Raw genomic sequence first — 57,671 nt, 5'->3', positions numbered from 1 at the left:
TGATCACAACGGTTTAAAAGCAAAAAGGAGCACTCTATTGAGTGCTCCTTTTTATTTTTTCTTAAGCGACTCTTCCAATCCACGTCAAAATGACCATAATTGCCCCCTCAATTTTTAAGAGGTTTACATTATGGATTGTCGATTAGGATGCGGAGCTTGCTGTATTGCGCCAAGTATCTCTTCACCGATACCTGGAATGCCCAAGGGCAAACCAGCAGGTGTTCGTTGCGTGCAACTCAACGATGACAATTTGTGTAAGCTGTTTGGTAAGCCTGAGCGCCCTAAAGTTTGTCACGATTTTAAGCCGTGTCCGGTTGTGTGTGGCAAAACCAACCAAGAAGCGCTCGACAACATCACTGAGCTAGAGCAACTTACTTAATCTATTCAGAGCACCCGTTTAGTCGTTCCCAAGCTCTCGCAAATACAAGTAGATGGTATCGCGCGATATACCAAGATGGTTTGCAACCATTAAAACAGCGTCTTTGTATTTAAAAATGCCTAGGCCATGCAGGCGCGTCACCAGTTCACGGTTGCGTTTAGAAGGCGCAATGGCTTCATTTTCCCACACTTCTGTTTGCACGGTTTCTATCGTACTGATGATGGTTTCATCAATATTACGCGCAAACGTTTCTGGTGAGCGAGCTCCACCAACACAACACTCGGTGTGTTGCTGAGGCAGCATTGCCTTTAAAAACGCCTGCATCGGTGCATCCATATCCACGTTGATACACAGCAAACCAATCGGTTTGTTTTTTGGATTTCTGACAATTGTCGTAATGGAGTGCAAGGTCTTTCCGTTCGACGTTTTCGTCAGGTACGAATCAGAAACGTCCTTGCCCTCTCTTAACTTCATTCTCGCTAAGTTGGTAATTGGGGCACCTTCACTGCGTTCCGTCACGTGCCCATTTGCGATTTTGATGATTTCCGGCGCTTCTGCATCTAAGCTGTGGAGAACCACTTCAGTGTGTTCACCATACATACGTGCAATGCCATCCACGACGTTTTTCATAGAGTTCAAAATATCGAGATCACTCTTGGTGAGTTTCTTTAGTAGCAATGTTACTTCCCTTAGCAAAAACTGGAGGTTAGGCCGACATAATATCGATAATAGATTTGTCAGTATACGGCATACCGAAACGAACCATTGAGCCAACATTTCTTATCGTTTGCTCAACTTCTTCGCCTACTATACCTTGATTCTTAACACTGTGGTTACCCATCGCCATCAAATATGAGCGCACCGCCGTTGTCGACGAAGTACACACTTTCATCGCACAAGAGGACTTCGCACCATCGCACACCATACCTGAACTGTCGCTGATGACGTTTTGAATGGCGTAGCATGATTGCTCAAATGTACCACCAGCTAAATACACCAGCGCCATAGAAGCTGCCGCACTGGTAACAGTATTGCCACAAAATGCGGATAACGGTGGGTAATAAGATTTGATGTAAATAGCCCCTAAATGGCTCATGATCAACGCGCGAGCCAACTGTTCTTCGTCGTTTTGGAATACTTCTGCCGCAACTACAACTGGCATTGTAGCGGCAATACCTTGGTTCCCACTGCCGAAATTGCTCATGGCTGGCAACGTCGCCCCTCCCATGCGAGCATCAGACGCCGCGGATGTCATCATCTGTATGCGACTCATTAAGTCATTGCCCAATAAGCCTTGCTCGATGTTGCCTTTTAGCGTGCGTCCAATTTCGAGGCCGTAACCTCGGTCGATACCTTCTTGAGCCAGCAAGGTATTGAGCTCTGCAGCTTGGAGAATGAATTTGATCTCTTCAAAAGGCGCTTGAGTGGCAAACTCATAGATTTGTTTGATCGAAATATCCACTCCTTCACAAACAGAAGCGGTTGCAACGCGTTGCTGCGGTGGAGCATCAAAAATCACGTCGCCATTGCGCATGATCTGGATAATGTTGGTGTGACCGCCACTGATCGTGACCGAAACAACATCGTCACCAGAAGTGAGCGTTACGCTGCAATAAATGAATTCTTGCGTATCCATGCGCGCTACAGTTACCCGCTCTTCATCTATCAATTGTTGCGCAGCAGCGACATCCTGCTCATTAATCCGAGCCAACACTTCCAGTTCTGCTGTTGGGTCACCAGCTAATGCACCAACTGAGGCGGCAATTTTGAGGCCTATCTTGCCCGTTCCGGGTACGAAAACACCCATCGAGTTTTTAAATAGGTTGTCTGAAACACGCACCTCTATCGCATCAATATCGGATGTGCCTAACTCTTTTCTAGCAACTGCTGCCGCGTACGCAGCAGCAATGGGTTCTGTACATCCTAATGCAGGTTTCACAACTTGCTTAATGATTTGGATATATTGTGTCCATTGCTGGTTCATGCTCTGTTCTCCGTATTACTTTTTATGAGCAATCGCTTCGACTTCAATTAACACGCCAAGAGGCAAATCTTTCACTGCGAAGCAACTGCGTGCCGGACAATCTTGTTGGAAAAACTCTGCGTAGACCTTGTTAAACTCGGCAAAGTCATTAATATTCGATAGGTAACACGTTGTTTTTAAAACAGTATCGACACTGCCACCACCAGCCTCTAAAACGTGCTTCAAGTTAGTAAGAGATTGATGACTTTGTGCACTGATGCCGCCTTCAACTACTTTTCCTGTTGCCTTATCAACGGGTAATTGACCAGAAGTAAAAATCAAATCGCCATAGCTAGTGCCATGTGAATAAGGTCCGATAGCAGCAGGCGCGTGTTCAGATGAAATCAATTCTTTCATTTTTAAATCCTCACATAAATTTTATTTTTTATTAAGAAGCTTCTAATTTAACTTCCGTATTAGCGTTATTTTTTCAATTAAATATGAATCAAACAACTAGAACAGATCACAAAATTCGTCAAAAAATCCAATTTATTTGAACTTTTTCGCCAAGATCTCAAATTTATCTGAATTTTCCACAAAAAAATTGGTGATATATGTTTTCTCAATTAAATTTGAGAAAAATCCATACTAACAAGAGAAACAATAAAATGAGCGTGACAGCACCTACACAAACCTTACCTATCGGTAAAGAGCCACCGCACGTAAAAGCAGGCATGGCTCTAGACGAGTGGAAAGCCGCGACCAAGTTTGATAGCACAGACTGGGGATGGGTGATCATGAGTATCGGCATGGCAATCGGTGCCGGTATTGTCTTTTTACCAGTAAAAGTAGGCGTATTGGGCCTTTGGGTATTCTTGGCCTCTGCCGTGATCGGCTACCCAGCGATGTACTTGTTCCAACGCCTTTTCATCAACACTCTCTCAAGTTCACCAAAGTGCCAAGATTACGCTGGCGTCATTTCCGGTTACCTTGGTAACAAATGGGGGGCGTTATTAGGTGTGCTCTACTTCATCATGTTGGTGATTTGGGTCTTTGTTTACTCAACAGCCATCAACAATGACTCGGCATCTTTCCTACATAGTTTTGGCATCACGGAAGGTTTACTGTCTGAAAACCCGCTATATGGTCTGGCTTTAGTGTGCGCGCTGGTCGCTATTGCATCTCGTGGCGAAAAGATTTTGTTTAAGGTCAGTACCGGTCTTGTACTGATTAAACTTTGTACCGTTGCATTACTTGGCGTCATGATGATCGAAAAATGGGATGTAGCGAATGTCGGTGCGATTCCAGAAACAGGCGCTGGTTTGAAAGATGCAATTGAGCTACTGCCGTTTACTCTAACGTCTATTCTCTTTATTCAAAGCTTGAGCCCAATGGTGATCTCATACCGCTCAAAAGAAAAATCAATTGAGGTTGCTCGCTTCAAAGCCATGCGCGCAATGAAAATTGCTTTCGGTATCTTGTTTGTGACGGTCTTCTTCTATGCGATTTCCTTTACGCTTGCGATGTCACATGAACAAGCAGTTAAAGCAGCAGAAGAGAACATCTCTGCTCTTGCGATGGTTGCGCAAGGTATGGACGGCACGACGCTAAAACTAATGAGTTTAATGCTGAATATTTTCTCAGTAATGACTGCGTTTTTTGGTGTGTACTTGGGTTTCCGCGATTCTTGCCAAGGTCTAGCGATGCTGGCTCTAAAAAAGGTCATGCCTGAAGAGAAGATCAATAAAGACTTGGTCACCAAAGGAATCATTCTCTTTGCGATTCTCATGGCGTGGGGTGCAATTGTATTGAATCTACCAGTCCTGAGCTTTACATCAGTATGTAGCCCTATCTTTGGTTTGATTGGCTGTTTGATTCCAGCTTACCTTGTCTACCAAGTGCCTTCTTTACACAAATACAAAGGCGCGTCGCTTTACTTGATTATTGCTACTGGTATTTTGCTGTGCGTATCGCCTTTCGTCGCATTTAGTTAAAACCTACATTGCCTTGGCTGTTACTCAGGTTGTGATGGCCAAGGCAAACTGAAGATTCAACCTCTCTTCTCCCTGCTTTTATCTCATCCTTGAGAACTCTTGCCACATACCGTCCTATTTGCAGTTTTTAAGCGATCTCCCTCACACTTTATTGACAATTCTCGACTATGTTCAGCGGGTCATTTAATTAGAAATTAGGAAATAACATGAACAAGTATTTGGCTGAGGCTTTTGGTACGTTCTGGCTAGTATTGGGCGGCTGCGGCAGCGCAGTGTTGGCTGCAGGTTTTCCAGATGTTGGTATTGGTCTGCTGGGTGTCGCTCTGGCCTTTGGTTTAACCGTTTTAACCATGGCATTTGCAATCGGTCATATTTCAGGTTGCCATTTGAACCCTGCAGTGACGGTTGGCCTTTGGGCTGGCGGTCGTTTTGATACAAAAGACGTTGCGCCTTACATCATCGCACAAGTGATCGGCGGGCTGATCGCTGGTGGTATTCTTTATGTCATCGCGACAGGACAAGCTGGATTTGATGTTGTTGGTTCTGGCTTTGCCGCCAACGGTTATGGTGAACACTCACCAGGTCAGTACTCAATGCTTGCTGCGTTAGTTTCTGAAATCGTGATGACGATGATGTTCCTTATCGTTATCATGGGGGCGACAGACAAACGTGCACCTCAAGGTTTCGCGCCTATTGCAATTGGTTTGTGTCTGACTCTTATTCACCTGATCAGCATTCCTGTGACTAATACCTCAGTAAACCCAGCTCGTAGTACAGCCGTCGCAATGTATGTAGGTGACTGGGCAGTTTCTCAGTTATGGCTGTTCTGGGTTGCGCCTATTGTGGGTGGCGTACTTGGTGCGGTTATCTACAAAAACCTGCTTGGTAAAGAATCAAACGATTAATCGTTCCCAACTCCCAAGATCAAAAAAGCCGCTGAATTCAGCGGCTTTTTATTAAATCTTATGTCGACCCAATAATGAGTGTGACAAGGTCGTGCCATCTACGAGCTCAAGCTCCCCACCTACAGGCACACCGTGCGCGATACGGCTAGCTTCGACTTGGTGCTCTCTGCACAACTCCGCAATATAGTGAGCAGTAGCTTCTCCCTCAACCGTTGGGTTGGTTGCAAGGATCACTTCAGAAATATCACCTCGACGTAGACGATAATCAAGCACGTCTAAACCAATATCACTTGGACCGATGCCATCAAGCGGAGACAAATGCCCCATAAGCACAAAGTATCGACCGGAGTATTGACCCGTCGCTTCAACTGCTGCGATATCTGCCGGGCTTTCTACTACACAAATTTGGCCGTTTTCTTGGCGTTTTGGGTTAGTACAAATGTGGCAAACTTCTTCTTCAGTAAAAGTTCGACATTCAGCACAGTGACCAATTTCGGTCATTGACTGACTCAGCGCATCTGCCAGTTGCAGACCGCCTTTTCTATCACGCTGTAACAAATGAAAGGCCATACGTTGCGCCGACTTGGGACCTACCCCAGGTAGACAACGTAAGGCCTCCATCAATTGTTCCAGCATATGACTGGTACGCATTGAAAATCCGCTTAATTAGATGTCAGCAGATTAGAATGGCATTTTCATACCTGGTGGTAGTTGCATACCGCCAGTTACAGAAGCCATTTTCTCTTTTTGAGTTTCTTCAACGCGACGTGCTGCATCGTTGAATGCCGCAGCGATAAGATCTTCAAGCATTTCTTTGTCGTCTTCCATCAAGCTTTCATCGATGTCAACACGACGCACACTGTGGCTACCAGTGATTGTTACTTTAACTAGACCAGCACCAGACTCGCCAGTTACTTCCATATTCGCGATTTCTTCTTGAAGCTTTTGCATGCGCTCTTGCATTTGCTGGGCTTGCTTCATTAGGTTGCCCATACCGCCTTTACCAAACATGTTTATCTCTCTGGTTTAATTGGGTGTTGCATCAGTTAATGGGGTTATCACTTGACGTTTTCAACCCCATTCCGTTTGTTAGTTAGATAGGGCGCACACTATCTTTATCAAGCTCTGCAGCAAAACGACGCTCGATAAAGTCGACATTCGGGTCGTTCTCCAAGCTGTTCAGCGCTTGTTGTAATTTCTCTTGATAGAGTCTGTCTCTCAGTTCAAGTGGTGTTTCGCCACTCTCTCCTACTTCGATACTCAAGTGACACTCTTCACCTAAAACCGTGTTTAGTGCGTTGAGCAGCTCACTTTGAGCTCTATCTGTATTTAAGTGTGCTTGGCTGCTTCTCAACTGTAAAGAAACGGTCGAGCCTTCTTTACTATAGTCAGAGTTTAGCGCAAGTTGTTCCACCAGCTTAGGCAGGTTCATCAAACTGATCATTTTCGCCCACTCGTTTTGTTCAAGTGACTCATCAATCAGCTTTTGTGCCATTTCTGGTGTTTTTTCATGCTCAAGCGCTTGCTTGAGCTGCGTAGGTGTCAGCTTGGTATTAACTTTCGTCTCAACAGGCTTACTTGGACGCCAGCGATACGCTTCTTCAACTTCTGGTTCAGTAGGCTTTGGCGTTGAGTTTGGCGACACCTGCGCGGAATTGCCATGCAATTGCGCTACTCGGTCGATGACCGATTCTGGTTTTGCAGATGCCGCTTTAGGCTTTTTTGTGCCACCATTTTGCGTTGTGTTTTGCTGTAAACCCTGCTTACGCTGTGAACGTAACTGATGACGTAAGCCTGCTGCTCCCATTCTTGATGGCGCAGGCGCGCTTTCTTGCTGAGGTTGAGCCTCTGGCGCTGGGTTTTCGCTCATTGGCGGAGCCATGTCGTACTGAGGAGGCGACATATCATAACCACCAGTCTGATAATCTGGCTGATATTGTGGCTCTTCATTCATTGACGCAGGCTGATTCACTGACGGACGAACGGGCTGCGAAACAGATTGTTGTGCTTGCACTGGATTTGGGCGCGACTGCTGTTGTGCTACCGGAGCCTGCTGTGCTGGCGCTGAATTCGTTAGACTCGCATTTGGCATCTGACTCAACTGAGGTTGAGATCCTGCGGTAACGATATTTGCACCGTTATTCGCTGATGGACGAAAAGCCAACATACGTAAGACGATCATCTCCATACCAACACGGCCATTTGGAGACAGCGTCAGATCTTCACGACCTTTTAGCGCAATTTGATAGTAAAGCTGCACATCTTGTGGGCTGAGCGCTTTACTTAATAATTCGATTTTTTCTGCATCAGGCTGTGCTCGGTCTAGTGACGCAGGCAGTGCTTGATACATAGCGATGCGATGTAACTGCGTCGCGATTTGTTGCAATAAACCGTCCCACTCAACACCATTCGCCGCCAATTGGTGGATTTTATCCATGGCTTGTTGAGGTTGTTTACTGCTGATCGACTCAAGCAAGTGAATCGCTTGATCCGTATCGATGGTTCCCAGCATGTGGCTAACGATGTCGGTTTGCACCGCACCATTGCCTAAAGCAATCGCTTGGTCGGCCAAACTCAGCGCATCACGCATACTGCCATCAGCTGCATGGGAGATCATACCGAGCGCTTTGGGCTCTGCTGAAACCTGCTCTTGACCCAAAATGTAGTCAAGTTGCTGATGAATATCATCAACACTGATTGGCTTGAGATGGAACTGCAGACAACGAGATAAAATGGTAACTGGCAGCTTCTGTGGATCGGTTGTTGCGAGCAAAAACTTCACATACTCTGGCGGCTCTTCCAAGGTTTTTAATAACGCATTGAAAGAGTGACGCGACAGCATGTGCACCTCATCGATGAGGTACACTTTAAAACGTCCACGAGCGGGTTTGTATTGAACGTTGTCTAGCAGTTCGCGAGTATCTTCAACTTTAGTACGTGATGCCGCGTCAATCTCAAGCAAGTCAACAAAGCGACCTTCATCAATCTCTCGGCAGGTAGCACATTCACCACATGGTGTGGCGGTGATACCAGTCTCACAGTTCAACCCTTTGGCAAACAAACGGCCGATACTGGTTTTACCCACACCACGCGTCCCACTGAATAGGTAAGCATGATGTAAACGGTTTTGCGCCAATGCGTTTTCCAGTGCCGTTAGAACATGTTTTTGCCCTACGACTTGGTCAAACTTATTAGGACGCCATTTTCGCGCTAAAGCTAAATAACTCATTGAATGTATTAATGTCCTTCAAAATCGCAAATGCTGAATACGTTTAGGCCTAATGCTTCTAAACGCTTATCACCACCGATTTCTGGTAGGTTGATAACGAACGCTGCGTGTTCAACTTCACCACCAAGTTGGCGAATTAACTTTGTCGTTGCCTCAATCGTGCCACCTGTCGCCAGCAAGTCATCCACAACCAATACTTTATCGCCTTCTACGATAGCGTCTGTGTGAATTTCTAGCGTATCAATGCCGTATTCTAGTTCATAAGATTGAGCAATGGTCGGGCGAGGTAGTTTGCCTGGCTTACGCACTGGAACAAAACCAACACCTAGCTCAAGCGCTAGTGGCGCACCAAATAGGAAACCACGTGCTTCTGTACCCACAACCTTTGTAAAGCCCATGTCTTTGTAGCGTTCAACCAGCAGACCGATGGTTGCTTGATACGCTTTTGCGTCTTCTAATAGGCTTGTTACGTCGCGGAAAAGAATGCCTGGTTTTGGGTAATCTTGGATGCTTTTGATGCTAGATTTGATCAGCGAAATTGTTTCTGTAGTCATAATACCGATTTACTTAGATTGGCTCATCACCCTCTATTCTAATCACAGTATCACGAGGGCAACGAACAATAGGTTTTCACCGCTATGTGCCTATTTTCTTAAAAGTCACAGGCGCTGAAAATACAAACGCCCACTCGAAGAGCGGGCACACTATTCTCTACAATCTTAGTGATTTTCTTCTCTGTCAGCAACCAACTCAATCACAGGTAGGCGCATAAACCAACTGAGTAAAACGATTAGCATCACTAAAAGAGCAATTTTTACCCAGATGATGGGGGCTACGATGATAGAAACGGTAAAACTAAGAATGATAAAAACCGCACCACGCTGTTTGACTTTAGGGCTCACCGCTCGATGACGATGCCAATTGTCTAAAATAGGACCGAAGGTTTTGTGATTGTGTAACCAATGATGAAATGCAGGGCTGCCGCGCATAAAACAAGCGCTTGCTAGCAAGATAAAAGGAGTGGTCGGTAAGAGAGGAAGGGCGATGCCGGCAATGCCAAGCGCTATACAGAGTCCACCAACAATATTGAAGAAGTAACGCTTAATACGAATGGTGAACTCCAATACACAATAGCTAGATTAAAAGCCTGCGTAACCGTTCATTACACGAAGCCAGGTTAGCGTTGCAGGTAGAGTTGGGATCAAAAGTACTGCAATGAAACCTAAAAAGTAAAAAATATTATAAGGCTCTTTAAAATCTTTGTCTGCCATGATGTTTCTTCTCACTAGTTGACTTTGCTTCTCCCAACACGCAGCGTTAAATTAACGTTGCATAAATGGGTCATTATTGTTTTAGGCGCTGACTATACCTTAAACAATTCCATCTAAACACCAACAAAAAGTAAGGTTATAAAATCATCAGTTATAGAACGACAGATTCAGGAAAGAAGAAAGCAGCACATTACATGCTGCTTTCGCCATATTAATTAAAGATAAGATCCGAGTTTGGCTTTCTAAACGAGTCGATTCACTCGAGTAATATTAAGGCTGAAACTGGATGCACCTAAACAACCTATCGACAACTGACCTGTTGTCTTCAGCGATAAATCTCGGGTGATGAAGTTTTTCATGCTACCATCGCCCAGTCGATTGCCTGCCGCAATATGTTGATTTTCATGTCCATCCGACCATTGGCTGTCCAAACCAGCAGGTAAAAGTGACACGCTTGAAGATGCTAAATCCGCCACACCAAATACCGCTTTCACCGCACCAGCACAATCTGAGCACTCAATGCCCTTCTCCATGATGTTTACCATGTCTTTCAGATCCGCACTGAAACTTTTTAAGTTTCTTAGGTAATCATCAAACAAAGCTCTCACCAGTAGCGTTGTCGCTACACCTCCATTTTCTTGGGAAGCAGAGTCCACTAAGTAGAAAGCAAACTGTCCATTCATCAACCAGCGATAATCAAACACCAAAGGCATCAAATCTGCCGACTGTAGTAACCGATAAGAACAACGCCAGTCACCTTGAGAGGCGTCTTTGTCAGGCAACAACGCATGCAGCAGATCTCTCGCTGCATTTGGGTTTTGTTGCAAGTACTCTAAATGCCAGTGCAGCTCTTGCTCATCTGGTATTTCTCCACCGTCATCTACGCGAAACCACTGGCTTGAAAAGTCACGTTGTTCTGCAAAATGACAGTCTGAGTCCTCAAGCGTATTGTCAATCGCTTGCGACAAATGTTCATAATTCCCTATCGGTTTTGGAAGAAAGTCTTTAATACCAAAACGCAACGCTTTCGCGACATCAGACATTTCATCTGTGCCAGACACCACAATAAGCGGTAACGATGGATACTCAAGACTGACTTCTTCTACGAATTCTATGCCATCTAATACGGGCATAGACAAATCACACAAGACTAGATCGGGTTGGCATTCCCTGAGTTGATGAAGAGCCTCTAGGCCATTTTCAGCTTCTACTACTTTGAAACCCTGACTTTCTAAATAAGCATTGGTTACGTTACGAAATATCGGATCATCGTCCACTAACATGATCAGTTTCCGATTAACCACTTCCTGTGCCGAGACCATTGCCGTTTGACTGTGAGTCTTGAACATACCTTTACACCTCACAAAGCTTAGTCAAAAAACAAAATTATTTAAGTTATTATTTTTGTTGTGTTTGCATAGGCAAAACGTTGCGCAGCAAGACTTGAAGCGGTTTCGCCTTGTTATAAAACGTAGCTTGAAAAAGTCATTTATACAAATTGTCAGTATTTACTCCAAGGCTCTTGCTGTGTTCAAATGATGCAACATGTTGACTTAAAGCAAGCTTTAATCACAAAGTTAATTATAAATTAGCCATAATTGGTAATTTAATGTGTCTGGAAATATGAAATTAGATGATTTGAACCTGTTTCGACTGGTTGTCGAAAATGGGAGCTATACCGCAACTTCGCGAAAAACCATGATCCCGGTGGCAACCATCACCCGACGCATTCAAGCGCTAGAAGACTCTGTCAATCTTCGACTATTGAACCGTCACGCACGTAAGCTTTCTCTGACTGAAGCCGGAGAACGCTTTTACCATGAATGCTCTCCCCTACTTCAAAGGCTGACATCAACCGCGGAAGAAATCACTGATGACTGCCGCGGTGCATCAGGCAAAATTAAAATTTCTGCGCCTTACAATCTGACCAAGCGCATGATGATGCCGATGTTTAATGACTTCATGAAGAAGTATCCGGATATCAATATCGAGCTGACGACAGAGAACAACGCTGATCAATTAGACCCAACGGAATGGGATGTTATTTTCCGTGTAGGCCCGCAACGAGATTCCAGCCTAATTGCTCGTAAAATTGGCGAAGTAAAAGATATTTTGGTTGCCAGCCAAGACTATCTAGCAGCCAACCCTGCGCCAAACCACGCAGAAGAGCTCTCAAACCACTCTTTGCTAAAAGGCTACCCACTTATCAAGTGGACACTGATCAACAGCAAAGGTGAGTCTGTGGTGAACGTAGAGCGTGGTCGTTTCCAAGCCAACGCACTCAATGTTGTTCGCAGTGCTTGTTCAGAAGGTCTAGGTATTACATTAATGCCTGATGTGATGATTAAGGAATACATCGAAAGTGGTGAATTGTTGCGAGTATTGCCAGATTGGAGCGCAAACCCGCGCGACATCTACATGCTGTACAACCACAAAGATCACTTGCCAGAGAAAGTACGTCTGTTCATCGACTTTGTGATTGCCTATAACATTCACTAAAAATGATACAAAAATAAAAACCAGAGCCTAGGCTCTGGTTTTTTTATCCCGATAATGATGGATGGCGCTGGTTTACGCGCCTTCGTTGTGCAGCTCTAGGTTCGCTAGATCTTGCTGAATTTCACGTTGCGTTTTTGCATCGTCATTACGCAAACCATCTAGGAAGTCGAGGTATTGTTGATCGATATCGCCAGTTACGTATTCACCATTAAATACTGATGTATCGAACTGCGTGATATCTTGGTTACCTAAACCTACCGCTTCAACTAAGTCATCTAGACGTTGGTAAATAAGCGCATCCGCACCAATCTGCTTACAAATGGTTTCGTTGTCACGACCATGAGCAATCAGCTCTGTCGCGCTCGGCATATCGATACCGTAAACGTTAGGGAAGCGAACTTCTGGTGCAGCAGACACCATGTACACTTTCTTCGCGCCGGAGTCGCGAGCCATCTCAATGATCTGTTCTGATGTCGTACCGCGGACGATAGAGTCATCCACCAGCAACACGTTCTTATCTTTGAACTCAGAGCGGATAGCGTTTAGCTTGCGACGCACTGATTTCTTACGTTGTTGCTGACCAGGCATGATAAACGTGCGGCCAACGTAACGGTTTTTAACAAAGCCTTGGCGGTAAGGAATATCGATCGCTTGAGCAATTTGTAGTGCGATATCGCAAGAGGTTTCAGGAATAGGGATTACGACGTCGATATCAAGATCGGCGTAATCTTCACGAATTCGCTCACCCAGCTTTTTGCCCATTTCAACGCGAGCACTGTACACAGAGATTTTATCGATGAAAGAATCAGGACGCGCAAAGTAAACAAATTCAAAAATACAAGGATTTAGCTTTGGATTGTCTGCACATTGCTTAGTGAACAGCTCACCTTCAAATGTCGCATACACCGCTTCACCCGGAGCTACGTCACGTACGAAGTCAAAACCGACCGCATCCAACGCAACAGACTCTGATGCAACCATGTATTCCGTGCGACCAGCGACTTCACGCTTGCCTAAACAAAGAGGGCGAATACCATGCGGGTCACGAAACGCAATCATACCGTGGCCGATGATCATCGCAGTTACTGCATAAGCGCCGCGAATAGTACGGTGCACATTGGTAACAGCGCGAAATACATCTTCAGCAGTCACATTGCCTTTTACTGTGTCAATTTCGTGTGCAAGTACGTTGAGCAGCACTTCTGAATCAGAAGTGGTGTTGATGTGGCGGCGATCTTTTTCAAACAGTTTCTGACGAACTTCGTGAGCGTTGGTCAAGTTACCGTTGTGGGCAAGTGTAATACCGAAAGGAGAGTTTACGTAGAAAGGCTGGGCTTCTGAGGCGCTTGAACTACCCGCAGTTGGGTAACGAACGTGGCCGATACCGACCTCACCTTGCAAGCGCTGCATGTGTCTTGCTTCGAATACATCCTTGACTAAACCATTCGCCTTACGCAGACGAAAACGATTGCTTTCTATGGTACAGATACCAGCGGCATCTTGGCCACGATGCTGTAACACCGTTAACGCGTCATAAATAGACTGGTTTACAGGCGTTGTGCCCACGATTCCAACAATACCACACATGTCCTAATCCTCGATTTGCGACAGTAGCTGGCACTACTAGATAGTGCCAGACAGAAAACTTGATGTTGCTTGTAAATGCTCGAAGAATGGGGCGATGATACGGCTGAACTCAGGGATCAACTGTGACTCTTTCCACCAATCCGAGCTTGGGAATGCAGTAAACGCATCCATAAAAAACAGCACCGCAGAAACAATTAAGACTCCGCGTAAACCACCAAATACAATTCCTAGAATTCGGTCAGTACCTGATAGCCCTGTTTTTTGTACCAGTTGACCAATGACGTAATTCACCACTGCACCAACTACCAAGGTTGCGACGAATAACGCCGCAATTGCGGCTCCGTTGCGAAACATATCATCTTTGATATTGGTGAAGTACACCGCCAATTTGGCGTAGTAGTTACTGGAGATAAAAAACGCTCCGAACCAAATAACCAAAGACAAAGCTTCTTTAGCAAAACCGCGAACTAAACTGATCAGAGCTGAAAATCCGATCACACCTAAAATGATAAAATCTATCCAATTCATGCTTTCTTCATCTTAAGTTGGCGCGCATTTTAACAGAAAAAATGCTGACGCAAACGTTTTCTTATGGATTTAATGGCTTAAATTTAAGCAATTGGCCTTTTGAACCGGTAATTTTTTGTAATTCTTGAACTTGTCGTTCAAGTTTACTTTTTGACACATCAGGGCCAACAATTACTCGAGTAAAGTCGTTCTCTTTTTTCGTATGAGCCTGATAACCACGCTTCTGCAAATCCGCAACGAGCGCCTCTGCATTTTCGTGATTCTTCAGCGCCATCAACTGAATGATCCACGCAGAATCTTCATATTGATTTTTTTCTTCAACTGGACGAACAGCAATTTCAACCTGCTCTGGCTGTTTTGGTTGCTTTACTTCGACGGGTTGTGGCGTAGGTTCAGGTTTATGCTCCGGCTGAGGGGCGGTAACCTGACGCTCTTCTGACTCTTGCACGACCGCCTCTACTGGTGATTCTGGTAGCGCAATGTCATCTTCTACTGGCTCTAAGATCTCGAAGTTTTCCACATCACTATCAAGTTCAGGTTTGATAGGAATGCTGGCAAATTCTTCTTTGTAGTGCAGTTTTTTACCATCTAGAACATCAGGGAGAACAATGACTCCCACTGCGACTAGAATGATGGTGCCGACTAAACGACTTTGGAATTTACTTGCCATCAAGTTACCTTTGATTACTTATTCTTTGATTGCCAATGCTCCAATACCTCACCTACGGTATGGAATGAGCCCGCGACCAACACAAGATCGTTTGAAGCAGCGCTGCTTAATGCACTCTCAAACGCTTCAACCGGTGTTTGGAACTGAACTTGCCCTTGCGGTAGGTATTGGCACAATTCATCCGCCGTTGCAGCTCGTGGCCCAGTCAACGATGCTGGATACCAATGCGTCGCGATAGGCTTAAGCGCGGCCAATGTCGCTTTGATGTCTTTATCATGCAGCATTGCAATCACAACGTGGATAGTTTTCCCCGCATAATGAGTTTTCACCTTTTCAACTAAATACTCAGCAGAATGAGGGTTGTGCGCCACGTCCAACACAATTTCTGGCTCGTGTTGAAGCACCTGCATTCGACCCGCGAGTCGAGCATTATTCAAGCCATTCACGATGTTTATGTCAGTGATTTGCAACTCCGACGCGCCTAGAGCCATTAAAGCAGTGGCAGCATTTGGAAGCGGTAGCGAAGGCAGAGGAAGATCCTCAAGCGTAAAAGCACCACTACTCCACTTCCAGCCTTTCTCAGTTAGAGCGTAGTCAAACTGGATGCCGACTTGGAAGAATTCAGCACCGATATCATCAGCATGGGCTGCAACCGTCGCTGGAGGCAGTGGTTGACCACAAATCGCGGGTTTACCTGCGCGGTAGATGCCCGCTTTTTCAAAGCCGATAACATTGATGTCATCACCAAGCCAATCTACATGGTCGATCGCCAGACTGGTGATCACTGACACATCGTGATCAACGACGTTTGTTGCATCTAGTCGCCCACCTAAGCCAACTTCAAGAAGCACTACATCGACGTTTTCGACTTGGAAAATACGCAGCGCTGCAAGCGTGCCGAACTCGAACAGACTTAAACTGATGTCACCACGTTGTTTTTCTACATAGTCAAACGCTTCACAGTGCTTAGCATCTTCCACGTCTACACCATTAATGCGCACACGCTCGTTATAACGAATCAGATGAGGAGAACTGTAAACGCCTACCGAATAGCCAGCGTCGAGTAAGATTGCTTCCATTAGCGCACACGTTGAGCCTTTGCCATTGGTTCCGGCAACAGTGATTACGGTGGGAGCAGGTTTGGTGAGATTGGCTTTTGTCGCTACCGCTTGAACGCGGTCTAAGCCTAAATCGATAGCTGAGGAATGAATATTTGATAAATAATCAAGCCACATCGCTAAAGGAGATGTGGCTTGAGGAATTGGGTTTTGGGTCATCTAACTTTAACCATTAATTTCTTTGGCTTTATGTTAGTTGTTACTTTACCCTTTTTCGTCCACTTCTGGTACAGAATATGGTTCTTCATTTGGAGATTCGTTAACCGAAACCACCAATGGAGACTTGTGGTTAGTCATCTTAGCGATAAGACCACCCACACGTTGACGCATTTCACGACGGTCAACGATCATATCAATTGCACCGTGCTCAAGCAGGAATTCGCTACGTTGGAAACCTTCAGGAAGATCTTCACGTACCGTTTGCTCGATTACACGACGACCTGCAAAGCCGATCAACGCTTTAGGCTCACCAATGTTGATGTCGCCCAGCATCGCCAAACTTGCCGATACACCGCCCATGGTTGGGTCAGTAAGAACCGAAATAAATGGCAGGCCTTTTTCTGACAGACGCTCAAGTGCCGCACTGGTTTTCGCCATTTGCATTAGAGACATCAACGCCTCTTGCATGCGAGCGCCGCCACTTGCAGAGAAACACACAAGCGCGCAGTTGTTCTCGATTGCTGCTTCTACTGCTTTAACAAAGCGAGCACCAACCACAGAGCCCATTGAACCGCCCATGAAAGAGAATTCAAACGCACACGCTACTAGAGGCATGCCTAATAGCTCACCTTGCATAACGATCAGCGCATCTTTCTCGCCACTGCTCTTTTGTGCTGCAGAGATACGTTCTTTGTATCGCTTAGAATCTTTAAACTTCAGTTTGTCTTGAGGCTCAAGCTCAGTGCCTAGCTCAACACGGTTACCTTCGTCCAAGAATGTTTCCAAACGACGACGCGCTTTCATACGCATGTGATGGTTACACTTAGGACAAACTTCTAGGTTACGCTCAAGTTCAGCATGGTAAAGAACCTGCTCACAAGAGGTACATTTCGTCCACACACCTTCTGGGATAGAAGCTTTACGTGAACTAACTAGGTTACTTTTCTCTAAAATCTTTTCAAGCCAACTCATGGAAGACCTTTTCTCTCAACTCTTCCGCTTCATTGCGAAAGATATAAATTCGAAATAATACCGACGGATTAAACCATATCTTGCGACGAGTGTAGATAAAAAACTGGTTGTACCTATTTTCGATATCGTTAATTACTGATGTTATGCGGCTACACTACCGATATTTTGAAGCAAGTTTGTGAATTTAGTTCAAATTATCTGGCAAAAACAGCGGACCGATCGGCACGCAAGGCAATTCAAATTCTTCTGGATAATCGACATCGACTAAGTACAAACCTTCAGCCTTCGCTGTTGCACCTGCAAGTTTGCGATCTTTTGCCTCAAGCAACCACTTGATCCACTCTGGTTTTTCTTCACCACGACCAACTTTAATCAGGCTACCTGTGATGTTTCGAACCATGTGGTGAACGAACGCGTTCGCTTTAATGTCGATAACAACATAATCACCATGACGAGTGACGTTTAAATGCATCAAATTACGACACGGACTCAACGACTGACAATGCGCTGCACGGAATGATGAAAAGTCATTTTCACCTAACAAATATTGCCCGGCTTCATGCATTTTCTTTTCATCTAGCTCGCCGTGATAATGGCTCACACCCGAGTTCAAAATGCCTGGGCGCAATGCGTGATTAAAAATGATGTAGCGGTAACGACGCGCTGTTGCTGAGAATCGCGCATGGAAGTCATCAGGAACTTCTTTTGCCCAGCGAACAGCGATGTCACTTGGCATGTTCGCATTTGCGCCCATAGTCCAAGCCACCATTTTTCGATTAACGTTGGTATCAAAGTGAACAACTTGTCCCGTACCATGTACACCCGCATCAGTACGACCTGCACACTGCACTTCGACAGGGTGGTTCGCAACGATGGACAACGCTTTCTCTAGTTCTTCTTGAACACTTTTCACTTCTCTTTGGCGTTGCCAACCAAAATAATTTGTACCGTTGTATTCGATACCTAATGCGATTCTCATCTTAACCTTCGAACTCTAAAATGGGGCGGGAAGTATATACTCAAGTCCCTTCAGATACAAAAAGGGCAGCTCTCGCTACCCTTTTTGATTTATCGACCGTTTATGGTATCGATGAGGTTTTTCGCTTCTCGGCGAATGTCATCTTCACCGTAAACTATCGCCTCTTCTAACAGTTTGATCGCACCTTGAGGATCGTTCATTTCAAGGTAGATTTTAGCAAGGTCCAACTTACCTGCTGCTTCTGCATTGGTATCTACATCAACGTCACCGATATCACCAATCACATCAGGGAACTCATTCAAACCGACATCAAGCATCAGTTCTTGCTCTTCAAACTCACCACCTTCTTTGTCCACTTGAGCCATCAGTTCATCAATAGTCATAAACTGATTTTTCTTAGGGTCAAAGTCATCAAGATCTTCCTGCTCGGCCCAGTTCTCTTGCGCGATTTCAGGTTGAGTCAGCGCTTCGCTCGAACTCCACACTTCTTGCTGGTCTTCAGGGACTTCTTCCGTAACCGATGGTTCAGGCATGTCTGATGCTGGCTTAAAACCATCCCAGTCATCACCGACATCCAACATGGTTTCGAAATCCATGCCTGCACTTGCAATGGTGTCGCTGTCGAGTTTGCCATCAAACGCTTCAGCACTTGGCTCATCTGCAAGTAAGTTAGCCATCGTTGATTCATCAAAATCGTCTAACTCAGATGGAGATTCAATAGCAGTTGGCTGCGCTACCTCTTGATCAAAACTGTTTTGAGCGAAGACTTCAAAAAGCGCATCATGGTCATTATCTGCCTGGAGAATTGGCTTAGGCGCAACTTCTGATTCTGATGAAGATGATGCTTCAGCCATAGCCGCAATAGCATCTTCTTCACTGAACTCTGACAGTTCAGTATCATCGAAGTTGAACTCTTCTTCCGCTTCGGCTGCTGGTGCTGCCGCTTCACGTTCAGATTCTGGTAGCTCAGGTTCATCAGCCATCGATGCCAATGCATCTTCTTCGTCGAACTCTGGTAGTTCCAGTTCGTCGAAGTTGAAATCTTCTTCCGCGTCAACGGTTGGCGCTGCGGCTTGAATTTCAGATTCTGGCAACTTCGGCTCATCGGCCATAGATGCCAATGCATCTTCTTCATCAAACTCTGGCAGTTCCAGTTCGTCGAAGTTGAATTCTTCTTCCGCTTCGGCCGTTGGTGCTGCGGCTTGAATTTCAGATTCCGGTAGCTCAGGCTCATCGGCCATTGAAGCCAATGCATCTTCTTCGTCGAACTCTGGCAGTTCCAATTCATCAAAGTTGAATTCTTCTTCCGCTTCGGCCGTTGGTGCTGCGGCTTGAACTTCAGATTCTGGTAGCTCAGGCTCATCGGCCATTGAAGCTAACGCATCTTCTTCGTCGAACTCTGGCAGTTCCAGCTCGTCGAAGTTGAAGTCTTCTTCCGCGTCAACGGTTGGCGCTGCGGCTTGAACTTCAGCTTCTGGTAGCTCAGGCTCACTGGCCATTGAAGCTAACGCATCTTCTTCGTCGAACTCTGGCAGTTCCAGTTCGTCGAAGTTGAATTCTTCTTCCGCGTCAACGGTTGGCGCTGCTGCTTGAACTTCAGCTTCTGGTAGCTCAGGCTCATCGGCCATTGAAGCTAACGCATCTTCTTCGTCGAACTCTGGCAGTTCCAGTTCGTCGAAGTTGAACTCTTCTTCCGCTTCGGCGGTCGGCTCTGCAGTTTGAACTTCAGCTTCTGGTAGCTCAGGTTCAGCCGCCATGGATGCCAATGCATCTTCTTCATCAAACTCTGGCAGTTCCAGTTCGTCGAAGTTGAATTCTTCTTCCGCGTCAGCGGTCGGCTCTGCAGTTTGAACTTCAGCTTCTGGTAGCTCAGGCTCGGCCGCCATGGATGCCAATGCATCTTCTTCGTCGAACTCTGGCAGTTCCAATTCATCAAAGTTGAACTCGTCCTCATCAACGTCAGTGGACGTTGCCGCGACAGGTTCTTGTTCAAGTTTGTTTTCAGCTTCAGGCTCAACGTCGTCTAGCAACCAGTCTTCTTCTTGAGGAACGCCAAATTCATTCTCAACGGTATTCGGCGTTGGCGTGAATGCAGGTTCTTCCTCTTTACTGGTAATTTCTGGTTCAGTCTGTTCGTCGCGAAGTTGATACTCACCATTTTCAGAGGACAGCTCTTCAGCCGATGGCATCAAATTTTCTTTGACAGATGAGTTTTCTAACTCTTCAGCAAAACCTTCTTTGCCTTCCAGAAGTGCGTCTAGCTCGGCGGCAAAATCTGCACTTTCTTGCTCAGTTTCTTCAAGAACGGTGTTGTCAGATTCAAACAGTTCATCCAGCTCAGTCATCAGAGGATCATGCTCTGGTGACATTTCCTCAAGATCACCTAAGAAGTCATTGCTATTAAACGGGACGCTTTCTTCTTGGAATGATTTCGTTAGTTCTGGTTCTGATGCAGCCGGTGGTTGTGGCTGCGCCTCACTCAGCAGAGCGTCGATATCTAAGCCAGATTCAAGTTCTAACTCAGAGGCGTCTTCTTCAACCTGCACGGTTAGCGGCTTTTCTTCTTCTGGCTCAAGCGCTTTATTTTGTTCCGTTTGAGGCTCGATCTCTTCAAAACCAAAATCAGCCACCAAGTCATCGTCTAACTGACTCTCATCAGCAGTGACTGCCTCATCCTCACGAATCAAATCATCGAATGGGTCGAGCTCGGTCGTGATCTCGTCTTCTAAAACGGGCTCATCATCGTCGTCTTGCAGTAACTCATCGAGTAAATCAACGCTGTTTTCGTCGAGTTCCTCAATTACTTCTTCAGCCTCAAAATCAGATAGCGCTTCCAATTCGTTGAGCGGATCGAACTCTTCCTCGGTTTCGTCTTCATCGAAATCGATCAATTCGTCGAGTAGCTCAGTGCTGTTTTCATCGATATCGGTGTCATCAGTCAAACCCGCCAGACTTTCGAGTTCATCAAGTGGGTCAAGCTCAGTTGATGTTTCTTCTGCTGGTTGATCGTATTGAGCTAATAGCTTATCAATATCGTCATCCGACGCCTCTCCTGCCGAGAAATCCTCGTCTGAGACTTGCTGCTCTGGCTTGGTATCTTCAACGTCAAGATCTAAATCATCGTCGCCAAGTTCTGCGAATAAATCGTCCAGCATCGCTTGATCAACGCTGCCACTTGAAAGGTCTTCCGATGGTTCATCATCAGCAAGAAGTTTGGCAAATTCATCATCAGAAATAGCGTTATCGTCGTCGGACAAGTCGAAGCCTGTTTCGTCTTCGTCGAGCACTTCAAGTTCTGGCGTCACTTCATCAAGCGCACGTTCCATCTCCTCAAGGCCCAGCGCTTTCTCGTCGCCATTGACTTGAATGCCGCTCGTTGAAGAATCAAACTCGTCAAATCCAACGTCTAAATCACCATCATCGCCGATACCGGCAAATGGATCTTCGCCGTCATCGCCTTCTAAGTTGAAGTCTAGTTCTTCGTCATCTAGGTTTGCGAAGACATCTTCTTCAAGCTCAGCTTTCTCATCCTGCTCTAATAGCGGTTCAGAGTCATCATCACCAAACAAGTCATCGTCTAGGCTGAGCTCATCATCAAGTTGGTCAGCTGCGGCTAAACCAATTGGAGCCGCAAGCGGATCGATATCTTGTATCTGCTGCTGCGCTGCTTCCTCTTCTTTCGATTTCGAGCGACGACCAAGTAGCATGACAACCAACAACGCTAGCAGTGCCCCGGGAATCAGAGCTGCAAGTCCGACTAGCCAACCATTGGATAGAATCTTATCCATCGTACTTGGCTGCATGCGTTGCTGCTCAGCAACACGTTGGCGCTCTTCTGCCAACAGCTTTTCCACTTCCGAACGAATGCGCTCTTCGTCGTTAAGCTCGCTTTTGAGTGTTTCAACTTCGCTCTGAACTTGAGACAACATGAGGCGCAGACGATGGTTTTTCTCTTCTAGTGATTCAAGCTCACTTTGCGAGCCCTGCAGCTTGTCTTTTAGATCACTAACCTGCTTTTCACCTTGTGGTGACGTCGAAACTGGTGGCACGTTTGCTGTCGTTTCAACGGGTTTAACTGGTTCAGGTTTTGGTGGAGTAACAACTGGCGGTTTTGGCGCAGTCGGCTCTGCAACAGGTTTAGGTTTAACCTCTATCTGTTTAACTGGAGCTGGCTTTTCTGGCTTGGGTTGTTTTAGTCGTAACTCATGCGCCTTCATAATGGCAACAGCTTGTTCAGTCGTCGCACTGCGAACTTGCTCTAATGAAGGAACACGAAGACGGCTGCCTGGGATCAGCTCGTGGATGTTTTGATTGTCAAACGCTTGAGGGTTGATTCGATAAATGGCGAGAAGCGTTTGTTGTACCGAGACATTACGTGACGGTCTTAACTCAGAAGCAATCGACCACAGTGTTTGGTTTTCACCTGTCGGGCCGAAAAAGCGCGAAGGCTGAGTATTCTCAGGTGGAGTAGGTAATGCTCGTTCGATCTCTTCAGCATAGCTCGGAGATGATTGCACTTCACCAGACGGCCCAACGAGACGAATTCCTTCGGCTTGAACCACTGACGATGTCTGAGTCGCGCTCATCAACACAAGGGCTGCTAACAAACGCTTATAATTTTGACGCATAGAAGGCTCAGTTTTGTGCTAGAAACAATTTGAAATGGTGATCGGTTAAATATATCGGATATACCACGCAAAACTATAGCTTTGGGGATAAAAAATGTGTGGCTCTCGCCATATTCGTACTAATCTCACACAAATTTACATCGTTCGAACAAAAAAGCCTCGCTTAGTGCGAGGCTTTACGTTTCTTATACCACTAACTTAGTAGTAATCGCGGATCAGTACTTCGGCGATTTGTACAGCGTTCGTTGCTGCACCTTTGCGCACGTTGTCAGCCACAACCCATAGGTTTACGCCGCTGTGGTGGCTAATATCGTTGCGAATGCGGCCAACCATTACGTGATCTTTACCGCCCGCATCACGAACTTGTGTAGGGAAATCGTCACCGTGGAATACTTCTACACCTTCGGTTTGCTCAAGAAGGTTAATTACTTCTTGCGCGTCGATTGGTGAACGAGTTTCAACGTGAACCGCTTCTGCGTGGCCGTAGAACACCGGCACACGAACACACGTTGGGTTTACGGTGATTGAAGGATCGTTAAAGATTTTCTGAGTTTCCCACACCATTTTCATTTCTTCTTTGGTGTAGCCGTTTTCCATCATCTGATCGATTTGTGGAATACAGTTAAACGCGATCTGTTGTGAGAACTGCTTCTTGTCAGCTGGCAGACCATTTAGCAACTTAGCGGTTTGACCAGCCAACTCATCAATGCCCGCCTTACCTGCACCTGATACCGATTGATAAGTTGAAACGTTAATACGCTCAATACCGACTGCATCGTGGATTGGTTTAAGTGCGACTAACATTTGGATAGTCGAACAGTTTGGGTTGGCAATGATGTTACGGTTACGGAACTCAGCAATCGCTTCAGGGTTTACTTCAGGCACAACAAGAGGAATGTCGTACTCGTAACGGAAGTGTGACGTGTTGTCGATAACAATCACACCTTCATCAGCTGCGATTGGCGCCCATTTTGCAGATAGATCGCCACCAGCCGAGAACAGAGCGATGTGCGCTTGAGACCAATCAAACTCTTCTACATTTTGTACGCGTACGGTTTTACCATTGAAACGGTAAGTCTTGCCTTCGCTACGCTCACTTGCCAATAGGAACAGTTCACCGACTGGGAACTTGCGCTCTTGAAGCACTTCTAAAATTGTTTCACCGACCGCACCGGTCGCACCCAAAATGGCAACATTGTATTGCTGGCTCATTGACTTACCTCAATCTGAAAACCTAGTTCTGCTAGTGGTGCAAGGTTGCATGTTTCATTTCCCACTAACGTGACAGCGCTGTATTCGCGGCGATCCCAGTAGTTTTTACGCATCAGGTCAAACGCACCTGGCTTACTGATTTCACGTCGGAAAAGAGCGTCATCTTTACGCACATCATAGATTAACTGTGTGATGTTATGCAGTGTTGCTTCATCCCATGCTCTGTCCAACATCATCGTTGGAACAGGCGCAGTTGGCAGTAAATCGCTGGCATGCGCACGTAATTCGTTATTTAAGAACTCACAGTAGCTATTGAAAATCATTGTCGTACCGCGAGCTTTCCCTTCCAGACCATAGCCTGCAACGTGAGGGGTTGCGAATGCTAGCAGAGGCAGAAGCTCCATATCAACCTCTGGTTCAAATTCGAAGACATCCAATGCCGCAGTGAAACCATCTTGTTTCATTAAACGTTGCTTCAATGCTTGGTTATCAACCACAGGGCCACGCGCCGCATTGATAAGAATTTGATCACCACGAAGACCGTTCAGTACTTTCTCGTCAATCAAATGATGCGTTGGGTGCAGGCCGTCTTTAGTGATTGGCGTGTGTAGTGTGATGATGTCTGATTGTTCGATAAGCTCAGCTAACGGGGTAAAGCTGCGAGGATCACCCGCCTCTTGCTTGAATGGGTCGTTGATAAGGACGTTGATGCCCATGCCTTTCAAGCACTTCTCTAGATAGCTACCCACTTGACCTGCACCAATAATACCTACGGTTTTATCAAAGACCGAAAAACCTTGTTGCTGCGCGAGTACCATCATGACACTGAACGCATACTCGGCAACACCCACTTTGTTACAACCTGGTGCTGCAGTAAAGAAAATGCCCTTTTCTTTCAAAAGAGCTTGGTCGACGTGATCCATACCCGCTGTCGCCGTACCAACAAACTTGAGCTTGTTCGCTTTGCTGATCAGTTCAGCGTTTACTTTGGTTACCGATCGAATCATCAGAGCATCGATATCAATAAGGTCATCAGCAGTCAGGGTACGACCCGGTTTTAGAATCACTTCACCAAGTTGGCTGAATAGCTCTTCAGCGTACGGCATGTTTTCATCAACAATAATTTTCATAGCGCCAGCGTTTTTAAGATCCATTTTATGAGTTTGTTTATTCGCAAAAAGCGAAGCTATGGCGATTGTGCCCTTTTCGGGAAAAATCTCAAGATATAAACCCAATAAACCTCAAGGCGGAGAATCGCTTGGTTTGTCGAGATAGCAACAATCGGCATCACGGACTTCCCTACAGGGAAAGTACATGAGTAACACGAAAAAACGGAATGATGAGAAAAGAAAAAGCCCGGCTAAATTAGCCGGGCAAAGTTCCAGAACAAAAGGATCCTATCCCGCTCTCCTTGGGATAGAGTCTGCGTCTGTTCGATCAGTTTGACTGATCAAGCTCTGGAAACTGGTTTGTTGGCGTTCAAATCACAATGAACAACACCAACAAATTCAGTTAGCTTTGGTGTTGATTACGCTTGGTATTTTTTGATAACCAATGTTGCGTTGGTACCACCGAAGCCAAAGCTGTTTGACATGACTGTCGTTAGCTCTGCGTCGCGAGCTTCTGTCACGATATCCAGACCTTTTGCCGCTTCATCCAAGTTTTCAATATTGATGCTTGGCGCGATGAAGTTGTTGTCTAGCATTAGAGTCGAGTAAATCGCTTCGTGAACACCAGCCGCACCTAGAGCGTGACCTGTCATCGCTTTTGTTGCAGAAATTGCTGGGCTGTTGTCGCCAAATAGCTCTTGGATTGCGCCTAGCTCTTTCACGTCGCCAACTGGAGTAGACGTACCGTGAGTGTTAACGTAATCAATGCTGTCAACGTCTTGCATTGCCATCTTCATACAACGCACTGCGCCTTCACCTGAAGGTGCTACCATGTCGTAGCCATCAGAAGTCGCACCGTAGCCTACGATTTCGCCGTAGATTTTCGCGCCACGTGCTAGAGCGTGCTCAAGTTCTTCGATAACCAGCATGCCGCCGCCGCCAGAGATAACAAAACCGTCACGGTCTGCATCGTAAGTACGAGACGCTTTTTCTGGCGTATCGTTGTATTTAGTTGATAGTGCGCCCATCGCATCAAACATCATCGTTTGAGACCAGTCTAGCTCTTCACCACCACCTGCAAACACGATGTCTTGTTTGCCAAGTTGGATAAGCTCCATTGCGTGGCCGATACAGTGTGCAGAAGTCGCACAAGCTGAACTCATTGAGTAGTTCACACCACGAATTTTAAATGGTGTCGCAAGACATGCTGATACGGTAGAAGACATAGTACGAGGAACCATGTAAGGGCCTACGCGTTTTACGCCTTTCTCGCGCATAATATCGGTTGCTACTGTTTGGTTTAATGCAGAAGCACCACCAGAACCAGCAACGATACCTGTACGATCGTTTGAAACTTGTTCTTCAGTTAGACCAGCGTCTTCAATCGCCTGCTGCATTGATAGGTATGCATAAGCAGCCGCATCACCCATAAAGCGCATCTGTTTACGGTCAATATGCTCCGCAGGGTTGATTTTTAGATCACCCCAAACTTGCGAACGAAGACCGTGTTCTTTGAACTGCTCAGACGCAGTGATGCCAGATTTGCCCGCTTTAAGAGACGCTAGAACTTCTTCGACGTTGTTACCGATACTTGAAACAATACCCATACCGGTGATTACGACTCGTTTCATTATGACATTCCTATAATTCAAAAATCCGCTAGATGATAACTAAGATAGTCAACAAAAGTGGTCAGCTTTCCCATAAATTCGTACAATCGCCCCATTCTTACCGCGCCAAATCACAAATTTGCACCATTATGACTTCAATTAAAAATGCTGAACTTGGTTGGAACGAAGCTGGCACGCCGGTTTCTGACCAATTTGATGATGTTTACTTTTCTAACGTAAACGGTCTTGAAGAGACACGCTACGTTTTCCTCAAACAAAATCATCTCCCAGAAAGATGGCAGGAATTTGACCAAAGACGCTTTGTTATTGGTGAAACCGGATTTGGCACGGGACTGAACTTTCTTGCTGTATGGCAATGGTTTAATGAATTTCGTCGCAACCACCCAGATGCAGCGCTAAAAGAGCTGCACTTCATTAGTTTTGAAAAATACCCGCTAAGCCTAGCGGATTTGAAAAAAGCACATGAAGCGTGGCCGGAGTTGGCTGAGTATGCAGAAAAGCTGCAAAAGCACTACCCTGCTGCCGTACCTGAGTGTCACCGCATTGTGCTTGAAGATGGCGCAATTACACTCGACCTTTGGTTTGGCGACATCAAAGACTGCATGCCGCAAGTCCCATACAACGAACAAGGTTTGATTGACGCTTGGTTTTTAGATGGATTCGCACCAAGTAAAAACCCAGAAATGTGGAACCAAAATCTGTTCAACAACATGGCTAAGTTAGCCAAGCAAGACTGTACAGTTGCCACTTTTACCGCGGCGGGCTTTGTGCGTCGAGGATTGAACGAAGCTGGCTTTGCAATGAAAAAAGTCAAAGGCTTTGGCACCAAGCGTGAAATGATCGCAGGTTCGATGGAACAACGCGAAAAGCAATCGAACCATCTTGCGTGGTTCAATCGCACGGCCTCCAGCAATCTTGATTCGATTGCCATAATCGGAGGCGGTATTGCCAGCGCGGCGTTAGCGAAAACGTTGGTTCGTCGTGGCCAAAACGTCACGCTTTACTGCAAAGACACTCAACCAGCCGAAGGGGCATCTGGCAACCGTCAAGGTGCCGTTTATCCTCTGCTTAATGGCCCGCATACAGGTGTATCTCGTGTGTTTGCGCCAGCATTTTTGTTCGCACGTCAATTTGTCGAGCAAGCAGCGCAAGAAATCGATTTTGACCATGATTGGTGTGGTGTAACTCAATTGATGTGGGATGACAAATCCACAGACAAACTAGAGAAAATGCTGGTGGGAAACTTCACTCCAGCGCTCATTCGTAAATTGTCTGCGGAAGAAACGGCGGAGACAATCGGCTTATCCATTGATATGGCATCGGTTCATTACCCAATGGGCGGTTGGTTGTGCCCTGCGGAATTAACTCGCGGGCTGATTACTCAACTAGAAAAAACCGATCTTTTTGAAGCGAAGTTCGAGCATCAAGTCGAGTCACTAACTTGGGACGAAGCGCGTCAGCTTTGGACATTAAAGGCGAACGGCCAGAACTTCGAACATTCAACCGTTGTAGTTGCTAACGGCAACGAGTTCCAAACACTAAGCCAAACTGAAGCCTTACCGATGGGACAAGTAAAAGGACAAGTGAGTCACGCGCCAGCAACAAAAACCCTATCTAAACTCAAAACTGTACTGTGTTACGACGGTTACATGACGCCTGTTAACCCAAATAACCAACACCTTTGCATTGGTGCCAGTTACGATCGCAGTCATTTAGACTATGAGTTTGATGAAAACGCACAACGAGATAACGTAGAAAAGTTGGTCAAATGCATTCCAAATCAGGAATGGACCAAAGAAGTGGATACATCGGGCAATTTGTCACGCCAAGGTATTCGTTGCGTGAGTCGAGACCATCTGCCGTTTGTTGGGAACGTGGGTGATTTCGACACAATCAAAACGCAATATGCAGATTTGCAAAATCAAGCAGAAGAAGAGGTTGAAGCGATTCACCAATTCCCTAACCTTTTCTGCTTCTTAGGTTTAGGCTCTCGAGGTCTAAGCTCTGCGCCTCTGTTGGCAGAAGTGCTAGCATCTCAAATTTGTGGCGATCCACTGCCACTCCCTGTCGATGTGCTGACAGAACTTCACCCAAGCCGTATGTGGGTACGCAAATTACGTAAAGGTAAAGCGATTACCGAGCTTTAAATCGGCATCAAGCAGACAACTACATAAATATTTAAGTAGATAAGGAATAAGAGATTCCCAAGCCCGCGAAATCACGCGCCGGGAATCTCTTTTTTAATGACGTATTACTTGAGCAATGCGACGGCTTGTTTCACTTGCTCTGCAATTTCTTGATTTACAATCTCACCCGACTCCAAGTCAAAGTTCTCGTAAAAACTTGGTACCGAAACCGACGCTTTAACGTCCGCTCCAAAAAATGGCGCTGAACCCGTTGCCGCCGCTAGTACGCTTTGTGCACCACCAGGGCCCGGTGACGTCGCAAGGTAAACGACCGGTTTATTTTGGAACACATTGCGCTCGATACGCGTTGCCCAATCGAACAAGTTTTTGTAAGCCGCTGCGTAAGAACCATTGTGCTCTGCAAATGATACAACGATGGCATCAGCTTGCTCTAGCTCGCGTAAAAAAGCGATTGCGCCTTCCGCTTGGCCGATTTCTTTCTCTTTGTCTTCACTAAACATTGGAACGTTGTAGTTGTTTAAATCCAACACGCTCACTTGTGCGCCTTCTACTTGTTGAGCTGCGTAAGTAGCAAGCGTTTTGTTGATTGAGGTTGAGCTGGTAGAAGCACCGAATGCGACAATTTTCATGGTTATATTCCTTTGTTCACGTTTTATGCTTTGCAGAATAAAAGTTAAACAGGCTGGCAACAACCACAAAAATCTTATGGAGAGATTCGAATATTTCGAAGGAGTTGATTTCAATTAAAAGGCGAGATAACGATAGAAAAGATATGCTCAGAAATAGCCAAGAAGCACGCCTAGAATAAGGTGACGTTTGATATAACCCGTTGAAAAAAATAGTCACAACAAGGTTAACAGGCTTTCATTCAGCTACACTGAGCACTCATTTACTGCAATTCGTAGATATTATGCTTGTGATTGCAGTTCTTGCCATAGATCACTAACAATCACGCGATCCGCAGGCGTCAGTTCTGCACGTGCTTCTTCTAGGCTGTTCGCGATACGAGATTTTAGCTCTTCAACATCGTTGATGCCGTCTTCTTCACAAGATGCGGCAGACAGAGAGATGTGACCACGTAGATAACCACCAGCAAACAGTTCATCATCAGATGCGTTTTCAATACGAGCATCAATCAGTTCTAGTAGTTTTTCTTCAAATTCAATAATCATGGAGTTTCTCTGAGGTTATTTGGGTTACTTAACGCTAAAATCAGACGCTTCCAGCTGCTTAGTTTGGTAAAACGCACGTAAGGCGTCCGAAAGCATTTTCACTCGCGGTGGCAAACCTGCTTCCAAAATACCTAATACTTCTTTATGCACTTTTTGCATAAAGCCAAGCCTATCTGGTTCAAAATCGCCGTGTAGATTGTCACAACTGACCGTAAAAGGGAAGCCAGCACTCGTGGCAAGAATCCATTCGTAAGCTTGAGGGCGAATTTCTACTTTTTCGAACTCAGCTTGTACGGCTTCAGTGCGTCCATCCGGCTCATACCAGTAGCCAAAATCTTCCATTAAACGACGTTCAGGACCAGCGACACACCAGTGCGCGATTTCGTGCAGAGCAGAAGCGTAAAAACCTCGAGCAAAAATAATACGATGGTGAGGATGCTCATCATCAGCTGGCAGATAAATAGGCTCATCACCACCAAGCTCTAGCGTGGTGTTGAATTGCTCAAGAAAAGTGTCATTGAAAATGGTGATTAGATCTTGGTATTCGTGGGTCATCGTCGAGTCTGTACTTCAAATTGACATGCGCTGCGCATTGTCGCTGTTTTTGCAAATAAGGTAAAGGCATCCCACAGTTTTGGTTATTAGTTGAGTTTATCTGAACCGACCTTTCTCAATACAATTTCTCATTCGTCAGCGTACTCATTTACTAATACACTCTCGCCTTATTTTGGTGCCACTCAAATTGCTGTTTTTCAAGCAGTTTGATTATGAGCATGTTGCTGGTTTTAATCACTTTTTAAGACTGATTAAGCCGTTTGTAAGTGTTGTTACTGCCCTAACCATTTTGTAATGGATAAACGGTAACTTTTTACTTTGAGTGTTCCCCTATGTTGCTAAGTGTGTTGTATATCATTGGTATCACGGCTGAAGCCATGACAGGTGCGTTAAGCGCTGGTAGAAGAAAAATGGACTGGTTTGGCGTTATGTTGGTAGCGAGTGCGACAGCCATTGGCGGCGGCACAGTGCGTGACATTTTATTGGGCCACTACCCTCTTGGTTGGGTCAAGAATCCTGAATTTCTGGCTATCACCTGTGTTGCTGGCGTACTAACGACTGGCCTCGCGAAATGGGTGATCAAACTAAAAGGCTTGTTCATTCGTCTTGATGCACTGGGTTTGATTGTATTTAGCATCATCGGTACCAAGATTGCGATGGGCATGGGCTTGCACCCAGGCATCTGTATGGTGTCTGCATTGGTGACTGGCGTATTTGGTGGCTTACTTCGCGATTTGATCTGTCGCCAAACTCCGTTGGTACTGCATGAGGAGCTATACGCTTCTATCGCGTTGATTGCATCCGGCCTTTACCTTGCGTTACTGGAATTCAGCGTGCCAGACGTAACAGCAACCATTGTTACCCTTGTTGTGGGTTACGTACTTCGTATGGCAGCGGTTCGATTTAAGTGGCGTTTGCCTTCTTTCCAGTTGGAAACCGAAAGCTCGCTCCACTAAGTTAAGAAAAAGAACAAAAAAGAAAAGGTTGCTCCATGAGCAACCTTTTCTTTGTATTTAGAGCACCAAACTTAAATCTTTGGTGTTTCTGTCGTTACGCCGTGGTTTTGCCCACGATGACGCAGTAAGTGATCCATCACAACAATCGCCAGCATGGCTTCAGCAATAGGCACAGCACGAATGCCGACACATGGGTCGTGACGACCTTTCGTGATGAGCTGAGTGGGTTCTCCTTCTTTAGTGATCGTGTCACCCGGAACCGTAATGCTTGATGTTGGCTTAAGTGCAATATTCGCAACGATGTCTTGACCAGTCGAGATGCCACCAAGGATACCACCAGCATGGTTGCTACCAAAACCTTGCGGAGAAAGTGGGTCACGGTGCTGACTGCCTTTTTGGTTTACGACATCAAAACCATCACCAATTTCAACACCCTTCACCGCGTTGATGCTCATTAGCGCGTGCGCAATGTCTGCATCCAAGCGGTCAAACACTGGTTCACCAAGGCCAACAGGTACGTTGGTTGCAACAACCTGAATTTTCGCACCAATTGAATCGCCTTCTTTTTTTAGGTCGCGGATCAGTTGATCAAACGCTTCCACTTTGTCTGTATCTGGGCAGAAGAATGCGTTGTTTTCAATTTCGTCCCAGTCGACTTTATCAATAGAAACATCGCCCATTTGTGACAAGTAAGCGCGGATTTCTACGCCAAATTCATCTTTCAGATATTTCTTCGCGATTGCACCTGCAGCCACACGCATCGCAGTTTCACGGGCTGACGAACGGCCGCCGCCTCGATAGTCACGAATGCCATATTTTTGGTGGTAAGTGTAATCAGCATGTCCCGGGCGGAACTTATCTTTGATGTCTGAGTAATCTTTTGAACGTTGATCGGTATTTTCGATCAACAGGCCGATTGAAGTGCCTGTGGTTTTGCCTTCAAACACGCCAGAAAGAATTTTAACTTCGTCCGGTTCACGACGCTGTGTGGTGTAACGTGATGTGCCAGGACGACGACGGTCGAGATCCGTTTGCAGATCTGCTTCTGTAATTTCTAATCCCGGAGGACATCCGTCTACGATACATCCCAGTGCGATACCGTGACTTTCTCCGAATGTTGTCACTCGAAAATGTTGTCCGATACTGTTTCCTGCCATTACTTCCTCAAGTTATTGTCGCCACGCTCTCTGATTGAGCGCAACTGCTTTCCAATTCTTCGTGGATTCATAGTGGCTTTATTACGTTTTGATGTAAAGAGTTAATATCGATGAGTTATGCATAAAAAAACACCGAGCATCAGGCTCGGTGTTTTGAGGTTTTTGGGAAAGACGGATTAGTCTTTGTACAGTTTGAACTCTTCTGCACAATCAACCAGTTGCGCACGAGTCAGCATAAATACGCCGTGGCCACCGTTTTCAAATTCAATCCAAGTGAATGGAATTTGTGGGTACTGGTCCATCATATGGATCATTGAGTTGCCCACTTCACAGATCAAGATACCGTCATCAGTTAGGTAGTCTGGCGCGTTCGCAAGAATACGGCGAACCAATTTCAGGCCATCGGTACCCGCAGCCAAACCTAGCTCAGGTTCATGCGTGAACTCTTGTGGCAGGCTGTTCATGTCTTCTTCATCCACATAAGGTGGGTTAGACACGATGAGGTTGTATTTCTCTTTTGGCAGATCGCGGAACAGATCCGAACGGATTGGGAACACTTGTTGTTCCATGCCGTGATCTTGAATGTTTTGTTCTGCAACTTGAAGCGCGTCCGCTGAGATATCAATCGCGTCAACTTCTGCTTCAGGGAATGCGTGCGCACATGCAATCGCAATACAGCCACTGCCCGTACATAGATCCATGATTCGAGTTGGCTCTTCTACCAGCCAAGGTTGGAATTCCGCTTGAATCAATTCACCAATTGGAGAACGTGGCACAAGAACACGCTCGTCAACGAAGAACTCAAGACCACAGAACCACGCTTTGTTGGTTAAGTAAGCCGTTGGCGTACGCTCGTTAATGCGTTTTACTACTCGCTCAACAATGCGTAGACGCTCACTTGTGGTTAGGCGAGAGTTCAATACATGCGGAGGCACATCGATCGGCAAGTATAAGGTTGGCAGGATAAGCTGAACGGCTTCATCCCACGCGTTATCAGTACCATGACCGTAAAACAGGTTCGCTGCATTAAAGCGGCTAACCGTCCAACGAATCATATCTTGAAGGGTATGCAGTTCCGATACCGCCTCTTCTACAAAAATCTTATCCAAAATTGCCTCCGAAAAGCGCTACAATACTGCCAATAAAGTTTATTAATGAAATTGTTTACCTAATGAGCAAAAAAGACACCGAACATGATGACGATTTCGCCTTGTTTAAGGAAGCAGTACAGGGCGTAAAAAAGTTGCGACAGGATACCATAATCCAGCAACCAAAAAAAAATACTAAGCAAAAAGAAATCAAACGCTCAAACCGAGAAGCGAGTGATTCTGAGTTTTACTTTTCCGATGAGTTTGTGCCTCGATTAAACGAAGAAGGCCCAACTCGCTATGCTCGTGATGATGTTTCTACTTATGAAGTGAAACGTCTGCGTCGCGGTGTCTACGTGCCTGACGTTTTCCTCGATATGCACGGCATGACACAGCAAGAAGCTAAACGCGAACTTGGTGCCATGATCGCCTATTGCGTAAAAAACGAAATTCACTGTGCGTGTGTTCAACACGGTATTGGTAAACACATTCTGAAGCAAAAAGCCCCACTTTGGCTGGCTCAGCACCCTGATGTGATGGCCTTCCACCAAGCACCGTTAGAATTTGGCGGTGACGGCGCGCTGCTGGTTTTGCTCTCTATTCCAGAGAAGTAACACATACACTCTAAGAATAAGAAAGGCAGGATATTCCTGCCTTTTGTTTATCAATATCTAATTTTTAAATGCTTGTTTTAGATGTCTGTCTATTTAAGAGATCGATTTATCTTTAGATAACGATGACTTAGACGCTCAAGGCGTAATATGCCAAAGCACCTCACCACGCTGTGTTTGTGGTTCGTATTCGATGCACACTAAACCAGAGGTTGGGAACATTGGAGGCGTCATCTCTTTCACAAACTCAGACGTCAAATAACCAACTAACGGTAAATGAGAAACAAACAATAGAGACTCTAGTTTCTCGACTTCAATGAGCGCGTTCGCAAAATCAAACACGCAATCCGATTGACCGTATGGTGTGATGTCGTCACTGGTCTCGATGCTTTTTGTCGAGAAAAACGTACTGATTTCTTGCCAGGTTTGCTGAGCACGGATGTAAGGGCTCACCAACACTTTGTCAAATTGAGCAAAACCTTGCTCAGCACAAGCTCGTGCAACAGCCTCTGACTCGGTTCTGCCTCTTTGGGTCAGTTCTCTTGCTGCGTCTGAATCTGCGAAATGCTCAGCTTCGCCATGACGCATGATGAATATTTTCATGTTATTTCCTAGGGATAGCTAACGCTACCAAAAGGTTGACTGCTATCTTTATAGATAATCGGGGCTAATTTTAATAATGACGAAACAAAAATACTGATATAATTATCTGTTCATTATACCAATTCGCTTGCTAAAGATAGCGACTTTCTTAACAATCTATTAAAAAGAATATACTCAGTTCATCACATTCTACGATGAAGTCATGAACTCAGTGCATTCCTTCAAACAGCTCTACCCCATACGCAAAAGCGATGGGTCCAATGCAGTACTCTTACGAATAACAAAAATGCGGCAAGCAGTATTTGTCGAACGCAACATTTGCGCTACCCCCTTTGGGGTTCATAATTAATGTAATGCGAAATCTGGAGACGCATCGTGCACCTAAGTCCAAACGATTCAAACCAATACCGCTACCTTACTTTGAGTAATGGCTTGCGCGTATTGCTGATTCATTCTGATACAGCTCAACAGTCGGCAGCCGCCCTAGCTGTGAACGTTGGACACTTCGACGACCCAGTTGATCGTCAAGGTCTGGCTCACTATCTAGAACACATGCTTTTTTTGGGTACGGAAAAATACCCTAAAGTGGGCGAGTTTCAAAGTTATATTAGCCAACATGGTGGAACGAATAACGCGTGGACAGGAACGGAGCACACCTGCTTCTTTTTTGATGTCACTCCAAGTGCATTTGAAAACGCACTGGATCGCTTTAGCCAATTCTTTACCGCGCCACTGTTTAACGAAGAAGCATTAGATAAAGAGCGCCAAGCGGTCGACTCTGAGTACAAGCTGAAATTGAATGACGACTCGCGTCGCTTGTATCAAGTCAACAAAGAAGTCATCAATCCAGAACATCCATTTTCAAAATTCTCTGTCGGCAATTTAGATACGCTTGGCGACCGAGATGGTCAGTCTATTCGTGATGAAATTGTCGAGTTTCATCATTCTCAATATTCAGCCGATCTTATGACGCTGACATTGTTTGGGCCTCAATCTCTTGATGAGCAGCAAGCTTGTGTAGAAGCCATATTCGCTGACATCCCTAATCATCAATTAAGTGGTAAATCGATTAACGTACCGATTGGGACTGAAGACAGCACCGGAATTTTGGTTCAAATTGAGCCCATCAAAGAGTTTCGCAAACTCATTCTCACCTTCCCTATGCCGGGAATGGATAAACACTACGGCGTGAAGCCTCTCTCTTATTTCGCTCATTTGTTAGGTTACGAAGGCGAAGGGAGCTTGATGCTTCAACTGAAGAGCAAAGGCTGGATCACTTCCCTATCAGCCGGCGGCGGGGCAAGTGGCAGCAACTATCGTGATTTTACGGTCAGTTGTACACTCACACCAGAAGGGTTAGACCACGTAGATGACATCATTCAAGCTGTCTTCCAATATCTAACCATGATCAAACAAGACGGAATGAATGAGTGGCGCTACCTAGAGAAGCAAGCAGTGTTGGAATCTGCATTCCGCTTTCAAGAACCTTCACGCCCTCTCGATTTAGTTAGCCATTTAGTCATCAATATGCAGCATTATCAGCCGCACGATATTATCTATGGCGACTACAAAATGTCGGGCTATGATGAAGATCTACAACGTTCTCTGCTGCAATATTTATCTGTCGACAATGTCCGCGTTACGCTGATCGCCAAAGGACTTGAGTACAATCGCACTGCGGAGTGGTATTTCACCCCCTACTCCGTCACTCCATTCAGTAGCGAGCAAAAACGCTTCTTCCAACAAATTGATCCGCGTTGGCAGTTTGTTCTGCCAGAGAAGAACCCGTACATTTGTTACGACCTCGACCCAATGCCCTTTGAAAACGGGGGCTCACTACCGGAGTTGATTGAAGATCTCGAAGGTTTTCGCCTGTGGCATTTGCAAGATGATGAGTTCCGAGTGCCGAAAGGCGTAGTGTACGTTGCGATCGACAGTTCTCACGCGGTCGCATCGCCTAAAAATATTGTGAAAACACGTCTTTGTGTCGAAATGTTTTTGGACTCACTAGCCAAAGAAACCTACCAAGCTGAAATCGCGGGCATGGGCTACAACATGTATGCACACCAAGGTGGGGTAACTTTGACGTTGTCGGGCTTCAGCCAAAAACTGCCGCAACTGCTTGAGATGATTTTACGCCGTTTCGCCGCTAGAGAGTTCAACCCGACTCGGTTCGAAACCATCAAACAACAATTATTACGTAATTGGCGAAATTCATCTCAAGATCGCCCAATTTCTCAACTGTTCAACGCATTAACAGGTTTGTTGCAGCCCAACAATCCTCCTTTCGCGACACTTGCAGAAGCGCTGGAAGAGATTGAAGTCGATGAACTGTCGACATTCGTCGAGTCGATTTTGGCGGAACTCCACGTAGAAATGTTCGTTTATGGCGACTGGCAACGTCAACAAGCGCATGATATGGCAACAACCTTGAAAGATGCCTTGCGCGTAAAAGAACAGCGCTACGAAGAAGCACTGCGTCCGTTAATTATGCTCGGTCAAAATGGCAGTTTTCAGCGCGAAGTGCATTGTAATCAACAAGATTCTGCTGTGGTAATTTACCACCAGTGTGAAGACATCGAACCGCGCAGCATCGCACTTTATTCTTTGGCCAATCACCTCATGTCGGCAACCTTCTTTCATGAGATTCGCACCAAGCAGCAACTCGGCTACATGGTCGGCACTGGTAACATGCCACTGAACCGTCATCCGGGGATTGTGCTTTATGTGCAATCGCCTAACGCAGCCCCTGCGGAATTAGTTACCTCTATCGATGAATTTTTAAATGCATTTTACATGGTGCTTTTGGAGCTCAACGACTACCAATGGCACAGCAGTAAGCGTGGCCTTTGGAACCAAATCGCAACCCCAGACACGACTTTACGTGGACGAGCGCAACGCTTGTGGGTAGCAATAGGCAACAAAGATACCGAGTTTAATCAACGCGAAAAAGTACTAGCCGAGCTCAAAAAGCTAACAAGAGCAGACATGATTCGCTTTGTCGTTAACGAACTGAAACCGAGAACAGCAAACCGGTTGGTCATGCACTCGCAAGGCCAAGCACATGTCGATGCTCCTCGAATTCACTTAGGGCAAGAAATTGGTTCTATCGAAGAATTTCAGTTACGACCAAAAGATTGTGGTCTGGGCTAAGACCATCACCGTAATGGATAAAATGGGCGGAAGTCGAGCTGTAAAATATGTGAGAAACCCATCAATTTACTAATACGACTTGGATAGTCTTAACAGAAAATTGAAATTACGCGATTGCCGCTTATGCTCTAATTACCGCACAAAAAACATGTAGATGAGGCACTCATGAAGAAACTATTACTACTTGCTGCAGTATTATTACCATTCGCATCCGCTCATGCTGAAATCACAGTAAAAGGTGACGATTTTGAATTGAGCAAAGATTGTGTTCGCCTAAGCGGTGACAATATTTCCGTCAAATCCGACGATTGCTCTTCTAAAAACTGGGATGATAAAGACAAAAAAGGAAACGCTAGCGTGCATGGCGATGACAACCCAGGTAAAGGGCATAACAAAGATAAAAAAGACAAGAAGAAATAAACACTTCTGTTCGAAAAAAGGCTTGCGCGATGCAAGCCTTTTTAATGTTCAGCGTTTCAAGAACTTAGTAGAAGGTACGACCTTCACCCGCTCTAGTCAGCAGTCCGTCGCATGGCGCATAACGATCGCCATATTTCGATGCAAATTCGTTCATTTTCTCAACCAGTTCTTTCAAACCGAATTGATCCATATAACGGAATGGCCCGCCAAGGAATGGAGGGAAGCCAATACCAAAAATCGCACCAATATCGCCATCGCGCGGAGAGCGAATAATACCGTCGTCCAAGCATCGTACTGCTTCATTAAGCATTGGCAGTACACAGCGCAACGCAATATCGTTATCGCTGAGCTTCGATTCTGGCGTCAGTTTGAGTAGCTTGTAGATGGATTTATCGACTTCTTTCTTCTTACCTTTGTAAGTGTAGAAACCTTTCCCGCTCTTACGTCCTTTGCGACCGTCATTCAATAAGATATCGAATACATCAGGACCTTTGAATCGTTCGCCCAACTCATTGACCAGAATCGGCATGATCTTCGCACCAATATCAACACCAACTTCATCAAGTAACGTGATTGGCCCAACAGGGAAGCCGAAATCCAACAACGCACCATCTAACTTCTCAATCGGCTCATTTGCCAGCAAGATATGCGCAGCTTCATTCATGTAAGGCGCAAGAATGCGGTTTACGTAAAAGCCAGCTTTGTCCTTCACAACGATTGGGGTTTTACCCTGCTTCTTAGCCAATGCGACAACTGTCGAAATGGTTTCATCAGACGTTGTTTCATGCGGAATCACTTCCACCAGCGGCATTTTTTCTACTGGGCTAAAGTAATGTAAACCGACGATGTTTTCTGGTCGCTCTGCCTTTTCTGCAATCTTGTGGATTGGTAACGAAGACGTGTTCGTAGCAAAAATAGTTTCAGATTTTGCGTTTGCTTCAATGTCCGCAACCATCTGTTGTTTTAGATCCAAGTCTTCGAAAACCGCTTCGATCACAACATCAATGTGGTTGTAACTTGTAAAGTCTACGCCACCTGACAGTTGCAACATCTTCGCCTGTAAATCGGCTTTCGACAGGATGCGACGTTTGCGCTGCTTCTCAAACAACTTGTAGTTGTAGTTAAGTGCGTTCAACACACCGTCATTGCTCACATCTTTGATTCTAACAGGCACTTTTGCTTTTGCTACCGTTACATGACTGATCCCAGCGCCCATTAAGCCGCCACCAAGAACACCCACTTTTTTCACCGCTGCTGGCTGTGCATCCGTGCCGTGTTCCTTCTTCATTTCAGTAGTCGCGAAGAAGATAGAGCGCAATGCCTTCGATTCGGAGCTCATCACAAGCTCACCAAATCGTTTCGCTTCTAGCTCTTGCCCTTGTGCAAAGCCTTTTTCCAGACCGTGTTGAATCACTTCTAGAATCGCGGCCGTTGCTGGATAGTTGCCACGGGTCTTCTGGTTGGTTTTCTTCGCAGCTTGTTCGAAAACGAGCTTACGACCTAACCCACTGCCCGACATCAACTTCTCTTTCGTCGATTGCTTTTTCTTGCCCTTGTTCTTACCTTTGTCGATAAACTGTTTTGCTACGTCGAGCAAAATTGTGTCAGGGACACACGCGTCCACAACGCCCAGTTTTTTGGCTTTCTTCGCGCGAAGCTGTTTACCCGTCAGGATCAAGTCCAATGACGGTAACAGACCAATCAAACGTGGCAAACGCTGAGTACCGCCAGAACCCGGTAATAGACCGAGTTGAACTTCTGGTAAGCCTAAGCGTGTCTTATCGGAATCCGTACAAACACGGTAATCACATGCAAGCGCAAGTTCTAAACCGCCACCCAAACATGGGCCGTGAATAGCCGCAACCACAGGGTAAGGTAAGTCAGACAGTTGTTGGAACAACTCTTGACCTTGTTTTGCCAATGCTTGTGCTTCATTCGCTGTGGTACATGCCTCCAACATACGAACATCGGCACCTGCCACAAAATTATCCGGTTTTAAGGAGTGAATGATCATCCCTTTGATGCCACTGGAGTCTTTTAGCTGAGCAAAAATTTCTTTCATTTCGTCAGCAAAAGCCGCCTGTAGCGTGTTCATCTTTTCATTCGGTACGTCGATCGCTAACCATGCAATGTTCTGCTCATCAACGTTAAGACTAAATGCTTTTTGCTCGCTCATTACTCAACCTCCAGAATCATTGCCGCGCCAAGACCACCCGCAGCACAAGCGGTATTCAATGCAATACCACCACCACGACGTTTCAATTCACGTAGAGTTTGCGTCATCATACGCGCACCCGTCGCCGCGAATGGGTGACCGTAAGCGATTGAGCCACCGAGCACGTTGAATTTATCCATGTCGATTTCACCGATCGCTTTCGAACGACCTAGGTTTTCTTGAGCAAACTTATCTGAGGCAAACATTTTCACGTTTGCCAATGCTTGAGCAGCAAACGCTTCATGCATATCGATCAGCGTCAGATCCGACAGTTCCAAGCCTGTATTTTCGAGCACTTTCGCAGTCGCGTAAGTCGGTCCCATCAGCATGTCTTTTTCCACACCAATCGCTGAGAATGCGTAGCCACGGATGTAGCCAAGAATTTCCATGCCCAACTCTTTCGCTTTACCTTCACGCATCAGCATCACTGCCGCGCCACCATCAGTCAGCGGCGTACTGTTTGCTGCGGTAACACTGCCGTACTGGCGGTCAAATGCAGGACGTAACTTTGCATAGCCCTCTAACGTCGAGTCGTGACGAACGTTGTTGTCTTCAGAAATCCACTTTTTGTAAGGTTCAGGGAAAGCGGTCATCACCTCACCTTGAATTTTGCCTTCTTTCCAAGCTTGGGATGCCAATGTATGAGAGCGATGAGCTAGCGCATCTTGTTCTGCGCGTAAGATACCGTGCGTCTTCGCCATTTGCTCTGCCGTTTGTCCCATCGACAAACCCGTCGAGTATTCCGCGACGGCTGGCGGAACAGGCATGAGATCTTTAAAACTCAGACTTTTGAGAATATTGAGCTTCTGACCCAATGTTTTGGTTTTGCTTAGAGCCAACAGGTTAGCAGCAAGTTTTTTGGACACACCGATAGGAAGTACAGAAGATGAATCCGCACCACCAGCGATACCAATTTCAATGGTGCCAGCCATGATGCTCTCTGCTACGTTTACCGCCGCTTGGAAGCTCGTCGCACACGCACGCGTCACGCTGTAAGCGTCGGTATGGATGTTCATCCCCGTGCCCAATACGATTTCTCGTGCGATGTTTGGTGCTTCAGGCATTTGAACCACTTGTCCAAACACCACTTGTTCAATTAATTTCGGATCAATATCTGTTCGAGCAAGCATTTCGCTTACTACCATTTTCCCTAAATCGACCGCTGGCACTTGGCTAAATTCCGTGCTTTGACGAGCAAAGGGAGTTCGAAGCCCCGCGACAATAGCAACACGCTCACCATTGCGTGTTTTTACTTCCTGCTTGCCCATTGTTTCTCCTTAAATACAAGAGGTCTGACCTGATGCATTGTAATCAACTTGTTAAATTTATCAAACGTGCGTTTAAATAAACGTGAAGCAAGTAGATCAATTACTCTAGTTCATTGATTATATTGAATAACTATAGAAGCTAAAAACGGCAGAAAGTGTGTGGCAGGTAAAATTGAAGCAAAAAAAAACCACACATAACTGTGTGGTCGGAATATCTATAAAACAATTAACTTACGCCAATTGAAAATTAATCAGTTTCCTGATTAGGAGAAAGTAAAGTCAGCCTTCAAAAGGAAGTGTCATCTTGCTCAACATGTTAGTCACAAGGACTAACGAGATGACAAGATGTACTATAACCCCTTCACTGCTTGAGATTTTGAAATAGATCAATTTTATGGTGATTTTACGATCTTTGAACGCATCTAAATGCCTCATCTATTCAAGTCCATTCACAAGCTTGCTACTCAAAATATGCATCAGATACATAAATCCAATGCATTTAACCAAGTCATTGATAACTAAATGATGATATTGTTAACAAGCAAAACTGCATCACTAAAGATAATATCGGTTATTTGTGTATACACTTTTATATACCGACTTAGCTTGTAACGAATGGATTTATCACTCGATATTGGCTTAGCAATAAGTGATGGATTAGAAGTAAAGTCATGCTCAAAACGTATAAGAAATACACAGAGCGAGGATGGAGGCTCCTGTGGCCATATTAAAAATGTTTGGAAAGAAAAATTCCAACAGTCCGGTCAACTCTGATATGGACAAACAAAGAAAATATGAAGCGCTCGTCCGGGGCTATCACCGCGATTTGTACCGCTATGCATACTGGTTGTGTAAGGACAAAGCAATTGCGGAAGATTTAGTGCAAGAGACCTGCTTACGTGCATGGAAATCTCTCGATAGCCTTCAAGATGAAAAAGCTGCGAAATCTTGGCTTATTACTATATTAAGGCGAGAAAATGCACGTCGCTTCGAACGCAAACAATTTGATTTAGTTGATATCGATGACTACGGCAACGATGCTAAGGTCAGCGACGATCCGCATCATCAACAAGAATGGCTTCAAGCACAGATTATGAGGTTGGATGTGGAATATCGTGAACCTCTATTTCTTCAGGTTATTGGCGGTTTCAGTGGAGAAGAAATCGGCGACATTCTTGATTTAAATAAGAACACCGTCATGACTCGACTTTTCCGAGCTCGAAATCAACTTAAAGAGATGTTGGATTCTCAAGATACTAAGAGAGGACAAAAAAATGGATGATTTAGAATTTCGTCGTCGTATTTTGTCGGATCCAAAACAGAAGGATGAAGAGATTCTGCAAGCGTTGGCCGCTAGCGATGCCAACAGTAAGTTTGTTGATGACGTTTTGGATCTCGACGCGAAAATTAAGCAGGCCATGAATGTGGATGTGCCAGAGGATCTTGCTGATAAAATCTTGTTTAGCCAAACCTCTAGCGCGCTTGACGAAAAAGTCGTCAAACCCAACTTTGTCCGCAAAGCCATGGCGCTTGCAGCTTCTGTTGCCTTTACCGCAGGTTTACTGGTGGGGCAAATCAACTGGGGTAACATTCTGGTGCCACCGGCGCAAGCCAGTCTCGCAGATACAGCTATTAAACATGTCATTCATGAAGAGTCGTTTGTACGCCATTTAGATGAAAACGTGCCGAGTTCCCAGATCAATGCGAAGATGTCGCCATTTCATTATCAGTTTAGTGACAACTTCCCGTACCACGTTTACTACCTAAACCACTGTGGATTTGGTGAAGCTAATGCTTTACACATGGTTTTTCAGGGTGTAAAGGGCAAAGTAACGCTCTTTATTACGGGAATTTCTAGCCAACAAACGGCAGATTTTGAAAAGGATGGTATGACAGGTATCGTCCAACCCGTTGGTTCAACCAGCATGATTTTAGTCGGCGAACAAGGTGAAGACATTGACGCTATCGCCACTAAACTGGCGCCTATGCTAAAACCAATGTAACAACTTCACCAACTTTAGCTTAGAAACATTGAAATGCCGTCAAATACTCTCATTTGGCGGCATTTTTGTATTAATCGCTCACAAAACATTCACCACGCCAATTGCTTTTAGAGCTTAAACTCTAAATTATGCAATTTAAGTGCAATTTCCCGTCTTTTAGACATCATTTCCGCAATTTTTATTCAATTTTATCTAATGGTCGGATTTGTCTAGCCCACTCTTGATACTACTATCTGCGCCACTGAGCAAAAGCTCAATTTATCGTCCAGAGAGACGAATCTAATAAGGAAAAACAAATGACTCAGAATACGCGTCTGTTTAAAAAGACTCTCCTAGCAGTAACGGTAGCTTTTGCCTCAGGTCAATCGATGGCAGCAGGTTTCCAAATTAACGCTCAATCAGCAACTGGCATCGGCCGTGCGTTTGCTGGTGATGCAGTAATCGCCGATAACGCGTCAGTAATGGCTCGTAACCCAGCGGCAATGGCTCTTTTTGATAAAATGGAGCTGTCACTTGGTTTTGAAAGCATTACTTCAATGATTGAAGTGAAAGATGCGAAATACAGAAATTTCATGGGTCAGAGCGTTGATGTTGCTGACACAGATGATGTGGGCGACACGTCAATCGCGCCAAACATTCACCTAATCGTTCCAGTAAACGACAAGTTTGCTTGGGGCGTAAATGCTTACTCAAACTTCGGTACTAAAACTGAGTTTTCAGATAACTACACAGCAACTGAATACGGCGGCTTAACTGACGTTAAGAGCGCAAACTTTGGTCTTGCTGGCTCTTACCGCTTAAATGAACAATGGAGCTTTGGTGCAGGCGTTGATTTAATCTACGGTCAAGGCACGATGAAACGTACAACCAGCTCTTCTATTCCACTTGTTGGCGGCAAAAAAATACTAGATGTAGATAAAGCTGATGGTTGGGCTGTTGGTTTCAACGTTGGTACCGTGTACGAACTGGATGAAAACAACCGTTTTGGTCTAGCGTATCGTTATAGCCCAGAATTTACGGCAAAAGACGATAAAGGTCAGGAAATCACTCTACCTCTACCAGATATGGCAGAGTTTTCTGGCTTCCACAAAATCCAAGATACCAAGTTTGCCGTACATTACAGCATCCAATACATTGGTTGGAAAGATTTCGACCAAATTGATTTTGAAAACCTAAATCAAGGTTTGCTTAAAGGTGGTTACTCGAAAGACTATCAATGGCAAGATGGCTGGCACTACGCAATTGGTGGTACTTACTACCTAAACAATAACTGGACACTTCGTGCTGGTTACATGTACGACACCAGCGCTCAAGATAAGGTAACATCTATCTCGGTACCAGATTCAGATCGCCAGTGGTTCTCAACAGGTTTCTCTTACCATATCGACAACAGCTCAAACATTGATTTTGGCTTCACATACTTGCTAGGTGACGATGTAAAAGTCAATGAGAATACTCAATTGGCCCCTGGTCTTTCTACAGGTGTAACAGCTACAACGCACGCAGACGCTATCCTGTTTGGCTTACAATACAGCCGTAGCTTCTAAGAAAATTCCTTATATTTAATGTAAGCAAACTCTATATAAAAGGCTGGATTTCCAGCCTTTTTTCTTATCTAACACTTATCGTCCGCTCAATTTGAGTGAACACGTGTATCTAAAAACCACAATTAGACCTCACAGGTGTTCGCTGAGTTTTTTTCATTCCACTATCATGGTTAGATTATAAAACCATAAACAAACAACAAATTAGAACAAAACACTAAATACATTCATGTTCCGGATTTTCATTTCTAAAGTAATAACTCTACCTTTAGACTTTTGCCCCACGTTATAATTAATTCAGCGAACATTAGAATGAAAACCAACAAGACTTTCCTATCAACAGCAGTAGCACTTAGCCTACTTGGCACTTCAGGCATGGCAAATGCAGCAGGCTTCCAATTAGCTGAATATTCTGCAACAGGTCTAGGTCGTGCTTACGCTGGTGAAGCAGCAATGGCTGACAACGCAAGTTCTCAATGGCGTAACCCAGCAATGCTTACTTACCTAGAGGGCACTCAAGTGTCTGTTGGTGCCATCTATGTAAATCCAAACATTGATATCAATGGTCAAACCACACTTAAGCATCCAGTAAATCAGAGTGTAATTAACTCCTCTTCAACCTCTTCAGATGACTTCGCACATGATGCGGTCATTCCAAACTTCTACCTATCACACCAATACAACGAACAATTCGCAATCGGCCTGGCGTTCGGTACGAACTACGGTATGGAAACGGATCTAGGCAAAGGCTTTGCCGCCTCTCATTTTGGTAACGAAGCAAGCGTAACCACAATGGAAGCAAACCTAAACGCAGCATACAAAATTAATGATGCGGTAAGTATTGGTGGTGGTATTCGTTACATCATCGGTGAAGGAAGTTTTGGCGCTACGACTCCTAAAGTAAACGTATTACAAAAACCTCAAGGTACGACTCTTAAGTACATGGAAGGTGACGATACGGCTTGGGGTTGGCAATTGGGTACAGCGTGGCAGATCAACGAAAACAACCGCATCGGTTTCACGTACAAATCTGAGGTTGAGCTAAAGCTTGAAGGTCATGCTGAGGGCCTTGGTTTTGGCTTCGGTACTCCTAAGCTTCCACAGCTGCGTGACAATGGCTACATGTACCTAAACCTACCAGCAACGGCTGAACTAGCGAGCTTCCACCAAGTAACAGACCAACTTGCATTACACGCAAGTTTCAACTGGACTGACTGGAGTTCTTTCGAGAAGCTAGAAGCTCACCTAGAAACCGCTGGTACACACATGGTGAAAGTGGAAAACTGGGAAGATAACTACCGCTTTGCAGTTGGTGCGACTTACCAACTTCAACCTAAGGTAGCCCTACGTACTGGTATTGCATACGATACGTCTGCTGTAAGTGATAAGAACCGCACGATCACTATTCCAGAAACAGACCGTACTTGGTTAAGCATCGGTGCAACTTATGACTGGACGAAAGACTTCAGCCTAGACGCTGGCTTCACTTACATTATCGCGAAAGACGCACCAATCGTTGAGTCTCGTGGCTACAAGTCAGACGACTCAGCTGAAGTAGTTGGTGGTCAATTCGTTGGTGAAACAACGGGTAACGTTTGGCTAATCGGTGTTCAAGCGAACTACCGTTTCTAATTACTCGTTAATAAATCGAGAGACAAAAAAGGCTTAGCACTTGCTAAGCCTTTTTTATTGCGTTCATTTTATTTGAAACATCAACGATTAGAATTCATCTAGATATTCGTCTAACAACGCTTCTTCTTCCGGATTCACTTCTTCTACCGTGTCGATTTCTGCTTTAAAGTTTTGACGCTGAATGTAGACATCTCGAGTCAGTACATAAGGATCTGGAGAACTATCAAGCTGTGCTTCTTGCGGTACAAGCAACGCTCGTTTTTCCAAACCTTCTAATGCCCACTTCCCTAAACCAGCCCAAATATTCAAGTAAGATAATGGGAGATACATACCATCGACGGTATCTGTCACTTCTCGCAAAGTATAAGGACCATAACCAGGTATCATAAAGTATGGGCCATTCCCTACGCCATAATGACCAACAGCACTGCTGAACTCTTTATTGTCGTACTTGGTGATACCCGCCGCAGTTGCGATGTCAAATACACCGAGAATACCGAACGTAGAGTTAATCCAAAAACGGTTAAAGTGATCCACCGCTTTGCTACCGTTACCCATCAAAAGGTTGTTCACCATGCTTGATGGTTCATCAAGGTTTGACAAGAAGTTGGCGATACCGGAACGAATAGGCACAGGTGTGTATTCAACGTACGCGATCGACACAGGACGAACCAAATACGGATCTAAGTACTCGTAGTTGATTTCCCACATCGCGCGGTTAAAGCCTTCTAACGGATCATACACATCAGAAGTCGTTTGATTTGTCTCTCCTTCACTTGTTACTGCCTCCTCAGGCGCACTCGAACAGCCAACAAGACCAAGTGCTAACAGTAACATCAGGTAGGATTTACCCTTGTTATACATTCTATGTTCCATAACGACTATTAATATACTTAAGTAACCTCATTTAAAAATGTATGACCAACGCCAAAAAGCAAATGCAGAAACAACCAACAAGCTCAATGTTAGCGATAAATACATTTTAGACGTCACTTGAGTATATAAACAAAGGCCAGCAAATGCTGGCCTTGGTCATTTTACTTGATAGTTTAGAGTCATACCACTAAATGGGCCCGACATTGACTAATGTGTCATATATCAGAGACAACAACTAACTATTGATACTGTTTATCGATGGTCACTGCAACCGGCTGACCGAATTCAACCACATCGCTTTCGCCATGCCAATCTTGGTCACGCGTTGCAACATTGCCATCAGAATCAGCACGTACACGCACGATAAGTTTTTCTAACGATGATAGTTTTTGCCCTTGCATCATCGCGTTACCGTCATCTAGCACCACTGTTCGTGGGAACGAACCAAGTGGATAGCGAGCGGCTGCAACCGGCATTGGTGAACCATCAGCTCGATGAACTGAGACAATTAATACCGCGTTAGGATCAAGTTGTGCTTCAGGTGCGACATTAATCGTTACTGCCACGCTTTTATCCGGAGAAACCACTTCACCCATTTGTTTGCGTGCATGGTCGATACTGCGTGAAAGGCTTTCGTATCGGCTATCGTCAGGACCGATCATCTGCTGCATAATGCCCCAGTATTTAATTGCTGCGGGGTAATCTTTACGTTCAAATGCATCAAATGCGAGCAATGAGAACACGCGTAAATCCACGTAATCTTGTTGCATGAGCTTACCAAGTAAAGAACGAGCCGTTGCTTGGTCCATCTCGTCTTGAGAAAGCATTAACGCCTGAGCGTAACCTAACATAACGTCAGGATCTTTTGGCTCAAGAGCATACGACTTTTTCATAGAATCGATGGCTGTCGTCACATCGCGGTTCGCTAATGCAATACGACCGAGTAGCAACCAACCGGTTGAATCTTCTGGCTGATAATGCAGGCGCGTGCGCAGTGCTAACGTTAAATCAGCCATTTCATCATCGCTCAGAGGTTCAGAAGACGACGACATCAGCTTCTTAGAAAGCTCTGGCAAGTTAGACGTAACCTCTTGCCATTTCACAACATCTTGAGATGCGCCAAACTTGTAATAAAGCCCGTAACTTAACGCAACCGTAAGAATCACAGAAGGAATAAGCACTGCCATCGGCGAGACTTTGGTTTCCTGACTCATTTTCTGTGCAGGAATATCATCCAAAAGTGACTGCTTAAGATCAGAAATCAGATCTTCTTGTCTCTCGACAAGACCTTCTTCTGTTTCTTCTTGAAGCTCAGAAAGACGATCTTTATAAAAAGCTTTGTTCAACTCATCACGTAAGATGTCGTCGTTGTTTGCTTTCTGCTTCAGAAGAGGCAGCGCAACTAACGCACAAGCAATCAACGTAAGAATAACGGTGGAAATCCAAAATAGAGTCATTACTTATTATCTCCGTTATTCTCTTCTTCAAGCAGCGCTTTTAAACGCGCTTCTTTTTGCTCGTCCCATTTCTCGTCGTTGTTTGCTGTGACTTTTGCTTTTGACTTTCGGCTACGAAGCACGATCAAACCAAAACCGCCCAAAACCACCGCCAGTGGACCAAGCCATAAAATCGCCGTCGACATAGTGAACGGCGGATTGTAAGTCACGAAGTTGCCGTAGCGCGCGATCATGTAATCGACGATCTCTTCTTTTGACTTGCCCTCTTTCGTCATTTCGTAGACCTTGTGGCGCAAGTCTTGAGCAAGTTCGGCATTCGAATCAGAGATGGTGTTGTTCTGACATTTAGGGCAGCGCAATGTGTGTCCTAGCTCTTTGAACTGTTGCTCCTGCTCTAAGTTGTCAAACTCATACACTTCAATTGCAGCATGTGCCGCCAACGAGAATGTTAGGGCTGCAAACACTGCTAAAATCACTTTTCTCATTGCTTCGCCTCCTCAACCAGCTGGTTGTACATTGGTGCTAACGTGTCAGCCCAATTTCGAGGGTTAACATCACCTACATGACGGTAACGAATGACACCATTCGCATCGATAATGAAGGTTTCCGGTGCGCCGTACACACCAAGATCCAGACCCAACATACCGCTGCCATCGAACAGACTAATTAGGTATGGGTTACCTAAATCGTTCAACCAACCGATCGCTTTGTTTCGATCATCTTTGTAGTTCATACCGATGATCTTCACGCCTTTACCAGCAAGTTCGTTGAGATATTTATGCTCTGCGTAGCAAGTAGGACACCATGTAGCCCACACATTTAACAGCAGAGGCTCACCTTTAAAAATCGACTGATCGTACTGTTTACCCGGTTCGGCCAAGTCTTCTAAGTGAAACTTAGGAACAGGTTTGCCAACTAAAACAGATTCCAGCTTTGTTGGGTCGTCACCATCTTGGTTACGAACCAACTGTGTTGCGAAGATCCCCGCCAGAACTAAGAAAGCAACCAACGGGATAAACAAGATTTTCTTATTCATTTTATGCTACCTGCTCGTTTGACTTTGCGTTCTTTTTCGATGACTTACGGAAGCGGTAACGCTTATCAGAAATCGCTAGTGCGCCGCCTAATGCCATGATCAAAGAGCCAGCCCAGATCCAACGTACGAACGGTTTGTAGTAAATGCGCACCGCCCAAGAACGGTTATCTTCCAAACGCTCCCCCATCGCGATGTAAAGGTCGCGAGTGATACCACGATCAATGGCCGCTTCTGTCATCATCGACTTCGCGGTGCGGTAGAAACGCTTCTCGGCATGAAGTGTATTGATGTACTTACCATCGTGTGTGATTTCGAAATCAGCGATGTAACCATCGTAGTTCGGACCGTCTTTATCACGAAGACCCGAGAAGTAGAAATCATAACCTTCGATTTGGAAGTGTTCACCTGGTGCTAAACGCACATCACGCTCAATGCTGTAGTTTTGTACCATAGCGATACCAATGATCGTCACGGCAAGACCGATATGACCAAACATCATCGCCCAGTGGCTACGTTGAAGCTTACGAACACCTTCAGCAAAACTGTGACGGTGCGTCGCACGCTCATGCAATTCGAACGCATGCATTGCCACGATCCAAATCGACATAACCCAGCCGATGTACGCCATCACTGAGAAGAAATCAGCAAATAGGAATACACAAACCGCCGCCAACGCCAGAGACACAGTGCCCGACACAAGCATAGGCTTCACAATCGAAGATAACTGGTCACGCTTCCAACGGATAAGAGGACCGATACCTAGCAAGAAGGCAAACGGCATCATGAGCCATGCAAATAGCATATCGAAGAATGGGGCACCGATAGAAACCGAGCCCAAACCAAGCTGCTTGTGAACCAATGGCAACAACGTACCAACTAAGACAACCACAAGTGCAGCAATCAGCAAGACGTTATTGGCAAGAAGCGCGTTTTCGCGTGACACTAAATCAAAGTTACCACGAACACGTACCGCCGCACCTTTCACCGCGAATAGCAGTAAAGAACCACCGATAACGAAGACAAGGAAACCAAGGATAAACATACCGCGAGAAGGATCGGACGCAAACGCGTGTACCGACACCAAAATGCCCGAACGAACTAAGAAAGTACCTAACAAACTCAACGAGAATGCAGAGATCGCTAGCAATACTGTCCAAGCTTTAAATGTACCGCGTTTTTCCGTTACTGCTAGCGAGTGCATAAGTGCAGTACCTGCTAGCCAAGGCATAAAGGATGCGTTTTCTACTGGATCCCAGAACCACCAGCCGCCCCAGCCAAGTTCGTAATAAGCCCACCAAGAACCTAGTGCGATACCCAAAGTTAGGAATACCCAAGCCGCCGTTGTCCAAGGACGAGACCAGCGCGCCCATGCTGTATCAAGACGACCTGTCATTAGAGAAGCAATCGCGAACGAAAACGCAACAGAGAAACCGACGTAACCCATGTACAGCATTGGTGGATGCACAATCAGCCCTGGGTCTTGCAGAAGCGGGTTCAAATCTCGACCATCAACAGGGAAGAACGGTAACGTACGTAGGAATGGGTTTGACGTTAAGATAATAAACAGTAGGAAACCTACTGAGATCATACCCATTACGGCAAGTACACGTGCAACCGACTCTTGTGGCATACCGCGGCTGAATGTAGCAACCGCGACGGTCCAACCTGCTTGGATAAGCACCCAAAGCAATAGGGAACCTTCGTGTGCACCCCATACCGCTGTCAAACGGTAGTACCAAGGCAGTTGGCTGTTTGAGTTACTTGCTATGTATTGCAGAGTGAAATCGTTAGTATAAAAACCCCAACACAAAATCACGAACGAGAAAAACAGCATAATGAACATCGACCAAGACAGCGGTCGAGCGGTATTCATCAGCATCGTATTATTGTTTGATGCGCCCCATAGCGGCAGTACAGAAAGCAGTACCGCCATCGCTAAAGATAAAATGAGGGCAAAATGGCCGATTTCAGCAATCATTCGCCGCTTCCTTGTTTTTGTTCACTGCTGTATTGCAATGGTTCATGCGTTTTCTTCATGGCTTCTGCAATTTCAGGTGGCATGTATTCTTCGTCGTGTTTAGCGAGAACTTCAAACGCTTCAACTGTCGTTGCGTCTTTTAGAACACCTTGCGCAACGATGCCCTGCCCTTCACGGAACAAATCAGGAAGAATACCTTCGTAAGTGATCGTTACTTTTGGACCCACATCATGCAGATCAAAGCTCACTTTAAGAGAGTTAGGATCACGACGAACCGAGCCTACAACCACCATACCACCAATACGAAGACGCTGACCAACCTCAGGTTTAGTACCATCTGGCTTACCGTTGACCAGTTCAGTCGGCGTGTAGAAAAGGTCCATATTTTGGTTAAGCGCATATAACATCAAACCGATGGTGGCACTGATACCGATAAAGATCGCCAGAACAATACCTAGCCTCTTTTTACGTCTCGGGTTCATAAGGTGTTCTCCATATTCTTCGCTGCGTCAATACGCGCTTGACGGTCAATTTTCGCTTTCACTTCTTTCATTAATGCATCACCGCGACGTAGACTGGTGATTAGAAGGATAAGCATTGATAAAAAAGTAATGCCGAACGCGCTCCATACGTATGACGCATAGCCACCCATGGCAAAAAAGTCGCTCAGAGATTCAAAGTGCATCGTTAATTACCTCACTGAGTTTTGTCTGTTGCGAGATCGCGAACCCAAGGGCGATGACTTTCTTTACTGATGATTTCGTTACGGAAACGCACCATAGTCACAGCACCAAAGAAGAACGCAAAACCAAAGATGTTCAGCAACAGTGGCCAAAGCATGTCGGATGAAATTGAAGGTTGTTCGAATTTCGTAATTGTTGCGCCTTGGTGAAGCGTGTTCCACCACTCAACAGAGAAGTGGATGATTGGCAGGTTCACTACGCCAACAATCGCCAAAATACCTGCAGCTTTTGCAGCCGTTTTTTGGTCATCAAACGCGTGGTAAAGTGCTATCACACCAAGGTAAAGGAATAGAAGAATAAGTTCAGAAGTAAGACGAGCATCCCATACCCACCAAGTGCCCCACATCGGTTTGCCCCAAACGGCACCGGTCAGAAGAGCAATAAAGGTGAATACTGCGCCGATCGGTGCCATCGCAAGAGCGGCCATATCTGATAAGCGAACTTGCCAAACCAAACCGATAAAGGCAGCAATCGCCATCGACATGTACACGCCCATAGACCAAATAGCAGATGGAACATGAATATAAATAATTCGGAAACTGTCACCTTGTTGGTAATCAGAAGGCGCAAACGCCAGTCCCCAAACGGTACCTACCGCTAGGCATACGAGGGCCAATACAGAAAACCAAGGTAAGAACTTACCACTCAAACGGTAAGCTGCTTCTGGCTTGGCATAAGGATGTAGCCATTTCCACATGTTTAGTTCTCACTCTTACTTCAGGGACACTGTCTAAGGGGTCGAGACCGTAGCAGTGCTTTAATAATAATTCTTTGATCAAGCGTCGTGTTAATGACACTTTATTGAGTTAGTTAACACTAACTCGCAACGCGGCACTGATTGCAAATGGCGTGAGAGTTATCGCACCCATTAACATTGCACCTAAAATCGCCAATTGACCGTTATACGCCATACCTAACGCAGCAGCATCAATCGCCGATGTTGCGAAAATCAGAATTGGGATATAGAGCGGAAGAATAAGCAAACTCAAAAGAACGCCGCCCTTTTGTAACCCAACTGTCAGCGCCACACCAATAGCACCGATAAAACTCAGTGTCGGGGTGCCAATCATTAACGTGAGCACCACAGACAACCAAGTGTTGAAATCCAGAGAAAGTAATACTGCCAATAGCGGGCTGATCAAAATCAGCGGTAATCCCGTTAGCACCCAATGAGCTATGACCTTAGATATAACCACAAGTTGCAAGGGAATTGGCATGAGCATCATTTGCTCTAACGCACCATCTTGAAAATCATCACGAAATAGACGTTCTAATGATAATAATGCCGATAGCAATGCGGCAACCCAAACAATGCCCGCTGCAATACGTGCTAACAAATTAGGTTCAGGCCCAATACTCAATGGAAACAAAGTAATAACAATAATAAAGAACCAAAGCGGGTTCAAAATGTCGGCTTGGCGACGAAATGCAATCAAGAGTTCGCGGCGAATAATAGTTGTCATGGCCGAAATCATATCAATCACCCAATTTTATTTTTCTAAGTTTAGGGCTGTCAGCAAACATATCTTGGTGCGTCGTTAACATCACAATGCCACCGTTATCGGCATGCTGAGCAAACAGAGCTTCAAGCACTTTGACACCTTGTTTGTCGATTGCTGTTAGTGGTTCATCCAAAATCCACAAAATCTGCTTACTTAGCCAAAGTCTAGCCAAAGCAACGCGACGCTGCTGACCCGCAGAAAGTTGTGCTACAGGCACATCTTCTCGCCCCGCAAGCCCCACTTGGGTTAAAGCAGTAAAGATTTCTTCATCGGAAGTGCTGTTATTTTGAATAGATTGGTAAAAACGTAAGTTTTCAAATGCGGTGAGTTCGCGCTTTACGCCAGTTTGATGGCCAAGAAATAGCAAGTCTTGGTGGAAGACATCACGAGATTTTTCAACCTCTTCACTTTTCCACTTGATCATTCCTTCTTCTCTATCGCCTAACCCTGTAATAATGCGCAGTAGCGTCGTTTTACCTGTGCCATTACGCCCTTCGATCTGGACTAACTCACCAGGCTTAATTTCAAATTTCAGGTTTTCAAACAGGACCCTTTCATCACGGATCGCAGTCAGGTTAGACACTTCTAACATAGGGCTTCAACTTCATAAGGAACGAAGGGCTATATTAACACAGCTTACTTGTGACAAAACAGGATAAGAAAGCAGGGATGTATGTAAGTTCATGTATTTTTGTTAACTTACTGTCACATTTTGATAAAATTAACCATAAGTGGCTATAAGTTTTTATTTTAGATATAAAAAAAGAAGCCGAAGCTTCTTTTTATTCTCTTTATCGTCGACGCCCACGTGGTGGGTAATTCGAATCATCGGAAGGTTGACTGCTTAATGGCGGGATCTTCTCTTTTCCAGCCAGTTTTTTCTGCAAAGAGAGCATCAACTCTGCTTCTGCTTTTGGCAGTTCACACTCTTCGATTAGCTCGTTGATATCAGCCCCTAACTGCACCATTTTGGTTGCTCTACTGTATAAGCGACCATCAGTATCAGCGTGTTCTAGTTCGCGAATTCGCTCATTAAGATGTTGGATGATATCTTGCTGCTCAGTTACTTTTTGGCCAAGGCCAACTACAACCGAACGTACCTCTAGTAGCTGTTTGTTCAGCTTCTGCACTTCTTTATCCGCGTGTCGTGCCTGCGCTCGCTGTTGGTCCATTTGCTTTTGCAAACCAGCACGAATGCGCAGCTGCAACACAACCAACACCAATACAATAAACGCAACGCCACCCGCGAGGAATGGTACAGATAAAAAAGTCTCTTCAGCCATCATCATTCAGCCAATTATAGGTGAGCCATCTCGTCCCATTCGTCGTCAGTTAGCAGCTTGTTCAAATCAACAAGGATCAGAAGCTTACCGTCACGGTTGCTTACACCTTGGATGAATTTCGCGCTTTCGTCTGTACCTACAGAAGGCGTAGTGTCGATCTCAGAAGAACGTAGGTAAACCACCTCAGCAACGCTATCTACCAAGATACCGATAACTTGACGCTCTGATTCGATCACGATGATACGTGTGTTATCAGTTACTTCGCCTTCCATCAAACCGAAGCGTGAACGTGTATCGATAACCGTTACAACGTTACCACGTAGGTTGATGATACCTAGTACGTAATCTGGCGCACCTGGAACTGGAGCAATTTCAGTGTAACGAAGAACTTCACGAACTTGCATTACATTGATGCCGTACGTTTCTTCTTCTAGTTGGAACGTCACCCACTGAAGAACTTCGTCATTCGATGTATCTTTCTTCACTTCTACTTCAAAAGCTTGAGACATAGTTAATCCTCGTTAATGTCGTTCCCGACTTAAATCTAATTCAGTGATTTTACATCTAAACCGGCGTTTAGCATGTCTATAAGTGCTTGGACATGAATTAAAGCACACATTTTTTCTTTCACCATGCCCGCTAGCCAAGGGCGTTTACCCGCTTGTTCTCGCCAACGAACATTGTCGCCATTTAGGGTTTCAGTACCCAATAGTTGGTTACTGGCCAAACCCCACATGCTTTCACCAAGCATGACAACGTATTGGTAGTTATCTTTGTATTCATCCCCACGGAGTTTGTCTGCCATCACCCACTTTGCAGTGTCGACGACATCAAACTGCTGTTCGCGGTTCGTCTGTAAACCTAAGTACCAGGCTGGTCGACCAATAAGGTGGTTGAGCTCGGTAATGCGATGAATGCCACCCAATTCATCGAGCGGTACGGCAAATGTCACTTCGTTGACATCAAAGTAAAGCACTTGAAAATCTTCACTTCTTTGCGTGCCTTCCCACGTATTGGGGATCGCGGGGCTCGCCTCGGTTTCCAGTTGCGTTTCGGTTTGCTGTTCTATCGCGATGTCTTGTTCTATCTCAGGAACAACTTCTACCGCTTCGACTTGAGCTACCTCAGTTTGAATTACTTCAGAAACAGGCTCTTCTATCACCCATTCTTGAATTTCTTCAACCACTTCTATTGGTGACTCAACAGCTACTTCAACGTCTGGTTGTATCGACTTTGCGTGAATCGCAATGTCGATGGTGTTCTGTTCCAAAATGTCGTCTATGTCTAACTCATCTACGACATTGGTCGATTCGAGTTGACTCAATAACCTTTGAACGTCTTCTAAATTCGGCGCTTCCAGTTGCGGTGCGTAGTTTTCGCGAAACTGGTAAGAGTCTGACTCTGCGTATTGCATCTGGAGCTCTGGCTCTGGCTCTGGC

The 57,671-nt window shown here is 45.4% G+C and carries 55 protein-coding genes (1 of these 55 running past the window's edge); 14 read left to right on the top strand and 41 right to left on the bottom strand.

Translation table 11 applies throughout. The features are described 5' to 3' along the window. Positions 1-3, top strand: the end of a protein-coding gene (locus BIW15_RS06750) for a GlsB/YeaQ/YmgE family stress response membrane protein (RefSeq protein ID WP_005397239.1). The gene continues 246 nt to the left of window position 1, outside the view; the window shows 3 of its 249 coding nt (coding positions 247-249); the start codon falls outside the window, past its left edge; it ends in the stop codon at positions 1-3. 127 nt (positions 4-130) lie between these two features. Further along, positions 131-379, top strand: coding sequence for a YkgJ family cysteine cluster protein (locus BIW15_RS06745; RefSeq protein ID WP_005460076.1), 249 nt, complete (start codon positions 131-133; stop codon positions 377-379). 18 nt (positions 380-397) lie between these two features. Here BIW15_RS06745 and BIW15_RS06740 read toward each other — a convergent pair whose 3' ends face one another. From BIW15_RS06740 to BIW15_RS06730, 3 genes are read right to left on the bottom strand one after another with little or no spacing between them, the layout of a single operon-like run. Continuing rightward, positions 398-1,057 (bottom strand): transcriptional regulator, encoded by a 660-nt coding sequence (locus BIW15_RS06740; RefSeq protein ID WP_005397228.1) that lies wholly within the window; start codon positions 1,055-1,057, stop codon positions 398-400. A 28-nt stretch (positions 1,058-1,085) separates the two neighbouring features. Further along, the gene (locus BIW15_RS06735) at positions 1,086-2,363 is read right to left on the bottom strand and encodes a serine dehydratase subunit alpha family protein (RefSeq protein ID WP_005479508.1); all 1,278 of its coding nucleotides are present in this window, start codon (positions 2,361-2,363) and stop codon (positions 1,086-1,088) included. Between the two features lie 15 nt (positions 2,364-2,378). Then, positions 2,379-2,759: a RidA family protein gene (locus tag BIW15_RS06730; protein ID WP_005479566.1), complete on the bottom strand. Its 381-nt coding sequence runs from the start codon at positions 2,757-2,759 to the stop codon at positions 2,379-2,381. A 317-nt stretch (positions 2,760-3,076) separates the two neighbouring features. Between BIW15_RS06730 and BIW15_RS06725 the strand changes: the two genes are divergently transcribed. Together BIW15_RS06725 and aqpZ are read left to right on the top strand one after the other, a co-directional pair. Beyond that, positions 3,077-4,336: an amino acid permease gene (locus BIW15_RS06725; protein ID WP_005494432.1), complete on the top strand. Its 1,260-nt coding sequence runs from the start codon at positions 3,077-3,079 to the stop codon at positions 4,334-4,336. Positions 4,337-4,542: 206 nt separating this feature from the next. Next, on the top strand, positions 4,543-5,241 hold the full coding sequence (gene aqpZ, locus BIW15_RS06720; protein ID WP_005460095.1) for an aquaporin Z: 699 nt from the start codon (positions 4,543-4,545) through the stop codon (positions 5,239-5,241). A gap of 51 nt (positions 5,242-5,292) precedes the next feature. Here the strand turns inward: aqpZ and recR are convergent, their stop codons facing one another. The 7 genes from recR to BIW15_RS06685 form a co-directional block, all read right to left on the bottom strand. Next, on the bottom strand, positions 5,293-5,892 hold the full coding sequence (recR, locus tag BIW15_RS06715; RefSeq protein WP_005460088.1) for a recombination mediator RecR: 600 nt from the start codon (positions 5,890-5,892) through the stop codon (positions 5,293-5,295). Positions 5,893-5,922: 30 nt separating this feature from the next. Then, positions 5,923-6,252, bottom strand: coding sequence for a YbaB/EbfC family nucleoid-associated protein (locus tag BIW15_RS06710; protein WP_005460082.1), 330 nt, complete (start codon positions 6,250-6,252; stop codon positions 5,923-5,925). Between the two features lie 82 nt (positions 6,253-6,334). Then, the gene (gene dnaX, locus BIW15_RS06705) at positions 6,335-8,470 is read right to left on the bottom strand and encodes a DNA polymerase III subunit gamma/tau (protein ID WP_065767472.1); all 2,136 of its coding nucleotides are present in this window, start codon (positions 8,468-8,470) and stop codon (positions 6,335-6,337) included. An 8-nt stretch (positions 8,471-8,478) separates the two neighbouring features. Then, on the bottom strand, positions 8,479-9,024 hold the full coding sequence (apt, locus tag BIW15_RS06700; protein WP_005460112.1) for an adenine phosphoribosyltransferase: 546 nt from the start codon (positions 9,022-9,024) through the stop codon (positions 8,479-8,481). Between the two features lie 165 nt (positions 9,025-9,189). Beyond that, positions 9,190-9,594, bottom strand: a complete 405-nt coding sequence (locus tag BIW15_RS06695; RefSeq protein WP_005494429.1) for a YbaN family protein — start codon at positions 9,592-9,594, stop codon at positions 9,190-9,192. Between the two features lie 15 nt (positions 9,595-9,609). Next, positions 9,610-9,741: a hypothetical protein gene (locus BIW15_RS25265; RefSeq protein WP_005380608.1), complete on the bottom strand. Its 132-nt coding sequence runs from the start codon at positions 9,739-9,741 to the stop codon at positions 9,610-9,612. Positions 9,742-9,983: 242 nt separating this feature from the next. Further along, positions 9,984-11,090 (bottom strand): response regulator, encoded by a 1,107-nt coding sequence (locus tag BIW15_RS06685; RefSeq protein ID WP_025538207.1) that lies wholly within the window; start codon positions 11,088-11,090, stop codon positions 9,984-9,986. Positions 11,091-11,364: 274 nt separating this feature from the next. Here BIW15_RS06685 and BIW15_RS06680 point away from each other — a divergent pair, with 274 nt between their 5' ends. Beyond that, complete coding sequence (locus tag BIW15_RS06680) at positions 11,365-12,240, top strand: LysR family transcriptional regulator (protein WP_005460107.1); 876 nt, start codon at positions 11,365-11,367, stop codon at positions 12,238-12,240. A 72-nt stretch (positions 12,241-12,312) separates the two neighbouring features. On the opposite strand, the gene purF is transcribed toward BIW15_RS06680, so the two are convergent. The 10 genes from purF to fabB all read right to left on the bottom strand — a co-directional run bounded on the left by purF (position 12,313) and on the right by fabB (position 26,833). Next, positions 12,313-13,827, bottom strand: coding sequence for an amidophosphoribosyltransferase (purF, locus tag BIW15_RS06675; RefSeq protein ID WP_005484378.1), 1,515 nt, complete (start codon positions 13,825-13,827; stop codon positions 12,313-12,315). Positions 13,828-13,863: 36 nt separating this feature from the next. Next, positions 13,864-14,355 (bottom strand): CvpA family protein, encoded by a 492-nt coding sequence (locus tag BIW15_RS06670; protein WP_005484550.1) that lies wholly within the window; start codon positions 14,353-14,355, stop codon positions 13,864-13,866. 61 nt (positions 14,356-14,416) lie between these two features. After that, positions 14,417-15,025: an SPOR domain-containing protein gene (locus BIW15_RS06665; RefSeq protein ID WP_025536377.1), complete on the bottom strand. Its 609-nt coding sequence runs from the start codon at positions 15,023-15,025 to the stop codon at positions 14,417-14,419. Between the two features lie 14 nt (positions 15,026-15,039). Next, the gene (gene folC, locus BIW15_RS06660) at positions 15,040-16,302 is read right to left on the bottom strand and encodes a bifunctional tetrahydrofolate synthase/dihydrofolate synthase (RefSeq protein ID WP_024702569.1); all 1,263 of its coding nucleotides are present in this window, start codon (positions 16,300-16,302) and stop codon (positions 15,040-15,042) included. A gap of 45 nt (positions 16,303-16,347) precedes the next feature. Further along, positions 16,348-17,274 (bottom strand): acetyl-CoA carboxylase, carboxyltransferase subunit beta, encoded by a 927-nt coding sequence (accD, locus tag BIW15_RS06655; RefSeq protein ID WP_005460141.1) that lies wholly within the window; start codon positions 17,272-17,274, stop codon positions 16,348-16,350. A 184-nt stretch (positions 17,275-17,458) separates the two neighbouring features. Next, positions 17,459-18,253, bottom strand: a complete 795-nt coding sequence (gene truA / locus BIW15_RS06645) for a tRNA pseudouridine(38-40) synthase TruA (RefSeq protein WP_005479529.1) — start codon at positions 18,251-18,253, stop codon at positions 17,459-17,461. A gap of 89 nt (positions 18,254-18,342) precedes the next feature. Then, positions 18,343-22,881: a FimV/HubP family polar landmark protein gene (locus BIW15_RS06640; protein WP_077280716.1), complete on the bottom strand. Its 4,539-nt coding sequence runs from the start codon at positions 22,879-22,881 to the stop codon at positions 18,343-18,345. Positions 22,882-23,079: 198 nt separating this feature from the next. After that, positions 23,080-24,093 (bottom strand): aspartate-semialdehyde dehydrogenase, encoded by a 1,014-nt coding sequence (locus tag BIW15_RS06635; protein ID WP_005460137.1) that lies wholly within the window; start codon positions 24,091-24,093, stop codon positions 23,080-23,082. After that, positions 24,090-25,223, bottom strand: a complete 1,134-nt coding sequence (locus tag BIW15_RS06630; RefSeq protein WP_005494418.1) for a 4-phosphoerythronate dehydrogenase — start codon at positions 25,221-25,223, stop codon at positions 24,090-24,092. Before BIW15_RS06630 ends, BIW15_RS06635 begins: the two co-directional genes overlap by 4 nt. A gap of 398 nt (positions 25,224-25,621) precedes the next feature. Then, positions 25,622-26,833 (bottom strand): beta-ketoacyl-ACP synthase I, encoded by a 1,212-nt coding sequence (gene fabB, locus BIW15_RS06620; RefSeq protein WP_005460738.1) that lies wholly within the window; start codon positions 26,831-26,833, stop codon positions 25,622-25,624. A gap of 128 nt (positions 26,834-26,961) precedes the next feature. Here fabB and mnmC point away from each other — a divergent pair, with 128 nt between their 5' ends. Then, a complete protein-coding gene (mnmC, locus tag BIW15_RS06615) occupies positions 26,962-28,980 on the top strand; it encodes a bifunctional tRNA (5-methylaminomethyl-2-thiouridine)(34)-methyltransferase MnmD/FAD-dependent 5-carboxymethylaminomethyl-2-thiouridine(34) oxidoreductase MnmC (RefSeq protein WP_077280715.1) in 2,019 nt (672 codons plus the stop codon). A 104-nt stretch (positions 28,981-29,084) separates the two neighbouring features. Here mnmC and BIW15_RS06610 read toward each other — a convergent pair whose 3' ends face one another. From BIW15_RS06610 to BIW15_RS06595, 3 genes are all read right to left on the bottom strand, one after another. Next, positions 29,085-29,609 (bottom strand): NADPH-dependent FMN reductase, encoded by a 525-nt coding sequence (locus BIW15_RS06610; RefSeq protein WP_021486928.1) that lies wholly within the window; start codon positions 29,607-29,609, stop codon positions 29,085-29,087. Between the two features lie 279 nt (positions 29,610-29,888). Next, positions 29,889-30,152, bottom strand: a complete 264-nt coding sequence (locus BIW15_RS06600; protein ID WP_005479532.1) for a YfcL family protein — start codon at positions 30,150-30,152, stop codon at positions 29,889-29,891. Positions 30,153-30,176: 24 nt separating this feature from the next. Beyond that, positions 30,177-30,707 carry an elongation factor P hydroxylase gene (locus BIW15_RS06595; RefSeq protein WP_021449889.1) on the bottom strand — a complete coding sequence of 177 codons (531 nt, stop codon included), beginning with the start codon at positions 30,705-30,707 and terminating at the stop codon, positions 30,177-30,179. A 332-nt stretch (positions 30,708-31,039) separates the two neighbouring features. Between BIW15_RS06595 and BIW15_RS06585 the strand changes: the two genes are divergently transcribed. Next, a complete protein-coding gene (locus BIW15_RS06585; protein ID WP_005457667.1) occupies positions 31,040-31,663 on the top strand; it encodes a trimeric intracellular cation channel family protein in 624 nt (207 codons plus the stop codon). Positions 31,664-31,734: 71 nt separating this feature from the next. On the opposite strand, the gene aroC is transcribed toward BIW15_RS06585, so the two are convergent. Continuing rightward, a complete protein-coding gene (aroC, locus tag BIW15_RS06580; RefSeq protein WP_005457714.1) occupies positions 31,735-32,820 on the bottom strand; it encodes a chorismate synthase in 1,086 nt (361 codons plus the stop codon). A gap of 176 nt (positions 32,821-32,996) precedes the next feature. After that, positions 32,997-33,929 carry a 50S ribosomal protein L3 N(5)-glutamine methyltransferase gene (prmB, locus tag BIW15_RS06575; protein ID WP_005457652.1) on the bottom strand — a complete coding sequence of 311 codons (933 nt, stop codon included), beginning with the start codon at positions 33,927-33,929 and terminating at the stop codon, positions 32,997-32,999. A 62-nt stretch (positions 33,930-33,991) separates the two neighbouring features. On the opposite strand from prmB, the gene smrB reads away from it, so the two are divergent. Then, complete coding sequence (gene smrB / locus BIW15_RS06570) at positions 33,992-34,522, top strand: endonuclease SmrB (RefSeq protein ID WP_005457721.1); 531 nt, start codon at positions 33,992-33,994, stop codon at positions 34,520-34,522. Positions 34,523-34,657: 135 nt separating this feature from the next. Here the strand turns inward: smrB and sixA are convergent, their stop codons facing one another. Next, positions 34,658-35,122: a phosphohistidine phosphatase SixA gene (sixA, locus tag BIW15_RS06565; RefSeq protein WP_005457775.1), complete on the bottom strand. Its 465-nt coding sequence runs from the start codon at positions 35,120-35,122 to the stop codon at positions 34,658-34,660. Positions 35,123-35,497: 375 nt separating this feature from the next. On the opposite strand from sixA, the gene BIW15_RS06560 reads away from it, so the two are divergent. Both BIW15_RS06560 and BIW15_RS06555 read left to right on the top strand, forming a co-directional pair. Next, complete coding sequence (locus BIW15_RS06560) at positions 35,498-38,275, top strand: insulinase family protein (protein WP_077280714.1); 2,778 nt, start codon at positions 35,498-35,500, stop codon at positions 38,273-38,275. 165 nt (positions 38,276-38,440) lie between these two features. Beyond that, positions 38,441-38,695 carry a hypothetical protein gene (locus BIW15_RS06555; RefSeq protein WP_005457697.1) on the top strand — a complete coding sequence of 85 codons (255 nt, stop codon included), beginning with the start codon at positions 38,441-38,443 and terminating at the stop codon, positions 38,693-38,695. 64 nt (positions 38,696-38,759) lie between these two features. Here the strand turns inward: BIW15_RS06555 and fadJ are convergent, their stop codons facing one another. Both fadJ and fadI read right to left on the bottom strand, forming a co-directional pair. Continuing rightward, a complete protein-coding gene (gene fadJ, locus BIW15_RS06550; RefSeq protein ID WP_077280713.1) occupies positions 38,760-40,871 on the bottom strand; it encodes a fatty acid oxidation complex subunit alpha FadJ in 2,112 nt (703 codons plus the stop codon). Further along, positions 40,871-42,178, bottom strand: coding sequence for an acetyl-CoA C-acyltransferase FadI (gene fadI / locus BIW15_RS06545; protein ID WP_077280712.1), 1,308 nt, complete (start codon positions 42,176-42,178; stop codon positions 40,871-40,873). Before fadI ends, fadJ begins: the two co-directional genes overlap by 1 nt. Before the next feature lie 706 nt (positions 42,179-42,884). On the opposite strand from fadI, the gene BIW15_RS06535 reads away from it, so the two are divergent. The 4 genes from BIW15_RS06535 (at position 42,885) to BIW15_RS06520 (ending at position 47,357) form a co-directional block, all read left to right on the top strand. Beyond that, positions 42,885-43,460, top strand: a complete 576-nt coding sequence (locus BIW15_RS06535) for a sigma-70 family RNA polymerase sigma factor (RefSeq protein ID WP_005479482.1) — start codon at positions 42,885-42,887, stop codon at positions 43,458-43,460. After that, positions 43,453-44,181 (top strand): DUF3379 domain-containing protein, encoded by a 729-nt coding sequence (locus BIW15_RS06530; protein ID WP_025574821.1) that lies wholly within the window; start codon positions 43,453-43,455, stop codon positions 44,179-44,181. Before BIW15_RS06535 ends, BIW15_RS06530 begins: the two co-directional genes overlap by 8 nt. A 296-nt stretch (positions 44,182-44,477) precedes the next feature. Next, positions 44,478-45,728, top strand: a complete 1,251-nt coding sequence (locus BIW15_RS06525) for an outer membrane protein transport protein (protein WP_005457664.1) — start codon at positions 44,478-44,480, stop codon at positions 45,726-45,728. A gap of 309 nt (positions 45,729-46,037) precedes the next feature. Beyond that, positions 46,038-47,357: an outer membrane protein transport protein gene (locus BIW15_RS06520; RefSeq protein WP_065870843.1), complete on the top strand. Its 1,320-nt coding sequence runs from the start codon at positions 46,038-46,040 to the stop codon at positions 47,355-47,357. 87 nt (positions 47,358-47,444) lie between these two features. On the opposite strand, the gene BIW15_RS06515 is transcribed toward BIW15_RS06520, so the two are convergent. The 13 genes from BIW15_RS06515 to BIW15_RS06455 all read right to left on the bottom strand — a co-directional run. Beyond that, complete coding sequence (locus BIW15_RS06515; protein ID WP_005494388.1) at positions 47,445-48,221, bottom strand: VacJ family lipoprotein; 777 nt, start codon at positions 48,219-48,221, stop codon at positions 47,445-47,447. Between the two features lie 251 nt (positions 48,222-48,472). After that, positions 48,473-49,690, bottom strand: a complete 1,218-nt coding sequence (ccmI, locus tag BIW15_RS06510; RefSeq protein ID WP_077280711.1) for a c-type cytochrome biogenesis protein CcmI — start codon at positions 49,688-49,690, stop codon at positions 48,473-48,475. Further along, a complete protein-coding gene (locus tag BIW15_RS06505; RefSeq protein ID WP_005457737.1) occupies positions 49,690-50,175 on the bottom strand; it encodes a cytochrome c-type biogenesis protein in 486 nt (161 codons plus the stop codon). Before BIW15_RS06505 ends, ccmI begins: the two co-directional genes overlap by 1 nt. Next, the gene (locus BIW15_RS06500; RefSeq protein ID WP_005457723.1) at positions 50,172-50,726 is read right to left on the bottom strand and encodes a DsbE family thiol:disulfide interchange protein; all 555 of its coding nucleotides are present in this window, start codon (positions 50,724-50,726) and stop codon (positions 50,172-50,174) included. Before BIW15_RS06500 ends, BIW15_RS06505 begins: the two co-directional genes overlap by 4 nt. Before the next feature lies 1 nt (position 50,727). Then, positions 50,728-52,704 carry a heme lyase CcmF/NrfE family subunit gene (locus tag BIW15_RS06495; RefSeq protein ID WP_077280710.1) on the bottom strand — a complete coding sequence of 659 codons (1,977 nt, stop codon included), beginning with the start codon at positions 52,702-52,704 and terminating at the stop codon, positions 50,728-50,730. Beyond that, on the bottom strand, positions 52,701-53,186 hold the full coding sequence (gene ccmE, locus BIW15_RS06490) for a cytochrome c maturation protein CcmE (RefSeq protein WP_005457727.1): 486 nt from the start codon (positions 53,184-53,186) through the stop codon (positions 52,701-52,703). The genes BIW15_RS06495 and ccmE overlap by 4 nt, the downstream gene beginning before the upstream one ends. Beyond that, a complete protein-coding gene (ccmD, locus tag BIW15_RS06485) occupies positions 53,183-53,389 on the bottom strand; it encodes a heme exporter protein CcmD (RefSeq protein WP_005457743.1) in 207 nt (68 codons plus the stop codon). Before ccmD ends, ccmE begins: the two co-directional genes overlap by 4 nt. A gap of 11 nt (positions 53,390-53,400) precedes the next feature. After that, complete coding sequence (locus BIW15_RS06480; RefSeq protein ID WP_005457654.1) at positions 53,401-54,144, bottom strand: heme ABC transporter permease; 744 nt, start codon at positions 54,142-54,144, stop codon at positions 53,401-53,403. A gap of 109 nt (positions 54,145-54,253) precedes the next feature. Further along, positions 54,254-54,922, bottom strand: a complete 669-nt coding sequence (ccmB, locus tag BIW15_RS06475) for a heme exporter protein CcmB (RefSeq protein WP_005457672.1) — start codon at positions 54,920-54,922, stop codon at positions 54,254-54,256. A gap of 1 nt (position 54,923) precedes the next feature. Next, on the bottom strand, positions 54,924-55,541 hold the full coding sequence (gene ccmA, locus BIW15_RS06470; protein WP_077280709.1) for a cytochrome c biogenesis heme-transporting ATPase CcmA: 618 nt from the start codon (positions 55,539-55,541) through the stop codon (positions 54,924-54,926). Positions 55,542-55,740: 199 nt separating this feature from the next. After that, positions 55,741-56,232 carry a DUF2802 domain-containing protein gene (locus tag BIW15_RS06465; protein WP_025505995.1) on the bottom strand — a complete coding sequence of 164 codons (492 nt, stop codon included), beginning with the start codon at positions 56,230-56,232 and terminating at the stop codon, positions 55,741-55,743. Positions 56,233-56,246: 14 nt separating this feature from the next. Further along, positions 56,247-56,741, bottom strand: coding sequence for a chemotaxis protein CheW (locus tag BIW15_RS06460; RefSeq protein ID WP_005438733.1), 495 nt, complete (start codon positions 56,739-56,741; stop codon positions 56,247-56,249). 35 nt (positions 56,742-56,776) lie between these two features. Then, positions 56,777-57,671: chemotaxis protein CheW (locus BIW15_RS06455; RefSeq protein WP_029801190.1), on the bottom strand; the 895-nt coding region annotated here is incomplete at its 5' end.

It is taken from the genome of Vibrio sp. SALL6 (genome assembly GCF_002002385.1).
In the GTDB taxonomy this organism is placed as follows: domain Bacteria; phylum Pseudomonadota; class Gammaproteobacteria; order Enterobacterales; family Vibrionaceae; genus Vibrio; species Vibrio parahaemolyticus.
This window is presented reverse-complemented; position numbering and strand designations above follow the sequence as displayed.

Bases quoted from the DNA above. Each gene is read 5' to 3' on its own strand.
- BIW15_RS06745 (WP_005460076.1), top strand. From the start codon at position 131: ATGGATTGTCGATTAGGATGCGGAGCTTGCTGTATTGCGCCAAGTATC.
- BIW15_RS06735 (WP_005479508.1), bottom strand. From the start codon at position 2,363: ATGAACCAGCAATGGACACAATATATCCAAATCATTAAGCAAGTTGTG.
- BIW15_RS06730 (WP_005479566.1), bottom strand. From the start codon at position 2,759: ATGAAAGAATTGATTTCATCTGAACACGCGCCTGCTGCTATCGGACCT.
- BIW15_RS06725 (WP_005494432.1), top strand. From the start codon at position 3,077: ATGGCTCTAGACGAGTGGAAAGCCGCGACCAAGTTTGATAGCACAGAC.
- aqpZ (WP_005460095.1), top strand. From the start codon at position 4,543: ATGAACAAGTATTTGGCTGAGGCTTTTGGTACGTTCTGGCTAGTATTG.
- recR (WP_005460088.1), bottom strand. From the start codon at position 5,892: ATGCGTACCAGTCATATGCTGGAACAATTGATGGAGGCCTTACGTTGT.
- BIW15_RS06710 (WP_005460082.1), bottom strand. From the start codon at position 6,252: ATGTTTGGTAAAGGCGGTATGGGCAACCTAATGAAGCAAGCCCAGCAA.
- dnaX (WP_065767472.1), bottom strand. From the start codon at position 8,470: ATGAGTTATTTAGCTTTAGCGCGAAAATGGCGTCCTAATAAGTTTGAC.
- apt (WP_005460112.1), bottom strand. From the start codon at position 9,024: ATGACTACAGAAACAATTTCGCTGATCAAATCTAGCATCAAAAGCATC.
- BIW15_RS25265 (WP_005380608.1), bottom strand. From the start codon at position 9,741: ATGGCAGACAAAGATTTTAAAGAGCCTTATAATATTTTTTACTTTTTA.
- BIW15_RS06685 (WP_025538207.1), bottom strand. From the start codon at position 11,090: ATGTTCAAGACTCACAGTCAAACGGCAATGGTCTCGGCACAGGAAGTG.
- BIW15_RS06680 (WP_005460107.1), top strand. From the start codon at position 11,365: ATGAAATTAGATGATTTGAACCTGTTTCGACTGGTTGTCGAAAATGGG.
- purF (WP_005484378.1), bottom strand. From the start codon at position 13,827: ATGTGTGGTATTGTTGGAATCGTGGGCACAACGCCTGTAAACCAGTCT.
- BIW15_RS06670 (WP_005484550.1), bottom strand. From the start codon at position 14,355: ATGAATTGGATAGATTTTATCATTTTAGGTGTGATCGGATTTTCAGCT.
- BIW15_RS06665 (WP_025536377.1), bottom strand. From the start codon at position 15,025: ATGGCAAGTAAATTCCAAAGTCGTTTAGTCGGCACCATCATTCTAGTC.
- folC (WP_024702569.1), bottom strand. From the start codon at position 16,302: ATGACCCAAAACCCAATTCCTCAAGCCACATCTCCTTTAGCGATGTGG.
- accD (WP_005460141.1), bottom strand. From the start codon at position 17,274: ATGAGTTGGCTTGAAAAGATTTTAGAGAAAAGTAACCTAGTTAGTTCA.
- truA (WP_005479529.1), bottom strand. From the start codon at position 18,253: ATGAGAATCGCATTAGGTATCGAATACAACGGTACAAATTATTTTGGT.
- BIW15_RS06640 (WP_077280716.1), bottom strand. From the start codon at position 22,881: ATGCGTCAAAATTATAAGCGTTTGTTAGCAGCCCTTGTGTTGATGAGC.
- BIW15_RS06635 (WP_005460137.1), bottom strand. From the start codon at position 24,093: ATGAGCCAGCAATACAATGTTGCCATTTTGGGTGCGACCGGTGCGGTC.
- BIW15_RS06630 (WP_005494418.1), bottom strand. From the start codon at position 25,223: ATGAAAATTATTGTTGATGAAAACATGCCGTACGCTGAAGAGCTATTC.
- fabB (WP_005460738.1), bottom strand. From the start codon at position 26,833: ATGAAACGAGTCGTAATCACCGGTATGGGTATTGTTTCAAGTATCGGT.
- mnmC (WP_077280715.1), top strand. From the start codon at position 26,962: ATGACTTCAATTAAAAATGCTGAACTTGGTTGGAACGAAGCTGGCACG.
- BIW15_RS06610 (WP_021486928.1), bottom strand. From the start codon at position 29,609: ATGAAAATTGTCGCATTCGGTGCTTCTACCAGCTCAACCTCAATCAAC.
- BIW15_RS06600 (WP_005479532.1), bottom strand. From the start codon at position 30,152: ATGATTATTGAATTTGAAGAAAAACTACTAGAACTGATTGATGCTCGT.
- BIW15_RS06595 (WP_021449889.1), bottom strand. From the start codon at position 30,707: ATGACCCACGAATACCAAGATCTAATCACCATTTTCAATGACACTTTT.
- BIW15_RS06585 (WP_005457667.1), top strand. From the start codon at position 31,040: ATGTTGCTAAGTGTGTTGTATATCATTGGTATCACGGCTGAAGCCATG.
- aroC (WP_005457714.1), bottom strand. From the start codon at position 32,820: ATGGCAGGAAACAGTATCGGACAACATTTTCGAGTGACAACATTCGGA.
- smrB (WP_005457721.1), top strand. From the start codon at position 33,992: ATGAGCAAAAAAGACACCGAACATGATGACGATTTCGCCTTGTTTAAG.
- sixA (WP_005457775.1), bottom strand. From the start codon at position 35,122: ATGAAAATATTCATCATGCGTCATGGCGAAGCTGAGCATTTCGCAGAT.
- BIW15_RS06555 (WP_005457697.1), top strand. From the start codon at position 38,441: ATGAAGAAACTATTACTACTTGCTGCAGTATTATTACCATTCGCATCC.
- fadJ (WP_077280713.1), bottom strand. From the start codon at position 40,871: ATGAGCGAGCAAAAAGCATTTAGTCTTAACGTTGATGAGCAGAACATT.
- fadI (WP_077280712.1), bottom strand. From the start codon at position 42,178: ATGGGCAAGCAGGAAGTAAAAACACGCAATGGTGAGCGTGTTGCTATT.
- BIW15_RS06535 (WP_005479482.1), top strand. From the start codon at position 42,885: ATGGAGGCTCCTGTGGCCATATTAAAAATGTTTGGAAAGAAAAATTCC.
- BIW15_RS06530 (WP_025574821.1), top strand. From the start codon at position 43,453: ATGGATGATTTAGAATTTCGTCGTCGTATTTTGTCGGATCCAAAACAG.
- BIW15_RS06525 (WP_005457664.1), top strand. From the start codon at position 44,478: ATGACTCAGAATACGCGTCTGTTTAAAAAGACTCTCCTAGCAGTAACG.
- BIW15_RS06520 (WP_065870843.1), top strand. From the start codon at position 46,038: ATGAAAACCAACAAGACTTTCCTATCAACAGCAGTAGCACTTAGCCTA.
- BIW15_RS06515 (WP_005494388.1), bottom strand. From the start codon at position 48,221: ATGTATAACAAGGGTAAATCCTACCTGATGTTACTGTTAGCACTTGGT.
- ccmI (WP_077280711.1), bottom strand. From the start codon at position 49,690: ATGACTCTATTTTGGATTTCCACCGTTATTCTTACGTTGATTGCTTGT.
- BIW15_RS06505 (WP_005457737.1), bottom strand. From the start codon at position 50,175: ATGAGAAAAGTGATTTTAGCAGTGTTTGCAGCCCTAACATTCTCGTTG.
- BIW15_RS06500 (WP_005457723.1), bottom strand. From the start codon at position 50,726: ATGAATAAGAAAATCTTGTTTATCCCGTTGGTTGCTTTCTTAGTTCTG.
- BIW15_RS06495 (WP_077280710.1), bottom strand. From the start codon at position 52,704: ATGATTGCTGAAATCGGCCATTTTGCCCTCATTTTATCTTTAGCGATG.
- ccmE (WP_005457727.1), bottom strand. From the start codon at position 53,186: ATGAACCCGAGACGTAAAAAGAGGCTAGGTATTGTTCTGGCGATCTTT.
- ccmD (WP_005457743.1), bottom strand. From the start codon at position 53,389: ATGCACTTTGAATCTCTGAGCGACTTTTTTGCCATGGGTGGCTATGCG.
- BIW15_RS06480 (WP_005457654.1), bottom strand. From the start codon at position 54,144: ATGTGGAAATGGCTACATCCTTATGCCAAGCCAGAAGCAGCTTACCGT.
- ccmB (WP_005457672.1), bottom strand. From the start codon at position 54,922: ATGATTTCGGCCATGACAACTATTATTCGCCGCGAACTCTTGATTGCA.
- ccmA (WP_077280709.1), bottom strand. From the start codon at position 55,541: ATGTTAGAAGTGTCTAACCTGACTGCGATCCGTGATGAAAGGGTCCTG.
- BIW15_RS06465 (WP_025505995.1), bottom strand. From the start codon at position 56,232: ATGGCTGAAGAGACTTTTTTATCTGTACCATTCCTCGCGGGTGGCGTT.
- BIW15_RS06460 (WP_005438733.1), bottom strand. From the start codon at position 56,741: ATGTCTCAAGCTTTTGAAGTAGAAGTGAAGAAAGATACATCGAATGAC.